The organism is Cupriavidus sp. SS-3 (genome assembly GCF_035818815.1).
In the GTDB taxonomy this organism is placed as follows: domain Bacteria; phylum Pseudomonadota; class Gammaproteobacteria; order Burkholderiales; family Burkholderiaceae; genus Cupriavidus; species Cupriavidus taiwanensis_C.
On the sequence record NZ_JAYLVT010000001.1, the window covers coordinates 113489 to 169383 of the forward strand.

Sequence of the window (55895 nt, forward strand, 5' to 3'; positions counted from 1 at the left end):
CCGCCGTTGGCGTTACCGAAGTTCTTGGCCACATTGCCGATGTTGGCGACCGTATTGCCGGTGACCTGCCCACTGAGCTTGCTGACCGCGATCGCCTTGCTGGTGTTGAAGGAATTGGCGATGCTCGACGAGGCGTTGCCCGCGTTGGCGGCGGCATTGCCCAGCCCGCCCTGGTCCAGCGTCAGGCGGGTGCGGTTGTCGGAGTTGGTCTTGCTCTTGTTGTTGGAGTTGGTGCGGTTGTTGGAGTCATTGGTCGACTTGTCCACCGCTACGTCGACCGTGGTGGTGCGGGTGCTGGTGCGGGTGCTGGTGCTGTGATCGGAGTTGTCCTGGTTGGACGTCGAGTTCTCATTGGCCAGGGACCCGGCGCCGCTTTGGGTTGAATTGGCGGTGGCGGTCTGATGGTTCCAGCCATCCGTGTTGGTATTGGTCGGGTTACCCCACGCCGAACCAGCAAAGGCGAGGGCAATCGCCGACGCCAGCATTGTCTTGTTCATACGATGCTCCCAGGAGGATTTCACATTCACAGCGGCTCTGCTCCTGGCCGGCAACTCATCGATGAGCGCACGGCCGGAGGTTCCGGTCAGGCTAGCTGCCAAACCAGCCTGCCCTGCGCATAATCGGTGCCAGCTTCGTCACCTGGAGCGGCAAGTCCTTGTATTACAAGGGCCACCTGGCGTCGCGGCACGGTTCTGGCCGATGTTTTGCCGGATCAACATGGGCCCGCGCCGATGTGCGGCCGGGGACATGTCACATTGCTGTGACAGAGGGGTCCCATCGGCTTCTTGAGGCCCCTTGCGGCTCGCCAGGAAAGCCTTGGTTTTCAAAGACTTGCAGCGCCCGCTCGGGATTTGCCCTGATGCTCCGGCCGCGTATCGGCGGTGAAACATGCGGCCGGGGGTGCCGCCGCCGCCGCCCATGTGGGCCGCGCCACATTGCCGGCTTGACGCGACGCTGGCGGCATGGGCAAGTCCGCGCCGCGGCCATCGCGGCGGCATCACCGGCCGGCCGGCACGCTGTCCGCGCAACGGAGCGAATCCGGCACAATGCCCGGCTGCGCCTTGGCGCAGCGTCGCACCCGCACCCGGCCCTTGTCGCGGAAACGCCTCAGCGTTTATCCTCGCTAGGCCCTATGTCTGATTTAAAGTACATTAGAGGCATTACAGACTTGTCATCTCTCCACAAGGGAAACCATGAGTGAAGCCGTCGTTCCCCTGTATCACCAGATTTACGTGGTGCTGCGCCAGCAGATCGTCGAAGGCCGCTTCGGCCAGGGTCCCTTGCCCGGGGAGATTGACCTCGCCAAGCAGTTCCACGCGTCGCGCGTGACCATGCGGCGCGTGTTCGACCGGCTGGTGCAGGAAGGGCTGGTGCGCCGCCATCGCGGCCTCGGCACCTTCGTCAACCCGCATCCGGTGCGCCCGGCCGCGGCGGCCGGCGAGGAGCGCGGCACCAGCCTGCTCGACAACATCATCGACATGGGCCAGAAGACCTCGGTCAAGGTGATCTCGATCGATGAAGTCCATGCCACGCCCGATGTTGCCGACTCGCTGCAGATCGAGCCCGGCGACCCGGTGGTGAAGATCGTGCGCGTGCGCCACTACCGCAACCGTCCGCTGTCCCACATCACGGTCTACCTGCCGGCGGCGCTGGGGCGGCCGATCACGCGCCAGGCGCTGGAAGAGACCCCGGTGCTGCGCTTGCTGGAAGCGGGCGGCATCAAGCTCGGCCGTGCCAGCCAGGTACTGTCGGCGCGGCTGGCCGACGTGGTGGTCGCGCCGCTGCTGGACGTGCCGGTCGGCGGCGCGCTGCTGGCGGTGCGGCGCGTGGTCAAGGACCAGTCCGGGCGTCCGGTGCAATTGCTGCTGGGCCAGTATCGCCCGGACCGCTACGAGTACCGGATGGAACTGTCGCCGGCCGGCGTCGACAGCGCCAACGTCTGGGTCGAGAGCGAAACCCGCCCGGGCTTGCGCGATTGACTCGCGATTGACTCGCGATTGACCCGCGATTGACGCCACGGGAGTTGCCCCGGGCTTGCGTTGGCGGGGGTGCGCCGGACCCCGTTCCGCGCCATACTGCGCATCCCTGATCACATCGAGCGAGGACCGCCGCCATGCCTGAATTCCGTCCGTCCAGCCTGACCCGCCTGCCTTCGATTCCGCGCCGCGCCACGATGCGGCGCCTTGCCACGCTCGGCTCGCTGGCCGCGTGCGCGCTGGCCTTGCCGCTGTCGGCGGCCGCGCAGGCCCAAGGCCAGTCCCAGGCGCAGCTTGCCGGCGGCAAGCCGATCCGGATCCTGGTGGGCGCGCCGGCCGGCGGCACCACCGACACGCTGGCGCGCACCATCGCCCAGGAGATGTCGCAGGAGCTGGGCCAGCCGGTGGTGGTCGAGAACCGCCCCGGCGCCGGCGGCAATATCGCCGCCGACCTGGTCGCCAAGAGCGCGCCGGACGGCAGCACGCTGCTGATGAGCTTCACCAGCCATACCATCAACGCCACGCTGTACAAGAAGCTGCCGTTCGACCCGGTGCAGGACTTCACGCCGATCACGCTGGTCGCCACCGTGCCCAGCGTACTGGTGGCCACGCCTCGCCTGGCGGCCAACAACGTGCCCGAATTGATCCGCCTGGCGCGCTCGGAGCCTGGCAAGCTGAACTTCGCCATCGGCTCGGTCGGCTCGTCGCTGCACATGGCCGGCGACATGTTCAAGATGATGACCGGCACCTACATCGTCAACATTCCGTACAAGGGCACCTCGCCGGCGCTGACCGACGTGCTGGCGGGCCAGTGCGACCTGATGTTCGCCAGCACCATCAACGTGCTGCCGCACGTGCGCGCGGGCAAGCTCAAGGTGCTGGGCGTGACCAGTCCCGCGCCGCTGCCGCAGTTCCCGGGCGCGGCGCCGATCGGCAATACCGTCAAGGGCTTCGAGTCGAGCGCGTGGTTCGGGCTGTTCGGCCCGGCCGGCATGCCGCACGAGACCACGCAGGCGCTGTACCAGGCCGCGCGCAAGGGGCTGGAGTCCCCCGCGGTGCGCAAGCGCCTGGAGAACGACGGCGCGCAGCCGATGGGCACGCCGCCCGAGGCCTTCGCCGCGTTCGTCAAGCAGGACGTCAAGCGCTGGGCGGGCGTGGTCAAGTATTCGGGAGCGTCGCCGGAATGAGCGCCCTCCCCGCCACGCTCGCGCAGAAGCTGGTGGCCCGTGCCGCCGGGCTGGCGCATGCCGAGCCCGGCTCCGTGGTGATCTGCCAGGTCGACCTGGCGATGTCGCACGACTCCAGCGGCCCGCGCCGCGTGGCGCCGCTGCTGCAGGAGCTTGGCACCGGGGTGTGGGACCCGTCGCGCTATGTGGTGGTGACCGACCATTTCGTGCCGGGCGGCGACGCCGAATCCGAATCGATCCTGCGCTTCACGCGCGACTGGACGCGCCAGGCCGGCGCGCACTTCATCGACGCCGAGGGCATCTGCCATGTGGTGCTGCCCGAGCGCGGCCATGTGCTGCCGGGCCGCCTGATCGTCGGCGGCGACAGCCACAGCCCCACCGGCGGCGCCTTCGGCGCCTACATGTTCGGCGTGGGCGCGACCGAGATGGCCGGCGTGCTCGCCACCGGCGAGATCTGGCTGCGGGTGCCGGACACCATCCGGCTGCAATGGGACGGGCAGCTCGCGCCCGGGGTGTGCGCCAAGGACATGATGCTGTTCCTGTGCGCCACGCTGGGCATGGGCGGCGGGCGCTACCAGGCGCTCGAATACACCGGCAGCGCCGTCACCGCGCTGCCGATGCAGGAGCGCATGACGCTCACCAACATGAGCACCGAGCTCGGCGCGCAGACCGGACTGGTCGCGCCCGATGCGGTCACGCTGGAATGGCTGGCGCAGGCCGGCGTGCCGGCGCAGACGCTGGCCGCGATCGACCTGGACCACTGGCGCAGCGATGCCGGTGCGCCGGTGCTGGCCACGCACCGCTTCGACGCCGCCGCATTGGTACCGCAGGTGGCCGCGCCGCACTCGCCCGCCAACAGCGCGCCGGTCGACCGGGCCGCCGGCGAGCCGGTGCAAATCGCCTACCTGGGCGCCTGCACCGGCGCCAAGCTGGAAGACCTGCGCATGGCCGCGCGCGTGCTGCGCGGACGCCGCGTTGCCGCCGGCGTGACGCTGCAGGTGGCGCCGGCCTCGCGCCGCGACCAGCTGCAGGCCGAGCAGGAAGGCACGCTCGCCATCCTCGCCGATGCCGGCGCGATGCTGCTGCCCAATGCCTGCGGCGCCTGCGCCGGCTATGGCGCGGCGCGCTTCCCGGCCGGCAGCCGCGCGATTGCCTCGACCGCGCGCAATTTCTCGGGCCGCATGGGCGACGCCGGCAGCGCGGTGTGGCTGGGCTCGCCGATGACGGTGGCCGCCAGCGCCGTCACCGGCTGCATCACCGATCCGCGCACGCTGCTGGAGTAACGCCGCGGCCCCTGACCTCGTGCCCGCCGCCGGCGGGACAGACTTCCCGCATGACCTCTGCCTTCGCCCCCGCCCCTGCCGGCCGCCTCTGGCGCTTCGGCGACAACATCGACACCGATGCCATGGCCCCCGCCGTGCTGATGAAAGCGCCGCTGCCAGTGCTGGCCCGGCATTGCCTGGCCGCGGTGCGCCCCGAATTTCCCGGCAGCGTGCGCCCCGGCGACGTGCTGGTGGCGGGCGCCAACTTCGGCATCGGCTCCTCGCGCGAGCAGGCGCCGCAGGCGCTGCGCGAACTGGGCGTGGGGGCGGTGGTGGCGCAATCGTTCGGCGGGCTGTTCTATCGCAACGCCATCAACCTGGGCCTGCCGGTGCTGGTCTGCGCCGACACCAGCCGGCTGGCCGACGGCGCGCACGCGGTGCTGGACCTGGATAGCGCGCAGTTGCGGCTGGACGACGGCAGCGTGGCGGCGTGCGAGCCGATCCCGGCGTTCCTGCGCGCCATCCTGGCCGCGGGCGGGCTGGTGCCGCACCTGAAGGCGCGCCTGGCGCGCGAACGCGGCGCCCGAGGCTGAATCCGCGGTGCAGCGGCTCAGGCCGCAGGCGTGGAGGCGGCGCGCAGCAGCGCCAGCGCCTCTTCGTCGCTGGTCTGGCTGAAATCGAGGTAGAACGCGCCGACCGCGCCGAAGCTGGGCGGCGTGTTCAGGCAGATCACCTCGTCGGCGGCCGCGGCCAGGCTGGCCAGCCCGTCCTGCGAGCCCACCGGGGTGGCCGCGATCACGCGCGCCGCGCCGGCCATGCGCACGCCTTCGAGCGCGGCGCGCATGGTGGCGCCGGTGGCCACGCCGTCATCGACCACGATCACCACGCGTCCGGCGCGGGCCGGCACCGGCTTGCCGCCGCGGTAGCGCTGCTGGCGCCGGGCGATCTCGTCGAGCTGGCGGCCGCGCTCGGCATCGAAGCTGCCGCTGTCGACCGCGCGGCGGGCCCAGGGATCGTCATTGACCACCGTGTGCGGTCCGCCACCGCCGGCATCGCCCTCCACCACCGCGCCCAGCGCCAGTTCCGGGTAGCCCAGCGCGCCGATCTTGCGCACCAGCAGCACGTCCAGCTGCCCGTCCAGCGCGCGCGCCACCTCGAACGCCACCGGCACGCCGCCGCGCGGCAACGCCAGCACCAGCGGCGGCTGGCCCAGCTGCGCGGCGCCAAGGCCCAGTCCGGCCAGGTGGCGGCCGAGGTATTGGCCCGCCTCGCGGCGGTCGGCAAAGCAGGGCGGCAGGGACATGGCGGTTTCCATCGGAGCAGGACGGCCAGCGCAGGCGTCCCTCCGCCAAATATAGACCCTGGCGCTGGCGGCGGCGGCGGCCCGCGGGCCACTTCCAAGGCGAGCCAGCGCGCTCCGGCGCCATTAGGCGCGCTCGTGCAACAGTGTGTTGAGGCTGGGGTGGCTGACTTCGCCGCAGTGCAGCATTACGATGGCTGCTGGCGCTGACAACGCCAGACCGACATTGCCGGACAGGCCGCCGTGCCCGCCCCGGCCCATCGCATGAGCCCTGACATGACCACGCCCTCCCCCGCCCGCGCCGCTACGGCGCATTCCCAAGCCGACGCCACGGCAGACGTCTCCCCCCTCTCCGCTCCCGACATTCCGTTCGGTTCGCTCGAAGCCGCGGCAATGGCCGAGCTGCCCTACACCTTCCGCCCGGCCGGCACCTGCACCCGCTACTACAACGAATTCTTCGGCTGAAGCCCGGGCGGCGCGCCGGCCGCCATCACGGTCTCGCACAACGCGGCCAGCCGCGCCGCCATGTCGCGCGCCGCGGCCGGCAGGTCCGGCTGCGCGTGCAGGCTCAGTTCCACATCCGGCACCGCGGCGGGCCAGCCGTGCTCCAGCACGGTGTGGTGCGCCGTGGCCAGCCGCCGCGGCAGCAGCGTCACACCCAGGCCATCGGCCACCGCCGCCAGGATGCTGGCCAGGCTGGCGCTGACAAAGGCCACGCGCCAGCGCCGGCCGCCGGCGTCGAGCGCGTGCGTCATCTCGCCGCGATACAGGCCGCCCACCGGGAACGCCACCAGCGGCACCGGGTCGCGCGCCACCGCCGGCCGGCTGCGGCTGTCGATCCAGCACAGCGGCTCGGGCCAGCTGGCCAGCCCCTGTACCTGGCCGGTGCGCTGCTTGACCAGCACCAGGTCCAGCTCGCGGTCCTGGAAGCGCTGCCACAGCTCGTGGCTCATGCCGCTGGTCACCTCCAGCCGCATGCCCGGCCAGTCGTCGGCAAACCCGGCCAGCACCGGCGTCAGCGGCCGCGCGGCAAAGTCCTCGGGCACGCCCAGCCGGATCTCGCCCTGGCCGGCGCTCTGGCGCAGCTGCCCCACGGCCTCGGCCATCAGCTGCTGCAGCCGGCGCGCATACCCCAGCAGGCGCTCGCCTTCCGGCGTGGTCGTGACATAGCGCCCGCCGCGATCCAGCAGCACGCAGCCCAGCTGCTCCTCCAGCCGGCGCACCTGCTGGCTGACGGTCGACTGGGTCAGGTGCACGCGCTGCGCGGCACGGGTGAAGCTGCCGCTTTCGGCGACGGCGACAAAGCTCTGCAGCAGCACGGGGTCGAGGCGGGGGTCCTGCATGGCGGCGTATCCATTGGCTTTTCCACTGCCGACGATTTCATCATTTAATTTCCCAATTACCAAGCGCCGGCGTAGAGTTTCGGCACGATGCCCCGGCCTGCGTCCGGGCGCCATCGCGCCGACTCCATGCACCATGCCGCGTTGCACGCGAGCATGTACCCACTTTTCTGCCAACCATGACCACTCACCAGGAATTCATGCGCGAGGCGGTGCGCCTCGCGGCGGCCAACCGTGACCGCGGCGCGCGCCCGTTCGGCGCCGTGCTGGTGCTCGACGGCGAAGCCGTCGCCACCGGCGTCAACGACATCGTCCACAGCCACGACCCGACCACCCATGCCGAGATGGAGGCGGTGCGCGCCGCCGCGCGCAAGCTGGGCCGCCCCGACCTGCGCGGCAGCGTGGTCTATGCCAGCGGCCATCCGTGCCCGATGTGCCTGGCGGCGATGACCATGGCCGGGGTGCAGGCGGTCTACTACGCCTTCGACAACCAGGATGCCGCGCCCTACGGCATGTCGAGCGAGGCCGCCTACCAGGCGCTGCGCCTGCCGCTCGACCCGCCACCGCTGCCGCTCACGCGGGTGCCGGTCGACCTCTCCGCCGCGCAGCTCTACGGCATGCGCCCGCGCCGTGGCTGAAGGCGCGCGCCCGGTGCGGCCCCAGCCGCCGCGCTGGCTGGTGCTGGCGGCCGTGGCCGGCATCGGACTGAACCTGCGGCCGTTCCTGACCGCGGTCGGGCCGCTGGCGCCCGCCATCCGCGGCGGCACCGGCCTGAGCTACCAGGGCATGGCGTGGCTGACGCTGCTGCCGATGCTGCTGATGGGGGTGGGGGCGTTCTTCGGCCCTGCCATCCGCGCCCGGCTGGGCGCGCGCACCGCGGTGCTGGGCGCGCTGGCGCTGCTGGGTGCCGGCTGCGCCGTGCGGCTGGGCGTGGCCGGCGGGACCTGGCTGATCGCCTCGGCGGCGCTGTGCGGGCTGGGCGTGGCGGTGGTGCAGGCGGCGTGCCCGGGGCTGGTCAAGCAGGAGTTCCCGGCGCGCGTGGCGCCGGTGATGGGACTGTATTCGGCCGCGCTGATGGGCGGCGGCGCGCTCGGCGCGCAGCTTTCGCCCTATGTGACCGAGCTGGCCGGCAGCTGGCGCGAGGCGCTGGCGCTGTGGGCCGTGCCCGCGCTGGCGGCGCTGGCTCTGGCGTGGGTGGCACTGCCGCACGGCCCGGCGCGCCAGCAGGCATCGCTGCCGGCCGCGCCGTCTGGCCGCTCGCCCGTGGCCGCCGGCAGGACCCGCGCGCTGCTGCGGCGCCCGCGCACCTGGCTGCTGATGATCAGCTTCGGCGTGATGAACGGCGGCTATGCCTCGCTGGTGGCATGGCTGGCGCCGTTCTACCAGAGCCACGGCTGGAGCGCGCCGGCCAGCGGCTCTCTGGTGGCGCTGATGGCGGTGGCGCAGGCCGCCGCGGCGCTGCTGCTGCCGGCACTGGCGGCGCGCCGCCTGGACCGGCGCGCGTGGATGGCGCTGGCGCTGGCGCTGCAGGTTGCCGGCTTCGCCGGGCTGGCGCTGTGGCCGGACCTCGCACCGCACGCCTGGGCCGTGATCGGCGGCGCCGGCCTGGGCGGCTGCTTTGCGCTGTACCTGGTGGTGGCGCTGGACCACCTGCCCGACGCCGACAGTGCAGGAGCGCTGAGCGCGGTGATGCAGGGCGGCGGCTTCCTGCTGGCGTCGCTGGCGCCGTGGATCACCGCCATGCTGCAGGCCCGCACCGGCAGCTTCGCCGCGGGCTGGTGGTACCACCTGGCGTGCGCGGCTGTGGTGGGCGTGCTGACCATGCGGCTGGACCCGGCACGCTACGGCGCCTCCTTTGCGTTGCCGGCCTCCGCCGGCTGCGCGCGGCAGGCTGGATGAGACCAGCCCGGCCGCGCTGACGGCGCGCGGCTGATACCAGTCTGGCCGTCAGCCGGCGCGAGCTCCCGCGTCAGCGGGCCGGCGCGGCCTCCACCACGGCCGTGGCATCCGCCGGCATTGGCTCCTGCGGCAGGGCGAACAATGCCGCGGCGGGCGGCGACAGGCCCTGCAGCCATTGCAGGGCGAGCACGATAAGCATGACCGGCATGGCGCCTCCTTCCCGCATACGTGGCCACTTCTCACTGGTATAGCCCATCGCGTCCGGGCGGCGCCTCATGCCGACGCGCCGCGTTGCCACGCGTACCCGTTTCTGCGTGGCCGTCCGGCCCGGCCGGACACCATGGCAAGCGCACGCAGCCAGCCCCGCCTTGCGAGATTTATTTCCCATGTAACGTCCCATTACCTTCGCCAGGGTGTCCGCGGGCCGACCGACGGGTCCGCCGTATTGCCCGCCAAGCCTTGCCTGTCAACGGATTCCGGAGGGGCAGGCGGACGCGGCGGGCGCTGGCTCGTGCCGTGGCCCCATGTGAGACAGGCTTACAAGTGCAAGCGCGCAGCACGGCAGCCGGCCGCTACATTGACACCGTGTCCAACGCGATCCCGCCAGGAGCCAAGATGAAACGAGCCCTCACGCTGGTGGTGCTGCTGTCCACCACCGCCGCACTGCTTTCCGCCTGCATCGTGGTGCCCCCGCGCGGCGGCCCGCCGCCGCGCCACCACCATCATCACTACTGATTCCGCCACCGCCCAAAGGAGCCCTCCCATGAAACGCCAACTCCTGCTTGCTGCAGCCGTCCTTGCCACGGGCGGCGCCTTCGGCCTGACCGCCCCCGCCGAAGCCCACCAGGCGCCGGTCGCCCGCGGCTACGGCCATCCGCCGCCGCCGCCGCGCTACGAGCCGCACCCGGCCGCGCGCCGCGGCCAGGTCTGGGTGCCGGGCCACTGGGAAGCCCGCGGCGGGCGTTATGCCTGGCGCGGCGGCTACTGGCAGCCGCAGCGCGTGGGCTACCGCTATGTGCCCGAGCGCTGGGTCCGCGGCCCGCACGGCTGGGTCATGCGCCCGGGCCGCTGGGTACGCTGAGCCGGACGGCCGGCGCCATCATTCCGCCTTGAGGCCTTGCTCCCCACCGATGGGTGGTGGCAAGCCCGTCGCGGCCGGTGGCGCCGGCGCCGCCGCGCTCATCCATGGTGGTAGCCACGCCTCATCCAGAAGCACTAGACCATGTGCGCGAAGTGCCGGCAAATCTGCCGAATTGATTTCACAACCAACATTTCCGGGGCGCGTTTCATAATTGGAGCAGCACCACTGATGGTGTATTCCGGACACCCCTCATTAGGGTTATAAAACCGTCATATCCGGCAAGAGATAATAGAATCTGTTTCAGATTTGCAACCAATTTAATTCTGAATGTCACACCGATGAAACCACCGGGAACGGCGCCAGCGCGGCGTTTCCGGAACCTGGGAGGGGTAAATGCGCAATATTTGAAAGGATTATGAAGGTCCTTTCATTCCCTCCCTCATTCCAACTCGGACCCCCTCGCTTGCATTCCCCTCCCCCAGCCCATAAGATGAATTCCAACTGATTTAGGAGTAACAAGCACCCGGGGTCGGATTCGGGGTCATCCTTCCAGCCATGGGCAAGTTCCAGCCACAACAACGGAACCGCCCGGCATGGAAGCATGGGGGTCAGCCACAGAGCCAGCCACCAGTCACCAGCCATTGGGTGACGGCGGTCCTGTCACGTCTTCCATACGCAAAGTGCCCCGCAGTCCCTCCCGGGTAAAAACGGGGAGTGAAGTCCATGAATGCGTTGCTGATCGAGGAGCACCCGCTGCTCCGGCTCGGGCTGTTGCAGATGCTCGAGAACATCCAGGAATCCGCGCAGGTGGCGGCCATTGCACCGGCGGATATGGCCAGGCTGGACGCCCGGCACCAAAACGCGGACCTGCTCGTGTTCGGCATGCCCGCCGACCCCGCGCCCGGCTGGGTGCTGCTGGACCAGGCCCGGCAGACGCTCGCGCCGCAACGCATCCTGATCCTGGCCGACACCCTGCCCTTGCATGTGCCGACCGCCGACAGCGCGCGCGGCATCTGCGGCTGCCTGCCCAAGTCGGCTTCGCTGGCGGTGATCGAGGCCGCCATCCGCATGGCCGTGTCGGGCGTACAGGGGCTGCTCTTCACTGCCGAGACCGGCACCCTGCCCTCGGCATCGCGCTCGGCGATGCCGGCCACGCAGTCACTCGCCTCGGCTGCGCCGCTGCCGCTCAGCGCCGCGCATCCGGCCCAACCGCCGGGGGAGCAGTTGCCGCTGGCGTCCTGCGCCAGCACCCCGCGCGCCGCCCTGCGTACCGCCGTGGCGCTGCGCGACCTGACCGAGCTGAGGCCCGGCCAGCCGCTGTCCGCACCGGCCCCGGCGGTGGTCTCGCCCACACCCGCTGCCATGCCGCTGACCGAGGAAGAACCCGGCTACGACGAAGCTGAGATGCTGAAGATCACGCCGCGCCAGTACGAGGTGCTGGTGCTGCTGGCGCGCGGCTATCCGATCAAGACCGTCAGCCGCATGCTCAACATCTCGGTAGCGACGGTGAAGAGCCACGCCTGCACGCTGTACCAGCGGCTCAAGGTGCGCAACAAGGGCGAAGCGGTCTACGCCGCCCTGCAGCGCGGGGCCACGCTGGAATGGGTCAGCGGCGACGAACGCATCACGCGCGAAACCAATGGCGCCGGGGTGGCGCCAAGGCGCAACGAACCGCCGTGCCAGGCGGTCCGGCCGGCGGTCTGATGCCGGCCTGAAGGTTTGCCGCGCGCCGCGCCCGCACAGACGGGCCGGCGCCAACCCGGCGCTTGCCGGACGGGAGGGGTCATCATGCAAGCCAGCACGTTCTTGCCCAGCTTTTCCGTGTGCGTCAGCACGCGCGACCATCCGGACGGCCTGCGCCGTACCTTGCAGTCGATCGCGGCCTCGACCATGCCGCCGCACCAGCTGATCGTCTGCGACGACAGCAGCCACGACGCCACGCGCGCGCTGATGCGCGATGCCCACCCCGACATACCCTGCCTGGACGGTCCCCGGCGCGGCGCCGCCGCCAGCCGCAACCGCCTGCTGCGCGCGGCCACCGGCACGCACGTGCTGTTTCTCGACGACCACGTCACGCTGGGGCCGACCTTCCTGCAGCAGATGGGCGAGCGCCTCGCCGACGACTTCATCTACCGGGTCGCCGCGGGCGGCAACGCCGACGCGCTGGTGCTGACCGGCACGGCGATGTGCGCGGGCCAATGCCTGCGGCCGCAGCGCGAGGATTTCCTCGGGCAACCGTTGCGCCAGCCGCCGCGCCGCGCCGCGCGGGCGCGGCCGCTGTGCGCGGTGGTGCTGTCCAGCACGGTGTTCCCGCGCGCGCTGCTGGAGCGGCTGCCGTTCGACGAGTGCCTCGATGCCGACTACGACGTCGCCGACCTGACCGGACGCGCGGTCTACGGCTGCGGCTGCCGCATCGAGCTGATTCCGAGCGCGATCAACCAGCTGGAGGGCCAGCGGCCGCCGCGATGCGCCGGCAGCCCGAGCGCCGATGCCGCGCGCATGGTCACCATGCTGCATCGCTACGGGCGCAGCCAGCACCGCCACGACAAGGCCGCGCTGTTCCTGATGCTGGCGCTGCCGCACAACCTGGGCCAGCACCTGCACCGCAGCGGCTGGCGCGGCGTGGCACCGTTCTGGGCCACCACGCGCCTGCTGTGGCAGCACTTGCGGCTTGCGCCTGGCCATGACGACGCCGCGGAACGCGCCCGCAGCGAGGTCACGACACCGATGCCGCGCACCTGATCCGTGGCGGCGCGCCCACACGGCCGGCCGCCGTTGTGTGGGGTAGCAGACGGTGCGGCGCCGCAGCGCGGCGCTACAGTCGCCCCACTTGCTAACGGATCAGAGCCATGGGCGCAAACGAGCTGGACACACTCGGTCATATCACCGCCACCGGGCCGGAGCGGGCCGCACCGCGCGGGCGCAACGGCATCCGGCGCGCGCTGATCACCGGCATCACCGGGCAGGACGGGTCGTACCTGTGCGAACTGCTGCTGGCCAAGGGCTATGAAGTGCACGGCATCAAGCGGCGCAGCTCGCTGTTCAACACCGAGCGCATCGACCACCTGTACCAGGACCCGCAGGCGCAGGAACGCCGGCTGATCCTGCACCACGGCGACATGACCGACACCGCCAGCCTGGTGCGCGTGGTGCAGCAGGCGCAGCCGGACGAGATCTACAACCTCGCCGCGCAGAGCCACGTGCAGGTCTCGTTCGAAGAGCCCGAATACACCGCCAACACCGACGCCATCGGCACGCTGCGCCTGCTCGAGGCGATCCGCATACTGGGCATGGAAAAGCTCACGCGCTTCTACCAGGCCTCCACCTCCGAACTCTACGGGCTGGTGCAGGAGATCCCGCAGAAGGAAACCACGCCGTTCTATCCGCGCAGCCCGTATGCCGCGGCCAAGCTCTATGCCTACTGGATCACGGTGAACTACCGCGAGGCCTATGGCATGTACGCCTGCAACGGCATCCTGTTCAACCATGAAAGCCCGGTGCGCGGCGAGACCTTCGTCACCCGCAAGATCACGCGCGCGATCGCGCGCATCGCACTCGGCCTGCAGGAAACGCTGTACCTGGGCAACCTGTCGGCGCTGCGCGACTGGGGCCATGCGCGCGACTACGTCGAGATGCAGTGGCTGATGCTGCAGCAGCCCGCGGCCGAGGACTTCGTCATCGCCAGCGGCGAACAGCACAGCGTGCGCGAGTTCGTGCAGCGCGCGGCGCGCGAGCTGGGCATCACCATCACCTTCCATGGCAGCGGCGTCGACGAGGTCGGCATCGTCGAGCATGTCGATCCGCCCGCGCCCGGCGGCGCGATCGCGCCGGCGTGCAAGCCAGGCGAGGTCGTGGTGCGGGTCGATCCGCGCTACTTCCGCCCAACCGAGGTGGAAACGCTGCTGGGCGATGCCAGCCGGGCGCGCGAGCGCCTGGGCTGGACCCCGCGCATCGGCTTTGCCGAACTGGTCCGGGAAATGATCGAGGCAGATTACGCCGCGGCTCGCCGCGACGCGCTGGTCAGGCTGGCCGGTTTCCAGGCCTTCAACCATCTTGAGTAGCCGCGTGCACGGCCACCGCGAGGATCCCATGAACCAGGCCCTGGCAGCGCGCCCGCGCATCTTTGTCGCCGGCCACCGCGGCATGGTCGGCTCGGCCATCGAGCGGGCGCTGCGCGCGCAGGGCGGCGCCGACATCGTGACGCGCACGCACGCCGAGCTGGACTTGTGCGACCAGGCGCAGGTGCGGGCTTTCTTCGCCAGCCAGCGCATCGACGCGGTCTACCTGGCCGCCGCGCGGGTCGGCGGCATCCATGCCAACAATACGTATCCCGCCGAGTTCATCCACCAGAACCTCGCCATCGCCACCAACGTGATCCATGCCGCCTGGCAGGCCGGTGTGCGGCGGCTGCTGTTTCTGGGATCGAGCTGCATCTACCCGCGCCTGGCGCCGCAGCCGATCAGCGAAGCCGCGCTGCTCACCGGCGCGCTGGAGCCGACCAACGCGCCCTACGCCATCGCCAAGATCGCCGGCATCATGCTGTGCGACAGCTACAACCGCCAGTACGGCACCGACTACCGCTGCGTGATGCCGACCAACCTCTATGGACCCGGCGACAACTACCACCCCGACAACAGCCATGTGATACCCGGACTGGTGCGCCGCTTCCACGACGCCCGCGTGGCCGGCAGCGCGCGCGTGTCGGTGTGGGGCACCGGCAAGCCCTTGCGCGAATTCCTGCACGCGGACGATCTGGCGCGTGCCTGCCTGCACGTGATGGCGCTGTCCGCGCCGGCCTACCGCGAGGCCGCGCCCGCGGGCTTCCTCAACGTCGGCAGCGACGACGAGGTCTCGATCGGCGCGCTGGCGGCACTGGTGGCGCAGGTTACCGGCTATCGCGGCACCCTTGCTTTCGAAACCGACAAGCCCGACGGCACGCCGCGCAAGCGGCTCGACAGCAGCGCCATCATGCGCACCGGCTGGCGCCCGCGCATTGCGCTGCGCGACGGCCTGCGCGGCGTCTACGAAGAGGCCTGCCGCACCGGCACCTTGCCCGGCGGCATTGCCGCCGCGCTGGCCTGACCCAAGCGCGCGCGGAGCGGCCATGAAGATCCTGATCTACTGCCAGAACTACGCGCCCGAACTGACCGGCATCGGCAAGTACACCGGCGAGCAGGCGCAATGGCTGGCCGCGCGCGGGCACGAGGTGCGCGTGGTGTGCGCCCCGCCGTACTACCCCGCATGGCGCGTCAGCGACGGCTACAGCGCCTGGCGCTATGCCCGCGAGACGCACGGCGGCGTGACGGTCTACCGCGCACCGGTGTGGGTGCCGCGCAAGCCGTCCGGACTGCTGCGCATCCTGCACCTGATGAGCTTTGCGCTGAGCAGCGTGCCGTGCATGGCGGCGCAGCTGCGCTGGCGCCCCGACGTGATCTTCGCGGTCGAGCCCACGCTGATGTGCAGCCCGGCGACGCTGCTGCTGGGCAGCTGCACGCGCGCGCGCACCTGGCTGCACGTGCAGGACCTGGAAGTCGATGCCGCGTTCGCGCTGGGCGTGCTGCGCCATCCGCTGCTGCGCCGGCTGGCCACGCGCCTGGAGCGCGCGCTGACCACGCGCTACCAGCGCGTCTCGACCATCTCGCAGGCGATGGCGGACGCGCTGCGCGCCAAGGGCGTCAGCCCCGCTCGCCTGCAACTGCTGCCCAACTGGGCCGACCTGCACGAGGCCCCGGCCGACGCGGCGCTGGCGTTCCGGCACGGCCTGGGCATTCCCGCCGAGGCGGTGGTCGCGCTGTACGCCGGCAACATGGGCAACAAGCAGGGCCTGGAAGTGCTGGCCGATGCCGCGCAGGCGCTGCAGGGCCACCCGCGCATCCACATGGTGCTGTGCGGCGACGGCAGCGGCCGCGCCGCGCTGCAGGCACGCTGCGCCGGGCTGGCGCGCGTGCATTTCCTGCCGCTGCAGCCACAGGCGCAGTTCCACGCCATGATGGCGGCCGCGGACATGCACCTGCTGCCGCAGCGCGCCGATGCCGCCGACCTGGTGATGCCGTCCAAGCTCACCGGCATGCTGGCGAGCCGGCGCGCGGTCATTGCCACCGCGCAGCCCGATACCGAGCTGGGCCGCCTGGTGGCGCGCGTGGGTGTGCTGGTGCCGCCCGGCGATGGCAGCGCGCTGGCGCACGCCATTGCCACGCTCGCCTGCCAGCCGCAGCGGCGCGCCATGCACGCCGCCGCAGGCCGCGCCTGGGCCGAAGCCCATCTGGCCCGCGACGCGGTGCTGGCGCAACTGGAATCCGCACTGCAGGCACTGGTATCGCCGCCTGCCGCGCAAGACGCCTCCGCGGTGGCCTGAGCGCCGCCGCGGCCAACGCAACGCCCAAGGGGGAACCCGCCATGAGTCCTGAGACCGCGACCACGCACCCCGCGCTGGTGCAACGCCTGATGCGAACCATCAAACCCCTGGTGCCCGCCTGGCTGCGCAACTACTACCACGTGCGCCGCGAGCAGCAGCATGACGCGCGCTACGGCGCCAGGCCGCCGGGCGAAGTGTTCTCGGACGTCTACCACAGCAGCCTGTGGGGCGAGGCCGACGAGCCCGGCTTCTTCAGCGGCACCGGCTCGCACGATCCGCGCATCGTCGAGCCCTATGCCGAGGCGGTCACCGCGCTGCTGCGCGAGCTGCCGCGCAAGCCCGACGTGGTCGACCTGGGCTGCGGCGACTTCCATATCGGCAGCCGCATCCGCCCGGCCTGCGGGCGCTATGTGGCCTGCGACGTGGTGGCGCCGCTGATCGCGGCCAACCGCGCACGCTATGCCCATCTCGACGTGGATTTCCGCTGCCTCGACATTGCCGGCGACGAACTGCCCGCCGGCGACGTGGTGTTCCTGCGCCAGGTGCTGCAGCACCTGGACAACGACAGGATCGCGCGCGTGCTGGCCAAGCTGCACCGCTACCAGGTGCTGGTGCTGACCGAACACCTGCCGCTGGCGCCGGATTTTCCGCCCAACGCCAAGAAGCGGCTGGGGGCTTCGACGCGGCTGGCACGCATGGTGCCGAGCGGCGTGGTGCTGACCGCGCCGCCGTTCAACCTGAAGCCGGTGCACGGCCGCGTGCTGTGCGAGGTGCGCGAAGGCGCGGGCGTGATCCAGACCGTCGCCTACACCCTGCATTGAGACGGCGCCCGCGCGACGCTGCGTGGTGCGGGCCCGCCCCCTGCCGCTCCGGTCTCTGCTGATCCCGACTGATCCCTACTGATCCCGACTGGTCTCAGCTGGCCTCGGCCTCCGTCGTCGCAGTGGCCGAGGCCGGGGCCAGCGCAGCCAGGTAGATGGCCTCGTACTGGTCCAGCGCGCGTTCCGCCGAGAAATGCCGCACCCACGCCAGCGAGTCGGCCGAGAGCTGGTCGAGCCGCGCCTGCGGCCACGACAGCAGCTCCAGCAGCACGCCCACGTTGCGCCGGGCCCAGGCCCGCGCCTGGCCCGGCTCCATCGGCTCCATCAGCAGCGCCAGCCCGCCGCCGATCTCCTGCATCGGCGCGCGCGCCGTGGTCAGCACCGGGATGCCGCACGCCATGGCCTCGATCACGGGCCAGCCGAAGCCCTCTTCCAGGCTCGGGAACAGCAGCACCGCCGCAAGCGCATAGGCGGCGTGCACGGCCGCGGTGGACATGCCTTCCAGGAAGCGCACCTTGCCGCCCAGCCGCTCCGCGCCGTCGGCCAGCTCGCGCATGGCGGGGGTCGGCTCGGGGCCGATCATCCACAGCGGGCGCGGCGCCGCGGCGGCACCGGTGCCGCCGCCCGCATGGCTGGCCTCGCAATAGGCCAGGTATAGCGCCAGCACGCCTTCGCGGTTCTTGTACCACTGGTTGCCGCCGATATGGACCAGCATGCCGGGCTCGATCTCGTCGATGCTGGCGGCGCGCAGCCGGCGCATGGCAACATCCGGCGCAAGCGGGCGGAACGGGTAGTTGAGGCCGTTGTGCACCACCCGCACGCGCGGCGTCGGCCCCGGATGCAGGCGCAGCAGGTCGTGCGCGGTCTTCTCCGACACCGCGACAAAGTTCCGCCCCAGCCCGATGCCGCGCAGGATCAGCGCCTGGTAGAGCCGCCCGCTGGCCGACAGCTGGCGCCCGGGAAATTCGCCGGCAGCGGTGCGCTGCGCGATGAAGTCGTGGCAGTGGATTACATGCGGGCGCCGGTGCAGCAGCCACATCCACATGCCGAGCGAATGGTCGGTCAGCACCACCAGCGCGCCCGCGCCCTCGCGCCGCAGCCGCCACCACGCCCACGCGGGGAACAGCATGTACTGGTCGACATAGCCGAGCCACTTGCGCAGGCCGGGGCGCGTCGACAGCCGCACCAGCACGGCGGGCGGGGTCCATAGCTGGGCCTCGTGGCCGCGCTCGCGCATGCCCTCGACGATCATGGCCGCGAAGCGGTCCATGCTGTGGCTGCCGAAAAAGACGGGATGACCGAACAGGATGAGCCTCATATTGCTTTTCTTCGCGGATCGATGTGGATGCCCGATGCAGATGTCCGGTACGTTGGGTGGCTCGCAGCCTGCCGCTAGCGCGCGTGCCGTCGGCGCGGCCGGGCGCGCTTGTTCGCGCCCGTCAGCCGCCCCTGCCGCTCCAGCCGCGTGACCGCCATGGTGAAGCCGACAAAGAGAAAGCCCAGCACGTTGGCGGTCAGCTGGCCGATCAGCGACCACGTCAGCAGGCACAGCGTGCTCACCAGCCACAGCAGGATGGCAAAGCAGTTGCCGGTGCGGCGCGCCGCACCGATCGCAAGCCACATGCCGGCCACGCACACGGCGAACTTCAGCGCCACGTACAGGTAGCCCAGCAGGCCGGCCTCCTCGATGGTGCGCCCGGTCTCGGTCTCGGACAGCATGAAGGTAATTTCGCCGCGCTCGAGATAGCTGGCCAGGTTGCTGCCGCGCCCGAGCCCCGCGCCCAGCAGGGTCGGCTTGGCATAGGCCTCGCTCTCGCCCAGGAACATGGTGCCGACGCGGTCGCCGAAGTCTTCGTCTTCGGCGGCGTCGTGGAAGCGTTGCACCGTGCTTTCGACCGACGCGCTGAACACGACCATGCCCACCGCCCCGATCAGCACCGCCACGCCGACCCAGACCAGCACGCGGCGCCTGGTCACGGCACGCCCGAACATCAGGGTGCACAGCGCCGCCACCGCGAACAGGCCCGGCAGCAGCAGCACGGTGGCGCGCGAACCGCTGACCAGCACGCTGACCAGCAGGCTGCCCAGCACCACCAGCGCATACAGCCAGTGCCGCTTGCCGTCGCCGCCGAGCACGTATTGCAGCGCGATCGGCATGGTGATCGCCAGGAAGGTGGTGTAGCCCAGCGTGAACGAGAAGGTGCCGGTGGTGCGCACGATGTCGCCGACCATCATGAAGACCCGGTCTTCGTCACCATCGACCTGCCGGTTCAGGAAGCTGCCGGGCGGCAGGAAGTGCTGCAGCACCACCAGCGGCGCCATCAGCACCATCAGCACCAGCGTGGTCTTGCAGATCGCGGCAACGTCCTCGGGCTCGAGCAGCAGCGCCGCGGCCACGCCGAACCACACATAGAGCAGCCAGAAGCGCAGCCCGACCAGCATGATGGCGAGCGTGCCGTCGCCGGCGATGGTCTGCACCAGCCCCCACGCCAGCACCAGCGCGCTCCACAGCAGCAGCAGCCGCATCGCCCGCCGCGCCGGCGTGAAGCCGCCATAGCGCATCGCGTAGTAGACGCCATAGACCGCCAGCAGGTCGCGCAGCAGCACCAGCGGCAAGCTCAGCGAACCCGCCACCCACTTGCGCGCCGCGCCTTCCAGCACGGCCACCAGGAACACCAGCAAGAACACGGTGCCGAAGGTGGTGCGGGCCTGCCGGCGGATGCGCGAGCGCGCCGGCGGCGCCAGGGGTGCGGCGGAGTGGCTCAGCATAGCGTCGCGATGGTTGCGACCGCGGCGCGGCGATACCTGGCCCAGGTGTACTTCTCCCCGGCCAGGCTCGCGTACGGGCGCGCCTCGTCCAGGCTGGCGCGCACCGTGGCAAGCTCCAGCATGCGGTCATACAAGGATTGCGCGCTGACCTGGACGACCCAGCCCGCGCGCGGGAATTCCTGCAGGATCTCCTTGGCCCCGACCCGCTCCGACACCAGCGCCGGCGTGCCGCAGGCAAGCGCCTCGGCCACCACCATGCCGAACGAATCGAAGCGCGACGGCAGCACCAGGCAATCGGCATCGGCCAGCTCCTGGTAGAGCGCCGGCTGCGGCAACGCGCCGAGCAGCGTGACGCCCGGAGTCGACGCCAGGGCCGCGGCCAGCCCGGGCTCGGCGCCGCCGCCGGCCACCGCGAGCTCGGCCTCGGGCACGCGCGCGCGCACCATGGCGAAGGCCTGCTGCAGCAGGTCGACCGCCTTGAGCGTGGTCAGGCCGCCGGCATACAGGAAGCGCGTGCCGGCGCGCGTGCGCCGGCGCTGCACGTTGCCCGGCGGGGTGGCGCCGAGCAGGATCGACCTGAGCTTGGCGCCCGGCACGCCGGCCTGCGCGTAGGTCTGCGCGGCAAACTCGGAACAGGTGATGACCAGGTCCGCCAGCTCCACCTCGCGGTCCTTGCGTGCGTCGATGCAGGCAAGGTACGGGTCAGGCTGCAGGCCCAGCAGCGCCGCCGCCGTGGCGCGATGCACCGCCGGCGCGTCGAGCACGCAGCGCGCGCCAATACGGCGGGCCGCCTCGAAGGTCTGCATCGCCGAGTTCTCGTAGGCCACCACCACGTCGGGGCGCAGCGCCTCGACACGCCGCGCCGCCCACGCATCGAACAGGTGGAACACGCGGTGCGCATAGGCCGACTGCGACATGCCCAGATAGCGGTTGATCCCGATCCGGCGGTGCAGCCCCAGCTTGAGCATGGCCGGGAAGCACAGCGGATGGCGCCGCAAGGCCGCGGGGATGCCGACCTCGCGCACCTTGGCGCCGAGCGCCGGCGGCAGCCACCACGGTACCGGCTCGCCCGGTCCGCGCACCGGCACGCCCGACCAGTACTGGCACAGCAGGTCCTGCTCGTGGAGCGCCTGCGCCATCTGGTGCGAATGCTGCAGGCCGGGGTGGGTGACCAGGACTTTCATGGGCGGCCCCCGTCGACGCTGAGTACCGGCGGCGGCAACAGCCGCCCGGCGCGGATCGCGCCCGCCAGCTCGCACAGCACCGCGGCACCGAGCCCGGAAGCCAGGCCGGCCTCGAACCAGAGCACGCCCCGCAGCGTGGTCAGGTCCAGCAGGTGGGGCGCGACCAGGCACCAGGCGATCACCACCGGCACCTGCATGTAGTTGAAGTGGTTCAGGCCGCGGTTGGCCAGCAGTTCCCAGGCCACGCCGGCAATGCTGTAGGCGCCGGCGCCCAGGCAGGCGATCAGCAGCTCCGAGGTCAGGCCGGCGTAGTTGGCCCCCACCAGGCGCAGCAGCAGCCCGGGCCACAACCAGGCCAGCAGCACCAGCGTGCCGGCCGGCAGCGAACCCAGCAGCAGCCAGCCCAGGTACTGGCGCAGCACGTGCTCGCGCGCCTGCGCGAAGCGCGGCACGACATAGGCGCCCACCACGATGCTGACCGGCACCAGCAGCTGGCCGATGCGCGACAGCGCGCCGATCGCCGCGGTCTGGCTGACCGCGCCGTAGAACGCGACGATGGCGAAGGCGAACTGCGACTGCAGGCAGAAGAACGCGTCCATGGGAATCTGGCGGCGCGTGATGGCGCGGATCGAACGCTGGTCCTCGGCCACCGGCTCGGCCGCCCGCGCCGGCAGTTCGCGGCGCAGCCAGCGGCGCACGAACGGCACGCGCAGGCCGGCGAAGAGCGTGTTGACCAGGCTGGCGGCCAGCGCGCTCTGCAGCCCCAGCACGTAGACGCCCCATGACAGCAGCAGCCGCGCGCCCGACAGGCCGGCATCGAGCGCCTGCAGCGCAGGCGCGCGGTTGGCGAACAGCAGCACCTGGTCCACCACGCGCGACTGCATGTCGAAATACCACATCGTCAGCAGCGTCAGCAGCAAGGCGGCGATCAACGCCAGCGAGGCATGGTTGCGGTACATCAGCACGCCGGCGATGATCAGCAGCGGCGGCAGCAGGAAGGCCGAGATGCGCTTGCGCTGCGCCAGCGCGGCGCGCGTAGCCTGCGCGGCGCGCTCGCGGTCTGGCCAGGTGCGCCCGAGGATGGCATTCAGCCCGAAATGGATGCCGCCCTTGGTGACGATCGACATGGCGCCGACGATGGCGCCGGTGACGGTATAGATCGCGTAGTCGCCGACGCTGAGCCAGTGCGCCAGCAGCAGGCCGGTGATGGCGCCGAGTCCCTGCGACAGCACCGCGAAGACGAAGATGCGCAGCGCTTTCATGGCGTGCCGCGCGGCGTGGCGCTGGTGGCGGCGGCATCGGCGGCCGGCGCCGGCACCGGCCGCTCGCCCAGGATGTCGAGCAGCCGCTGCGCGCTCTGGCGCACCTCGAAGCGTCGCTGGAAGCAGGCTAGCGCCTGCACCCGCATGCGCGCCTGCGCGCCGGGATCGGCCTGCAGCCACTGGCGCAGGCACGCGCCGGTGCCCTCGGCGGTATCGGCGCCGGCCAGCCCGGCGCCGTCGGCGACTATTTCGCGCCAGATATTGACCTTGTCCGAAATCAGCACCGGCACGCCGCAGCCCAGCGCCTCGGCCACGGCCACGCCAAAGTTCTCCTGGTGCGACGGCAGGGTAAAGACTTCGGCCGCGTGATAGGCGCCCCACTTCAGGTCGCCCGACAGCATGCCGGTCCAGCTGAGCCGCTGCGCCAGCCCCAGGCGTTCGGCCTGGCGCGCCAGCCGCTCGCGCAGCGCCGCCTCCACCGGCCCTGCCAGCACCAGCTGCAGCCGCGGGTCGGCACCGGCCACGCCGGCAAAGGCTTCGACCAGCAGGTCGCAGCCCTTCTTTTCATGGATCCGGCCGAGGAACAGCACGATGCGCTTGCCGCGCAGTGCCGGAAACGCAGTGAAGAACGCCTCGCGCAACGGCACGGCCGCGGTGGGTGGCTGCGCGGTGCCGTACCCGGCCACCAGCTCGCGGCAGCGATAGGGCCAGAACGCGTTGCGCGAACGCCGCTGCTCTTCCTCGCAGGTGAACAGCACCGCGCGCGCGCCGCGCAGCACCCAGTACTCACCCAGCAGCCAGTACAGGCTCTTCTTGACGTGCTTGAGCGGATAGCGTTCGCGGAACCACGGATCGAGCATGCCGTGGGTATAGACAAAGTACGGCACCTCGCTGCCGCGCAGCGCGAGGCAAGTGGCGAGCGCATGGAACTGCCACAGCCCTTCGACCAGCACCGCATCGTAGTCGGCCGCATGGGCGCGCAGCCACGCCAGCATGCCGGGATTGAAGCCGTATTTGGAGGAGGTCGGGCCCAGTGCGACCACGTTCATCTCGCTGGCGCGCACGAACGGGGCGTCGGGGGCATCGCCGCAGCAGACGTCGATCTCGGCGCCGCGTTCGCGCAGCGGCTGGCGCAATTGGCGGATGCCTTCGATGGGCCCGCCCCCGGTGGGGTCGATGGAGGGTATGACGTGCAGCAATCTCATGGTGCAGGGCGATCTCCGGAATCCGCGCGTCGTGCCCGCTGTGTGCCTGGCACTGGTTCCCCGGCTGGCGCCATTGGCAAGCGGGGCCCTACGTCCTCGTGCCCGCAGCATGAGCCAGCGCGCCCGCGGCCTCTGTTCGCTGCCACACACCCGCGCCGGCCAGTGCCGGCGCCGCCGGGCCAATGTGGACCAGCGCACCGAGCCGGCCTCCGCAGCGCACCAGAATGGTCTGCACCGGCGCCATTTGCATGGCGCGCACCTGATCCCTGCCATGCCGATTCCGATCCTGATGTACCACCAGATCGACGCGCCGCCGCCACGCCGCTCGCCCGGGCGCGGGCTGTGGGTGCCGCCCGCGCGCTTTCGCCGCCAGATGCGCCTGATGCACCGGCTTGGCTATCGCGGCCTGAGCATGCGCGACCTGATGCCGTACCTGCACGGCGAGCGCAGCGGCAAGGTGTTCGGCATCACCTTCGACGACGGCTTCCGCAACGTGTTCGAGCACGCCATGCCCGCGCTGGACGCGCTCGGCTTCACCGCCACCAATTACTTTGTCTCGCGCCAGCTGTCGGGCAGCAACGTCTGGGACCGCGACCTGGGCATCCGCCCCGCGGCGCTGATGAGCGTGGCGCAGATGCGCGCATGGCACCAGGGCGGGCACGAGGTCGGCTCGCATACGCTGGACCATGTCGACCTGCGCCGCATGGCGCCGCATGAGGCGCGCCGGCAGATCGCCGCGTCCAAGGACGAGCTGGAACAGTGGCTCGGCGTACCGGTGACCGCCTTCTGCTATCCCTACGGCAGCCAGGATGCCGCGCACCGGGAAATGGTGCGCGCGGCCGGCTACGCCAACGCCACCATCACGGCGCGCGGGCTGGCCCGCGCCAGCGACGACCCGTTCGGCCTGCCCCGCGTCAGCGTCTATTGCGCCACCGGCATGTTCAGCTTCCTGCGCAAATGCCTGACCGCGCACGAAGACCGCTGGCGCGAAGCCTAGCGGCCAGCCTCGGAACCCTGCTGCTCGGGGTTGAACGGTACGGGCTCGCGCGGCTCGCTGGGATGCTGCGTGAAGCGCGCGATGGCCTCGGCATAGCGCTGCGCCACCGCCTTGCGTTCGTGCTCGCGCAGGAACTCGCGCGTGCCGGCTTCGTCCCGGCGCGACGCGCCGCCCAGCACCGCGGCCATGGCCTCGTGTAGCGGCTCGGGCGCCGGCTCCACGACCCAGCCGAAGTCGCCGACCGCTTCGGGCAGGCCGCCGCGCTGGCTGACGATCACTTCGCAGCCCGCCGCCAGGCCTTCCAGCGCGACGATGCCAAACGACTCGTAGCCCAGCGACGGCGCCACCAGGCATCGATGCCGGCCCAGCAGCGCCGCCACGCCGGCGGCGCACTGGCAGCCGGTAAAGTGCACCGCGGCCGCGCAACCAAGTCCGTCGGCCAGCCGTGCCAGGGCTTCGCGCTCGGGCCCGTCGCCAACAATCGTGAGGCGCGCATGCGGCTCGCGCGCGTGCAGGCGCGCGAAGCTGCGCACCAGCAGGTCCACGCCTTTTTCGGACACCAGCCGCCCGACGAAGATGAAGCTTCCCGGCGGCCGCGCGTCGGCGGGCGGCGCCGCCGCGAACAGTTCGTCGCGATAGCCGTTGTGGATCACCAGTGGCTGGCCTGGCAGCCAGCCGGCCAGGTAGTGGCTGACGCAGATGCCGTCGTAGAAGCGCGACAGCCAGCGCTTGATCGGACCGGTCCAGGTGCCGCGCTTGTGGCCATGGACCACGTAGGGGCCGTGGTGCGTCAGCACGATGCGACGGCGCAGCGCGCTGGCCAGCATCACGTCGTAAAAAGTCAGGCCGACGAACAGCACGCGCCGGTGGCGCAGCATGGCGCGCGCCAGCTGCAGCTTGCCGCGGACCCGGGTCACGGTGAACGGGAAGGTCGTGGCGTCGCCCGGCGCGGCCGGCGTGCGCGTGGCCACTTCGACCGGATAGCCCAGCTCCGTCAGCCCGCTCGCCAACTCCTCGGCAAAGCGCTCCATGCCGCCGATCAACGGATGGAAGGGGGCGCTGTAGATCAGGATGCTGGGCAGCGGCGCAGGGGTCTCGCGCAGCTGCGGGGGATGCATCATCGCGTCATGGCTCCGGTCGCACCGCGTGCAAGCAGATCTGTGCACACGGCGTCCTGCCTGCAGCATGCGCCAGCACCGGGTGCCGCTCCGTGCGCTGGCGCACCTGTGTGGAGCGTGATGGCGGCCGCGGCAAGTAGCGGAGCTTCTCGCCCGGCTTCTGTGGCGCGGCGCACCGATACACGGCACGGCTTCGCGCGAGCATCGCCGCAATGTCCGCCGCCCCGGAAACGCTCCGTATGATCATTCAGCACACCCACCGCACCTCCGGCCCTTCGTTTTCGCTGTCCAACCGAGTGCGTCGGCAGCTATGGAACTGGGTATGGCTGTGGCTGTTCCGCCCCAGCCTGCGCCCGATGCATGCCTGGCGCGCCGCACTGCTGCGGCTGTTCGGCGCCCGCCTCGGCCGCGATGCGCGGGTCTACCCCGCGGCACGGATCTGGGCGCCGTGGAACCTGGTGATGGGCGAGCACACCGCCGTCGCCGACGGCGTGACCCTCTACAACATCAGTCCGATCACGCTCGGCGACTACGCCATCGTGTCACAAGGCTCGCACCTTTGCACGGGCTCGCACGATTACAACAGCGAAACCTTCCAGCTGATTGCGTCGCCGATCACGCTGGAACGCCATGTGTGGGTGTGCGCCGAAGCGTTCATCTCGCCAGGCGTGACCTTGCCCGAAGGCGCGGTGATTGCGCCGCGCACGGTGGTCACCAAACCGCTGCACGAGGCGTGGACGGTGTATGGCGGAACGCCCGCGCGGCCCATCGGCCAGCGCCGTCCGCAGCCATGAGCCAGGCGTCGGACAACATGCCCGCGTCGCATTCGACCAGTGCGCGCCAGGCCACCCAAGGCGCCCATGGCAGTGTGCGAGAACGCACCGATTCACGCTACCCGCCGCCCTAGGCTGGGAGCATCAGGGGCCTGCCGTCCCGGCGCGGGCCCAGCCAAATACGCAGGAGCAATGTCGTGGAAACCAGTCAATGCCGCACCGCTTGCCCTACCGATCGCACCCGCCGCTCGCGCCGGCGCTCGCTGCCAGCCCTGTGCGCGCTCGGCGCCGTCCTGCTGCTGGGCGGCTGCGCCGCGTCGCCGGGGATGCACTTCAGCCCGACCGCGAACGTCGACGCCGTCGGGCCGGACGCCAAGCCGGACATCACCCCCATCACCATGGACCTGGTGCGCGACCTGCGCGCCAAGAGCAAGCCCACCAATGACCGCGTCGAAGAACTGTTCGCCACGCCCAAGCCCTATGTGATCGGCCCCGGCGACATCATCTCGGTGGTGGTGTGGGACCACCCGGAACTGGTATTCCCGACGCAGACCTACAGCATCGGCGCGGGCTTCGAGGTCCCCGCGTCCACCGGCGGCTCCAACATGCCCGGTTATGTGGTCAGCCCCAATGGCGACATCCAGTTCCCGTATGCCGGCGTGATGAAGGTCTCCGGCAAGACCGCCAACCAGGTGCGCGACGAAATGGCGCGCGTGCTCTCGCGCGTGGTGCGCAATCCGCAGATGACGGTGCGCGTGCTGGGCTTCCGCAGCCAGCGCGTCTATGTCGACGGCGAAGTGCGCACGCCCGGCATGCTCGCCATCGACGACGCCCCGATGACGCTGGTCGAGGCGCTCAACCGCGCCGGCGGCGTGCTCAACAACACCGGCGACAACAGCCGCGTGCGCGTGACCCGCGGCGAGCGCAGCTGGTACGTGAACATCCCCGCGCTGCTGGCCAGAGGCGTCGACCCGTCACGCATCCTGCTGCGCTCGGGCGACATCGTGCGCGTCGAGCAGCGCGAAGACAGCAAGGTCTTCGTCACCGGGGAAGTGGTCAGGCCGACCTCGCTGCTGATGCGCAACGGGCGCATGACGCTGAACGAGGCGCTCGGCGACGCCGGCGGCGTGAACCCCAACTCCGCCAACGCCGAGCAGATCTACGTGATCCGCAAGACCGCCAGCGATGCGCCGAAGGTGTTCCACCTCGACGGCACCTCGCCAGTGGCGCTGGCGATTGCCGAAGGCTTCGAGCTGGAGCCCAAGGACGTGGTCTACGTGGATGCCCGCGAAGTGGTGCGGTGGAGCCGCGTCATGACCCTGGTGGTGAGCCCGCTGGTGGGCGTCAACAGTCTCGCTACCCGACCTTGAGCCATGCTGCCGGCGCCGACCCTGATTTCCGATGAAGCCGCGATGATTCGCTCGATCCTGGTGGTGTGCCTGGGCAACCGCTGCCGCAGTCCGATGGCCGCCGACCTGCTGCGCCAGGCCTTGCCCGACTGCCGCATCGGTTCCGCGGGGCTGGCGCCGCCGGTCGGCGCCGGCGCCGATCCGCGCGTGATCCGGCTGCTGGCCAAGGACGGGCTGGACCTGGCCGCGCACCGCGCGCGCGAACTCGATGACGACATGGTCGACGACGCGGACCTGGTGCTGGTGATGGACAGCGAGCAGCGCGAATGGCTGGAGCAGCGCTACCCGCGCGCGCGCGGCAAGACCTTCCGCCTGTGCGAGGCCGCGCAGGCGGATATTCCCGATCCCTACGGCGGCTCGCAGGCGATGTTCCTGATCGTGCTGGGGTTGATCCGCGAGGGCGTGCAGGCATGGGCGGCACAGATTCAATCCGAAGCACAGGCAACCCGCTACGGGGAGGCAACATGAGCAACATCAAGAATTTGCGTGACTACGAGGCCCAGGCTCCCGAAGGCGACGAGCAGTCGTCGGACCTGACTTCGTATGTCGACGTGCTGATCCGTTACCGCTGGACCTTCCTCGCGGTCGCCGCGGCGGTGATGGCCGTGGGCCTGCTGTTCGCGTTGCTGTCCAAGCCGGTCTACCGCGCCGACATCCTGGTGCAGGTAGAGGACCAGAACGCCGGCAACGTCAACAATACCAACAAGCCCACCGCCACGGTGTCGCCGGTATACGACGCTAGGCCCGCCCCTTCCACCGAGATCGAGCTGCTGCGCTCGCGCATGGTGGTGGGCAAGGCGGTCGACGCGCTGCAACTGGACATATCCGCGTCGCCGTACTATTTCCCGGTGATCGGCGGGGCCGTGGCCGGCTTTAACCGCGAGCTGTCGCAGCCGGGGCTGTTCGGCCGGGGCGGCTATGCGTGGGGCAGCGAAGCGATCACGGTATCGCGCCTGGAGGTGCCGCCCGCGATGGAGCGCCGGCTGATCACGGTGACCGCGCAGGGCAATGACAAGTACCGGCTGGCCTTCGCCAGCGACGATGCCGTGGCCGAAGGCCGCGTCGGCGTGCCGTTGACGGTGGCGACCCGCAGCGGCAAGGTCACGATCGAGCTGAGCCAGCTCGAAGGCCGCCCGGGCGCGGTGTTCCATGTCTCGCGCGTGCCGCGCGCGGTGGCCATTGCCGACCTGCAGAGCCAGCTGATGATCACCGAGCGCGGCAAGCAGAGCGGCGTGATCGGCGTGGCGCTGGAGGGCACTTCGGCAGAAAAGACCGCCGCCATCCTGAACGAGATCGGCAACGAGTATGTCGAGCAGAACCTGCGCCGCAAGGCCGCCGAGGCCGAGAAGTCGCTGGCCTTCCTGGAAGCGCAGCTGCCGCAGCTCAAGCAGCAGCTGGAAAGCGCCGAGTCGCGCTACAACGCCATGCGCAACCAGCGCGGCACCATCGACCTGAACGAAGAATCCCGGCTGGTGCTGGCGCAGTCCGTGGCTGCCCAGACCAAGCTGGCGGACCTGCGCCAGCGGCGCCAGGAACTGATTGCGCGCTTCACGCCCAACCATCCGGCAATCGAGATCATGGACAAGCAGATCGCCGACGTGAACGCCGAGATCGGCACCGTCGGCGGCAAGATCCAGCGCCTGCCGGATATCGAGCAGAACGTGCTGCGGCTGATGCGCGACGTCCGGGTCAGCACCGAGATGTACCAGTCGCTGCTGAACGACGTGCAGCAGCTCAGGCTGGTCAAGGCCAGCAAGATCGGCACGGCGCGCCTGGTGGACCCGGCCGAGGTGCCGATCCGCCCGGTCAAGCCCAACCGCAAGCTGATCGCCGCGGCCTCGGTGTTGCTGGGCCTGCTGGCCGGCACGGCGGTGGTGGTGCTGCGCCGGCTGTTCGATGGCGGCGTCGCCGACGCGGACGAGATCGAGCGCGAGACCGGCATGACGGTGTACGCGACGGTGCCCTACAGCGCGGAGCAGTCGCGCCTGCGCGGCGGGCGCGATATCGACAAGCTGCTCGCCCGGCGCATGCCGGACGACCCGGCGGTGGAAAGCCTGCGCAGCTTCCGCACCTCGCTGCAGTTCGCGCTGCTCAACAGCGACAGCAACAACGTGGTGGTGATCACCGGGCCGGCGCCCGAAGTCGGCAAGTCCTTCATCTCGGCCAACTTCGCCACGGTGCTGGCCACCGCCGGCCGTCGCGTGGTGCTGGTCGACGCCGACCTGCGCCGCGGCGGGCTCAACCACCATTTCGGCAAGCCGCGCGTGCCGGGACTGACCGAGCTGCTGACCGGCACGCCGCTGGAGCAGGTGCTGCAGCGCGACGTGGTGCCGGGACTCGACTTCATCGCCACCGGCTCGGAACCGCCGCTGGCTGCCGACCTGCTGCAGACGCGCGGCATGGATACGCTGCTGGCCACGCTCAGGAACCGCTACGACGTGGTGCTGCTCGACACGCCGCCGGTGCTGGCAACGTCCGACGCCGGCGTGCTGGCGACCAAGGCGGGGGCGGTGTTCCTGGTGGCGCGGGCCGATGCCAGTACCGCATCAGAACTCAAGGCCACGCGGCGCGCGATCGTGCAGGCGGGGAGTGATATCAAGGGGGTGATATTCAATGGCCTGAAGGTGGAGGGGCGGTGGTATCGGGCGCATTATCACTTTGGGAAGTATCGGTATATGAATCAGTATGGGGGGGCTAGTTCTAAGAGGGCATGAGGTGGTTGTTGTTGTTGTTGGGGCCTGTTGGGCTGGTCGCTGTTGGTGACATGCTGTCGGCTGTTGAACCGCGTGGTTCCGCCCTGCTGGGCGGGTCACTTTTTGGCCGAGCGCCAAAAAGTAACCAAAAAGCGCGTTTACTGCCCTGCGGGCGGCATGTCTTATCGTAGTGTGCCTGGGGGTTTTCGTACGGGGCTGTGTTTCCTCGCATAGCGGGACTGCCTGCCGCGGGGGGCACCACCGTGGGTGGGGCGTTGGAATGATGGTTGAACGAGCCCAGAGCGCGGAGTGGTCCCTGCTGCTGGCCTTGTCGTAGGAACGCCTTCGGCTGCGCTGCGCGCCGGCCCTATCGCAGAGCTTGGGCACCGGCACTGGACGCGTCGCTGCGCTCGCTCGGCGCTGCAGGGACCACGCCCGTCGGATTCTGAATTCCGTCAGCCACGTGCAACCGGCGTAATCCTTCTGCAGGCGTCCCGGGTTGATGTTGGCGGCTGGCCTGCACACAGCACGGGAATCGGAATCACGTGCGCGCACCGCATGGGCCAAGCGAGCGCAGCGATGCGTCCAGTGCCAGGGCTCACGCCGCGCGATAGGGCCAGCGCGAAGCGCAGCCGTAGGCGTTCCTACGGTAAGGCCCGCAGCAGGGACCACCCACCGCTCTGGGCTCGTTCAACCAACACTTCAACGCCCCTGTCACCGTGGTGCACCCCTGCGGCAGGCAGTCCAGCTATGCGAGGAAGCCCAGCCCCGTACGAAAACCCCCGGGCACACTACGATAAGACATGCCGCCCGCAGGGCAGTAAACGCGCTTTTTGGTTACTTTTTGGCGCTCGGCCAAAAAGTGACCCGCCCAGCAGGGCGGAACCACGCGTTTCAACAGCCGACAGCATGTCACCAACAGCGCCCAACCAAAAAACCCCTCAACACACCTTAACCCCCCGCAACAACCCCTCCCCCACCGCCTCCATCGCCCCCAATCTCGCCACCACATGCTTGACCACCTGGTCACAAAAAACCTGCCTCCCCCCCGCCAGAAACAACGCATGGTCCATACACGCATGCCGATGCACGGTGATATGCGTGAACGCCGCCAGCGCTTCCAGATCCCTGCCAAAGCGCAGCTGAGCCTCATCGAGCCCCATGTCCTCGGACCCGTACAGCATGTCCGTCCGCACCCCGCGCTCATTCAGGCTCCGCATCGCGGCCCGTGCGTAAGCCGTGGCTGAGGCCAGGTCTTCGCCACCGCGCAGCCGCGTCAAGCGGAACGCCACGCGTTCGGTGGCGTGCCGGTATGCATGGCGCGCCATGGCCGCGGCGAGCGGGGCGATCCGCACCTGCCCCTGCAATACCCGCTGCCAGTTGCCGCCGCGGCGCGCGGCCGAGAGCCAGCCTTGCCACGAGCGTGCGCCCTTGCCCGCGCTCCGGTCGTCGGCGCGGTCCCAGCGGAATTTCACCAGGTTGGCGAGCACCAGGCCGTTCACGCCGGGGTTGGCCAGCGCGGCGTGCAGGCTCAGGAACGCGCCCGAGCAAACCCCCGCCAGCACGATGCAACGGAAGCCGCGCGCGCGCATCCAGTCGACCGCGGCGCTTACGTCCGCGCGCGGCCCCGGCGAGTAGATCTTGGAAATGCTCATGCTGCGTGGCGCGCGTGGGCTGTCGCCGAGCGCGGACACGTCCAGCCGCAGCGACACCACGCCCAGTCTTGCCAGCCGTCGCGACAGCGTGACGAACATGCGGCCATCGCCGACATGGTGGTTGCCGCCGGTATTCGGGAAGATCACCGCGACCGGCGCGGGCGCCTCGTCGCGCGGCATGCACAGGATGCCGAACTGGCGCCGCGCGCCGAGCCAGACCGACTCTTCGATCACGCCATCGACCGCCACGCGCAGCGACGCAGCACCGGGCAGGTGCCGGCGCGCCGCCGGCAATGCAGCCGACAGCCCGGCCACTGCGGGTATCGGCGCCAGCCACTGCACCAGCTGCCGCCACGTCTGCGCCGGCACCCCGGCAAACTCGGCCGATTGCATCATGTCGGCGTAGTCGGGAAACGGGGCCGCATCGACCTTCGCGCCGCCATCGGTGTAGTACTGCGCCAGCGCGCCGGCCGCGGAGGCGGAGCCCGGCCAGGGGTCGAGCACCAGCACGCGCGGCGCGGGGCAGTTGGCGCCGCGGTCGAGCCGCAGCGCCTCGAGGTCGCGCACGGTGTCGGCGCTGAAGCGGAAGGCCAGCACGTCGAGCGCGCCGGCCGGCGGCGGTGGCGGCGTCTCGGTCGGCCCAACGCTGTTGAGCCAGTTCAGATGCAGCGCGCGCAGCTCGCGCAGGTAGGCGCGGCCATTGACCACGGGCGCGAGCAGCACCAGCGCGGCAACGCCGCCCTGCCATGCCGGATGCGAGCGCATCGCCTCGGCGGCCTGCACCGCGAGGCTGGCACCGGCGCGCAGCCCGCACAGCACGATGTGCTCCACGCCGGCCAGCGCGCGCAGCTGCGCGGCCGCGGCGACGATGCTCGAGGCGGCGCGGCCGAGGAAATGCGCGGCCTCGCAGGCGCCGGCGGAATCGCCGGTGCAGGGATAATCAAAGCGCAGCACCGGCATGCCGGCCGCGGCGAGATCGTCGGCAAGATGCCGCCATGCCCGGTGCGACCACATCGTCTCGTGGCCCAGCGGGGCGCACAGTACCACCCCGGTCTTTCCTTGTGCCTCGTGCAGCCAGCCGGCACAGCCTTCAAACATAAGCCGCCTCATGTCGCCTCCTGGCGAGCGGATGGTCAGCCGCCGAGCCGCTGGAGCCAGACCCGCCTTTGCACGCAGAAACGGGTACGCCCAGGCGGCGCTACCCGCTTCCGCGCCCCCCTTATTCTCTTTTCTCTTCGCGGTGCAGCGCCTGCCCGATCCGGCGCGAGATCGGTGCCGTCGCCGGCATGCCAAGGTAAGGATTCACGCTGTTGAACTCGGCCCGGTTGCTGCGCTTGGCAATCACACAGTTGAGGATGCCGCCCAGCAGGCGCGCATCGGCCCGTTGCAGACGCTTGAGCGTTTCATCGACCTGGCCGGGCAGCGTCGTATCGGCACGCAGCACCACCAGGGTCGAACCGGCCAGGTTCGCGACCAGGCTGGCGTCGGCCACCGCAAGCACCGGTGGCGTGTCGATCAGCACCAGGTCGAAGCGGGCCGCGCACTGGCGCAGCGCTTCGGCCATGCCCGGGCGCATCAGCAGTTCGGAAGGATTCGGCGGCGGCAAACCCGCCGGCAGGATCGACAGGCCGTTGACCACCGTCGGCCGCACCGCGGCGGACAGCGGCACATGCCCGGTCAGCAGTTCGGCCAGCCCGGATTCGGCGGGCTGATCGAACCAGCTCGCCACGCGGCCGCGGCGCAGGTCGGCATCGATCAGCAGCACGCGCTGGCCGGCTTCTGCGAACAGCACGGCCAGGTTGACCGATGCAAAGGTCTTGCCCGCGCCAGGGGCCGGGCTGGTAACGGCGATGACATGGTCGGGCGCGCTGCGCAGCGCGAAATGCACCGCGGCGCGGATATTGCGCAGCCCTTCCACCGCCAGCGAGTGCGGCGCGTTGCGCGCCAGCAGGAACTGGTCGTGCAGGCCCAGCCGCAGCATCCGCTCGGCGCTGTCATCCTCCAGGTCTGACACGTCGATCACCGCGCTCGACGGCCGCGGCCGCTCCAGGCGCGCCGACGGCGGCGCGGCGTAGCCCGCGGCCACGCCCAGCAAAGCCTTGGCCGACACCATGCGCTCGAGCGCGGCCTGTTCGCGGCTGAAGGCAATGTCGCCCAGCATGGTGATGCCGAGCTTGTCCTCGGCGTCATTGGCGCTGGCCACGGTGGGCCGCACGCGCTGGCGCAGCGTCAGCGCCCCGACCGCCAGCAGCATGCCCAGCACGCCGCCGCCCGCGGCCGGCGTCCATGGCCCCAGCCCGACCGGCACGGTGGGGGTGAGCGCATTGTCGACGATGCGCACCTGCCCGGTGCGGTCGAGCTGCGCCAGCGACAGCTGCTCGACCTTGTTGCGCAGCGTCATGTACATGTCCTCGGCCACCTTGACGTCGCGCGTCAGCGCCACGGATTCACGCTCGGACGCCGACAGGTTCTGCATGCGCGCGTCCATCTCCTGGCGCTCGCGCGTGAGCTGCTGGATCTGGCTGTCGACGGTGCGGACCTCGTTGGCTTCGGTGGTGAAGCGCTGCAGCAGCTTGGTGCGCTCCAGCCGCAGCAGCGCGATCTGGCGCTGGTACTCCATGCTGCCGTTCAGGTAGGACTGCACGTCCTGGCTCGGCGCCAGCGAGCCCGAGCGCGAGCGGTAGCGTGTCAGCGCGCTCTCGGCGCGCTCGAGCTCGGCCTTCACGCGCGGCAGTTCGCCCGACAGGAAGGCCAGCGTCGCCGCGGTGTCGTCCTGGCGCTGCTCGGCCTGGCCCTTGATATAGGAATCGGCAATGCCGTTGACCAGCGCGGCCGCGGTGGCCGGGTCGCGGTTCTGCCAGCTGATGCGCAGCGTGGTGGCTTCGCTCGATTCGCTGTCGACGCGCAGTTCGCGCGTGACGGCATCGACTGTCAGCGTCAGGTCGCGCCGCGTGACCAGGAAGCGCGTGCCCGGGCGCGCCTCGATCCGCCCCACCAGCATCGAGATGCCACCGGCCTCGGCCACCTGGCCGGCGCGGCCCTCGACCTGCACCTCCGGCCCGCTCAGCCGGAAGCCGTTGTCGGGCAGGATCTCCAGGGTCAGGGGCACGTTGAGCAGGCGTGCCGGCACGTTCAGGCGCTCCACCGCCACCCGCTCGCCGCCCCACGCATAGCCCAGCTCCGCCGGCCACGGCCCGCGCAGCTTGCCGGGCTCGGCGAAATGGTTGACCAGGCTGCCCAGCAGCGGCGCGCGCAGCGGCTGGATCTCGATGTCCAGGTGCAGGCGCTCGACCACCGGGCCGACCACGGCGCGGCTCTTCAGCATGCCCAGGTCGAGCTGCGGCGTGGCCGTGCGGCCGGCGGCGTCGCGGGTCTGCAGCTGCACCAGCGACTTGGCGCGATACAGGTCAGGGGTGGAGAGCCACGCCAGCCAGGCAAGGGCCGCGCCGGTCAGCCCGGCGGCAAGGATCCAGCCTGCGTGGTCCAGCAGCACGCGTGCGTTGGCGCCGCTGCGCGGCGACACCTGGTCGGGTACCGGTACGGCTCCGGCAAATGACATTCTGCTCACGACATCTCTCCCGCCACACGCTGCCTCACGCCAATCACGCAGCAACCGGTGCGTGCCCGCGCGCCTGCCGGCGCCCGGGCGCATGCACTGGCCGCCGACCCCTTACTTGCGCCCGTAGTTGTCTTCGAACCTCACGATGTCGTCCTCGCCCAGGTAGGCGCCCGACTGCACCTCGATGATCTCCAGCGGCGTCTTGCCCGGGTTCTCGAGCCGGTGCAGCGTGCCGATGGGGATATAGGTCGACTGGTTTTCCGAAAGAATGCTGATGTTGTCGCCGCAGGTCACGCGCGCGGTGCCGCGCACCACCACCCAGTGCTCGGCGCGGTGGTAGTGCATCTGCAGCGACAGGCTGGCGCCGGGCTCGACCACGATGCGCTTGACCTGGAAGCGGTCGCCGCGGTCGATCGAGTCATAGCAGCCCCACGGCCGGCGCACCTTGCGATGGTTCACCACTTCATTGCCATGCTCGGAACGGATACGCTGGACGATGTTCTTCACGTCCTGCACGTGGGCCTTGTCCACCACCAGCACCGCGTCGGCGGTTTCGACCACCACCACGTCCTGCACCCCGACGCACGCGATCAGGCGGCCTTCGGAATGCGCCAGGCAAGAGCTCGCGCCATCGAACAGCACGCGTCCGCGCCCGGCATTGCCGCTGGCGTCCTTGGGTGCGATATCCCAGATCGCCGCCCATGAGCCGACGTCGGACCAGCCGGCGTCCAGCGGCACCAGCATGCCGGCGATATCCGGCAGGGTCTCGAGCTTCTCCATCACGGCGTAGTCGATCGAGTCGGACGGGCACGCGTGGAACGCTTCCTTGCCCAGGCACAGCACCTCGCCGGCGCAGGCGGCGTGTTCGCTTGCCGCGTAGGCGGCGCGGCATTGACGCGCCATCTCGGGCTGCAGCTCGGCCACCGCGCGCAGCCACACCGAGGCGCGCACCACGAAGATGCCGCTGTTCCACCAGAACTCGCCGGACTCGACATAGTGCTTGGCCAGCTCCAGATGCGGCTTCTCGACGAAGCGGTCCAGCATGAAGGCGCCCTGGTCGGCGCCGCCGGCCGCGCGGATGTAGCCGAAGCCGGTCTCGGGCGCCACCGGCTTCACGCCGAGCGTGACGATGGCACCGTGGTCGGCATGCTGGATCGCCGTGGCGATGGCCTCGCGGAACGACGCGACGTCGGCCACGCTGTGGTCGGCCGGCGTCACTACCAGCACCGCATCGCCACCCTCGCCCGCAGCCGCCAGCGCATGCAGCGCGGCCACCGTCAGCGCCGGCGCGGTATTGCGCCCGCACGGCTCGGACAGCACGCGCGCCGGCTTGCCGGCGCGCTTCATCATGTCGGTGATCATGAAGCGGTGCTCTTCGCCGCAGACGACGATCTGCGCCGCTTCCATGCCGTCGGGACGGCCCGCGAGCGCGGCCACGCCGGCGAGGCGGTTGGCCGTGGCTTCCAGCAGCGTGTCTTCGGCGATCAGGTTCAGCAGCTGCTTGGGGAACTGCTCGCGCGACAGCGGCCACAGGCGCGTACCGGCGCCGCCGGCGAGGATCACGGGCTGCACCACCGGCAACGCGGCACAATGCGCCGCCCTGTCGCCCAGCCCTTGCAGCGCTGCATGGATTTCGCCGTTGACCGGCGGCGGCGTCTGGTTCTCTTCCCGGGTCCGAATTCGCATCATGCCTCCTGGCGTGTCGGCTGTTCCAAGTTTCCCGCGCGTTGCGCCCGGCCCTGCGCAACCACCGCGGCGGTCTCGCAGAAACGGGTACGCCCGGCAGCGGTCCTTGACCGCCATGACGGGGATGCCAGCCAGTCTAGGCAGGCGCCCTGGCGCAATCTGTTCGATTCCGCACACGCTACTTGCGCCGCCGCGGCAGGCCGCGCGCAGGCGTGCCGCACTAGCTTGCGATCGCGCGCACTCTGTTGGAGAACGCACCGATAGCCACGGCCGCCGGCGTTGCAATACAGTGGGCCGTGCAGGCGCAGCGCCTGCGATCGCGGCCCGGCGGCATGCGTGCACTGCGGAGGAACGACATGGAGCGGGCGGTGGCAACGACGGCGACGATCGCGCCAATGGCAACGAACACGGCAACCACGGCCACCGACCGCGGCGGCTACCACTACACGCGCCAGTCGCCGTGCCGCGTGGCCAGGCCGGTGCAGCGACGGCTGCACGATGAAGCCTCGGTCTGGCAGGAGAGCAATTGCTACATGGACCTGTGGATCGAGCTGCTGTACGGCTGGGGGCTCGACCCGCGCGCGGCGCTGGCGTTCACCGTGGCGCAGGACTACGAGGGCGACCATTTCACCTTCTTCAAGTACCCGCCGGCGGACATCGAGCTGCTGTACGGCACGGTGGTGCAGGAGATGGCGGTCTACGACACGCTCCAGGCCCACCTGGTCGAACAGGTCGGGCGCGGCCATGCGGTGCTGGTCGAGATGGACAGCTACTACCTGCCCGACACGCGCGCCACCGCCTACCGCCAGGCGCACGTGAAGACCACCGTTGCCATCGACCGGATCGACCCCGCGGCGCAGCGGCTGTGCTACTACCACAGCCTCGGCTACCACACCGCCGCCGGCGACGACTATCGCGGCCTGCTGCGGCTGACGCCCGAACTGCGCGACGGCAACATCCTGTTCCCGTACGCCGAATACGCCAAGCGCGTGCGCGCGCCGCTGCGGGGTGCGGCCGCGGCCGATGCCGCCGCGGCACTGATGCGCCAGCACCTGGGCCGCCGTCCCGCGCTGAACCCGGTCACGCGCTGGCGCGCCGACTTCGACCAGCATGTCGCGGTGATCCTGGCGCGCGGCGATGCCTACTTCCAGCACTACGGCTTCAACCTGCCGCGCCAGCTGGGGGCGAACTTCGAGATGCTGCATCACTGCCTCGCTTGGTTCGGCGAGCATGGTTACGATGTGCCTGCGCGCGTCGCACGGGCGGCCAACGGCATCGCCGCGGAAAGCAAGGTGCTGCAGTTCCGCCTGGCCCGGGCCACCGCGCGCGGCCGTCCGGACCGCTGCAGCGAGTGCCTGGACACCATGGAGTCCGCTTATGAAACGGTCATCGCCGGCCTGCTGTCGTCGTTCGGCGCCGCCGATCCCGCACAGCCGGCCCGTGCCTGACGCCAACGGCAAGCACCGCTGGCGCACGGCCGCTGCCGGGCCGCGCGCCCGTGGCGCTTCAGGCGTGTGCCAGCGCAGGCAGCAGGCGGTCGTACTCGCGCTTGACCAGCTTGTAGCATTCGCAGGAATGCTTCTCGAGCCCGCAATGATCGAGGATGGTGATATGGCCGCGGCTGTGGTGGATCAGCCCCAGGTTTTCCAGCTTGCCGGCCGCTTCGGTAACGCCTTCGCGGCGCACGCCCAGCATGTTGGCGATGACCTGCTGGGTGATGACCAGCTCGTTGGAGTTCATGCGGTCGCGCGCCAGCAGCAGCCAGCGGCACAGTTGCTTGTTCAGCGAATGGTGGCGGTTGCATGCCGCGGTCTGCGCGATCTGCGTCAGCACCGCCTGCACATACAGCAGCGTGACGCGCTGCAGGGTCGGCAGATAGGACAGCTCGGCGCGCAGCGCGCGTGCGGGAATGCGGTAGGCGAAGCCCGGGCTGCGCACTTCGACGCGGCTGGGCATGGTATCGCCGCCCGTCACCACCGGAATGCCGACCAGGCCTTCATTGCCCACCGCGGCGAACTCGACCGTGGCGCCGTCCTCGAGCAGCGACAGCAGCGACACCACCGAGGTGGTCGGGAAATACACATGCACGATGCGCTGGCTGGTGTCAGTCAGCAGTTCGCCGGCACGCAGCCGGACCAGTTCAAAGTGGCGCGACAGCGTTTCCCATTCCTGCCGCGGCAGGGCATTGAGCAGATGATTGACATGCAGGTCCGACCGTTGCGTGATCATGCTGATTCTCCCCGTTGACCCGGGACCGGCACTGGGCCGCCGCTCGCGCACTGGCTGCGTGGTGCAAAGCCCGGCTGTACCGCTCCACCCGTGACTGATGCTTACCGACTTGTTGACACCGCATATGACTGACTGATGACGGCCCTGATCTGCTTTCCGTCCCGACGCGCAAGCCCTGCGGTGCGCTGTGTGCCTGCCTCGTCGTTTGACTGTATTAAGTGCTATGGCGCACTGAAGCGACAGTAGGCAGACGGTTGGTACTCGTTCATCCTTTGGTTGGTTGGTAGCAGGCCGGCGTGGCGCCCGCGGCTGGCGGCGAATGCAAGTAGCCGGGCGCCGGCATGCCGGCGTCGGCCAGGCGACCACACGCTGCCAGGCTAGTCATGACAACGGAGGAACCGGTCGGCGTTGGGGGCTGGTGGGGCCTGTACGCCCTATGCGGACGGTGCGTCGTAGCTGGCGGGCCGGTCGGCGTTGATGGCGTAGATCTCGCCCGAAGGGATGGCGCCGGCCGCCGTGGCCGCGCCGCTCTCATGCATCAGGCGGATGAGCCTCGTTTCACCGGGGCCAAGGTGGAACCAGTCCTGGTCCGGCAGGTAGACCGCCTGGCTCAGCGGCGTGCCGGTGCTGTCGTCATCGGCATGCAGCGTGGCCAGCACCACGTCGTGGGCGGGCGGCCCGAATCGGTAGGCGTAGGTGAAATCGAAGAACCGTCGAGCATCGCCGCCGCCGCGATCCGGCACGATTCGCTCGGATGCAGCGTCAGCACCTGCTGGGCCTGCGCCGCCACCACCTCGCCGTCGCGCAGGCAGCGCAGCGTCAGACGCACCGTGCGCGGCTGCGCGGTTTCATTGATGACATGCACATGCAGGCCGTTCAGGCCCTCGTCGGTCAGCAGCACCTGCAGCGGCTGCCACACCGCGCGCAAGGCATGCCAGGGCGACTTGGGGCGCCGGGTCGCGCGCGCTCATGCCACGCTCGCGCCGAAATGCGAGGCCAGCGCCGGCACCGTGCCCTGGTAGGCCTGCTCGAGCTGGTCCAGGCAGTCCTGGCAGGGGTCGGACTTGCGGCTGATCACCGCGCGCATCAGCCGGAACTGCATCACCATGGCTTCGGAGGCCATGGTGTAGCAGGCCTCGCCGATGCAATCGGGCAGCGAGTGCCCGTGCAGCACCAGCCAGCGCAGGTAGCGGCCGAGCAGCTCGAAATTGACGCCCAGCTGACGCAGCACACTCGCCGCATAGACCTGGAAGTTGGGCTCGCCGCGCGCCATCAGGTGTTCGAGATGCCCCGGGAACGCCATGCGGAACACGCTGATCGGGTTGTGCTGCGGACGACGCGACAGGTGGTGACGCAGCAGTTCCAGCGAGGTCCGCATCAGCGCGGCATCGGTCAGCGCGGCAAAGCGCCGCCGCGCCACCGACGCATGCGGAAACGCCGCCACCTCGCCATAGCCCACGGTCGCCGGGCGGAAGATGGCGGCATAGTCCTCGCCGCTGGCGGTGTGGTAGCCGTCGCCATGGAAGTAGCCGACGGCGGCCGCCTCGGGCACCAGCACGTCGATGCCGATGCACGAGCGCATATGCTGGCGGCGGTAGGTGCCGGCCGGCTGCGGCAACTGGTAGCTGTCGACTTCGAGCAGCACCACGTTGCCGCGCGCGGTCTGGGTGGCCACATGCGCCTCGAGCCGGTCATACATCGACAGCTCGTGCGTGACGATGCCGTACAGGCGCTCGAGGTCGTTGGCGGGGAAGGCCGATAGTGTGAACTGGTCGCCCTCGAAATCCTGCGCCACGGTGAACGGCAGCGCGGCAATGGGTTCCAGGTCCCAGCCCTGCAGCAGCTCGACCCACAGGTCGATCTGCTGGTTCGCATGGGACCAGACCGGATTGCCGCCATGCCAGGTGGAGCGGCCTGCGCGAACCCTGGCCCTGCCGTCGCCGTACATTTACCCCCCCCACAGCGTGTCGCGGACGGTTTGGGGCCAGCGTGCCGGATCCAGCCCGTGGTGGCGCAGCAGCGCCAGCGCCATGCGCTCGACGCCGATGCCGACACAGCCCGTGTGCGCAGTGGCGCCGTCCGCGCTGCGCAGGTCCCACATATGGCCGAAGTGGTCCATGTGGTAGTTGAAGCTCATGCACGCCGAGGGCGGCGCGCCGTCGTTGATGGGGATCAGCAGCTCGAACTTGAGCCTGAGCTCGCGCTGGCTTTCGGCGACGAGCTTGCCGCCGCGCCCGAAGAACGGATCGCTGGCGACGTCGATCTCCACCGGCAGCTGCAGCGCCGTGGCCAGCTCGGGCACGCGCTCGAGCCATTGCTCGCGGAACGCGGCGATGCGCTGCGGGGTTCCCAGGCAGACATATTCGCGCTGACGGAACAGCTGCATGCGCGTCGGCTCGAGCGAGGACTCATGGCGGAAGCAGTACGACATTACGTCGACCACCTTGCCGTCCTCGGGCAGCAGGCCGCGCCGCGCGATCACCGGGTAGACCGGATAGCACGCCGCCGGGGTCAGCACCACGCCGGTCGGCTGCTGCTGGTCGGTCCAGTCGTCCTTGTCCTCCAGACGCGCCAGCAGGCGGCGGTGGCCCTTGTCGTCGCCGCAGAAGCTGTGGACAGTGCCCGCCAGCTGCGGAAAGCTCTTCATGTAGCCGCTGGTTTCGAAATCCGCCTGGCCCATGGCCGGCGGGAAGTGCAGCGTTTCCGCGCCAAGGCCTTGGCCCAGGTGCGTCATGACGTTGTTCATGCCTTCGCAGATCGATTCGAAGGTGGTGTTGCGGCCATACAGACCGGGCACGCCGGTCGGGATCATGAGGCCCTCGGCCACCAGCTGCTCGAGGAACGTGGGGCCCGATGCGTGCGGCACCGGCTTGCCGTGCCGCGTGGCGGGGCCGGGCTCGGCCGCGGCGCCACCCTGGGCGGTGCCGTCGGTCAGGGTATGGAGGTCCATGCGATCTCCCTCAGGAACGATCGGCCAGCAACAGATTGGCCGTGTTGGTCAGGATGCGATCGTTGTTGATCATCAGCGGCGCCGACCACAGATCGCGCAAGTGGCGGCCCAGGCGTGCCACCCTGGCCACGGCGATCATGCCGCCTCCTGCTGCTGCCGGATCTGCTCGACCGCGGCGGCCAGGGAATCGATGCTGCGGAACAGCTGGCGCGTCAGCATCTGGTCCGGGATCTCGATGTCGAAAGCGTTCTCGAGCGCGAGCATCACGTGCACGGTGGCCAGCGACGACAGGCCGGCGGCATACAGGTCATCGCTGTCTGCCAGGTCGGCGAGCGGCACATCGAGCCGGGCAACTTCGCCCAGGATGCTGCGGATGGTTGCTTTCATGGAACACCTCCGGTTTTTATGAGTGGGGCCTATTGCACGCTTAACCGGCTGCGGCTTCGGTACGTTTGCGCACCAATCCGTGCGCCCCCCGGGTACCGCCGCAGCTGCCCCCTCAATACGCACTGGCGCCGGTCCAGCCGTGCAGCGCGGTGCGCAGAATGATCTGCAGGTCGAGCTGGAACGACCAGTGCTGGATGTAGTAGATGTCGAACTCGATACGCCGGCGCATCTTCTCGACGGTATCGGTCTGGCCGCGCAGGCCGTTGATCTGGGCCCAGCCGGTGATGCCCGGCTTGACCCGGTGCCGCAGCATGTAGCGGTCGATCAGCTCCTTGTAGAGCTCGTTGTGCTCCATCGCATGGGGGCGCGGGCCCACCACCGACATCTCGCCGCGCAGCACATTGAAGAACTGCGGCAGCTCGTCCAGGCTGGTGCGGCGCAGGAAGGCACCGATCCGCGTCACGCGCGCATCGCCGCGTACCGCCTGCGTCACGCCCACGTCGGCGTGCTGGCGCATGGTGCGGAACTTGAAGACGTCGAACGGGCGCCCGTCCATGCCCAGCCGCCGCTGTCGGAACAGCACCGGCCCGGGCGACGACAGCTTCACCAGCGCCGCCACCACCAGCAGCAGCGGCGCCAGTCCGATCAGCGCGGCCAGCGCGAAGGCGCGGTCGAAGCTGGCCTTGAGCAGGCCGGTGATGCCCGACACCGGCGGGCTGTTGAGGTCGATCACGGGCAGGCCCAGGAACTCGCTGAAGCGATGGCCGAGCAGCTCCACCGACATCACGTCGGGGATCCAGCGGATGTCGATCAACTCGTTGCGGAACTGCCGCACCACGTCGTACAGGTCGCGGCACGCCACCATCGGCAGCGTCAGCCAGATCTCCCTGACCGCCTGGCTGCGCACGAACAGGTTGACCTCTTCCATGGTGCGCAGCGAGACCACGCCGTCGGGCACCGCGATCGGCTCTTCATGGTAGATGCCGACCACGCGATAGCCCGCGGCGCGGATCTGGTCCACGCGCAGGTACATCTCGCGCCCCAGCGGCCCGTAGCCGAAGATCACCACGCGCTTGGCGTTGATGCCCTGCTCGCGCACATTGCCCAGCATGCGGAACATGACGGCGCGCACCCCTGCCAGCGCCAGCAGGCTGGAACCGAACCAGCCCAGCGACCAGACCCGCGACACCGCGGCGATCTGGTGCATCAGGAACGCCGTCATCAGCCCGACGATAAACACCGTGGCCCACGCGGCCAGCAGGCGCAGCACCAGCGCCGCACGGCTGCGGCCGCGCCACGATTCGTAGATGCCGAAGGCGGGAAACACCGCCAGCACCCCGATCGAACACAGCGCGGCAAGAAAGCCGTGCACCGGCGCGGCGCCGCGGATGCCCTCGGGAAAGTACAGCGCACCGATCATCACCGCGCACACGCCGACCAGCACCGCGTCGGCCAGCCGGTACAACAAGTGCAGCGCCGTGTGGCGCTCTGCCGCAAAGGTCGAACTGGATGCCATGGCTGCCCACCGCGAATGCAATGCTCGATGCAGCGATGGTTGCCGAGCCGCCCGCCAGTGTCTGTTGGCGGGCGCACACAGCCTGTGGCGGGGAAATCAGCGCGCGGCCGCGCTCAGGGAGGGGCCGGCGTGCACCTTGGCGTACCCGGTCGCGCGTCCGTGCATGGCCCATTCGCCGCGCTGGAAGGGGCGGTCGCGGCCGGACAGCAGCATGGCAAGCTGCTGGATCAGCCCGTGCGAGGCGCCCACGGTGCCGGTCATCGGCATCACCAGCGCGGTAGCCAGCACCACGCTCGCCAGCACCATCGCCAGCGGACCGTGCGGGGTGGTGCGCCGCAGGATGAACGGCAGGCTCACGCACAGGCCCACGCCCAGGCCGCCCGCCACCTCAGACACCGAGTGCGCATGCAGCGCCAGACGCGACACCCCCACCAGCAACGCCAGGCCCACGCCCGCGGCCGCCGCCAGCCAGCCCAGGCGCCGCCGGGCGGCCGGCACCGCCAGGTAGAGCAGCACCGGCAGCACCGACGCCGCCATCATCGCGTGGCCGGAGAAGCCGGTGAAGTTGAGCGCCGCACTGCCGATGCCCCAGCCCATGAACGCAAGCTTGGACGCCAGCACCAGCAGCGCGGCCGCGGCGAACGCCAGCCCCCAGTGGCGCGCGCTGCCGGGCGCGCCGCGCCAGTACAGCCACAGCGCCAGGAACACGGCGCAAGGCAGCAGGTACGCGGATTCACCGAACAGGGATACGAGATGCCAGTGGCTCATGGGCAGGCGCAAGCGGTAAGCGTCAGGGTCTGGTGGGGCAGGGTACCACCGCCTCGCGCGTGGCGGCATCGACCGCTTGGTCCAGCGCCACCCGCGCGCGCGGCACGGCCCCGGCCGGCGCCGGTCGGGGTGCAGACAGGTTGAGAGTGCATGACTGCATTGGCCGTCTGGTGGATAGAGAGTCTTTGCGCAATTCGATATGTTCAATCGGGATCGCTGCCCTTGCATCATCGGGGCAGCGTTTTCAAAGCCCGCATGGTCCCCCGGTCGGCGGGCTTCTTTTTTTGCCTGCCGGGAAGGCATGATCGAGATGGCGGCAGCAGCGGCGAGATCATGCGGACGACACCCATGCGGCCCATCCGTGCGGCCCACCGATGCGGCCAACCGATGCCACCAACCCAATCCGACCCGCACAAACGCACAGCGGCACCGGGCGCTCGCGCCGGGTGCCGCTGCACAACAGCTGCGCGTGCCTGGAGGTTCAGCTCACCAGTGACGGCGGCACGCGGTGCCGATGCTGCGCGATGATCAGCGCCTTGAGGCTTTCCACACGCAGCAAGGCTTCGCGCTCGCCGGCCGCGCGCGCGGCATCGGCGGCGGCCAGCTCGCAATCGAACTGGCGCCCGTGCAGTTCTCCCCGGTACAGCAGCGGCTCATCGCTGCCGGCGGCGCCATCCGCGCCGCAACCTTGCTCATGATGGGCGGCGAGCCTGATCTCGAAGCAGCACGCCCACTTTCCCCGGCCCTCGCGCACCGCAAAGCCGCGCACCACGAGGAACTCAAGTCCGGCCTCCATACGACCCCCTTCTTCCCGGGACGGCCAGCCTGCAAATGAGGGCCAGCTTCTGCCTCCGGGCGAATCAAGCATAGGCCATCAGCAATATTGCGCCCTCATCCGGTGGTTGTAGGAGGGGTCGCACAAAGGAGGGAGGGCGCAGGCGCACGCGCCCCGCCCAGCGACAGCGCCATGCGCGGAAAACACTGGCCGCCGGCCCACACCAGCGCGGTGGCCGCGCACACCAGGTCCATCGCCGCGGGCAAGGCGAGACAGCCGCTGGCGCCGAGCAGCGCGGCATGCAGGATCAGCGCGGGATCGAGGCGGTCCGACAACACCAGCCAGCGCCGCGGCGCCAGGCGCGCGTGCAGCTGGTCCAGCCATGCGCGCGGATCCCCTTCGAGGCCGCTGCAATCGATCACGGCAATATCCGCAGGATCCGGCGGCAGCTGCGCGCCAGCCTGCGTGGACGTATGGCCGGGATCGGCCTGGAGGTCGTGCGTTGCGGTCTGCGCCGGCGCAGCCGATGACGGGGCGTGCGCCGGGGCCCGCAGCCATTGCGGCGTGCGGCAGTTGATCGGCCTGGGCAGGTCGAGCGCGTGCAGGCGTCGTGCCAGCACCCGGCACATCATTTCATTGCTGGCGATCAGGTAGGTCGGCATTGACTCGATCCGGCGGCAACCCGGGCGGCCATGGCAGCGGCCGCGCGGTCGGAGCCGGGCTGCGGTCGGCCCGGCGGGGAGGGCATCGCACCAGCGCCAACCGCCGGCGTCGGTCTGTGCGGATGTCTTCCCTCAGAAGGTAGCAAGCCGCTGCCACCCCTGCCTCATGCTTTTGGCGGAGCATCACGCTGCAGAAGGATGAGGCGCGCGGGGGCGCGCGCGGCCAGCATCGCCGGCGCGCGCCACCGGCTCAGGCCGCCTGGCCTACCGGCGGCATGCGCGCCGGCGCGGCAGCCGGGTCCGGTCCCGCCCAGTTGAGCGTGGCCCCCCTTTGCAGCGCCACGTAGACCGCTTCGCCCTTGTTGCGCACATGGAGGCGCTGATACAGGGTGCAGGCATGCGTCTTGGCGGTGGCGATCGAGATATTCAGCATGCGGCTGACGGTCTTGATCGGATAGCCGCGCGCCAGCAATGCCAGCACTTCGTACTGGCGCTCGGTGATGTTGAGCAGGTGCGCGCCGGCCGAGGGGGTTTCGTAAGCGGTGGCGTGCGCGGCGAACTGGCGTTGCGCCACCGGCGCCGCGCTGTCGTGACCGGCATCGTCCACACCGGGGCGCAGCGTCACCACCCGGGCATCGCCGGGAGCCGCCGGCGCGAGGCGTGCCACGGCAGCGTCCGTGCCGGCGTGCCGGCCCGGCAACGGCTGGCTCGACGCCGGGAAGCATTCGCCGCCGGCCAGCACCAGCCGCACCGCCGCATCCAGCGCGTCGGCGCTGCAATGCTTGGGCACGCAGCCGCGCACCGGCTCCGGCAGGCCGGCCTCGGGCAGCGCCGGCATCGCCTGCTCGCTGAGGACCAGCACCCGCTGCGGCCGCAGCCGCTGGCACAGTTCTTCCAGCATGGACCAGCCGCTGGCCTGGTCGGACGGCAGTCCGTAGACCATCAGGTCGGCATCGTTGAGCCACAGGTCGGAATCGATGGGCGCCAGCGGATCGATGTCCAGCAGGTCGCCGTCGAGGTGTGCTTGGGCCAGCAGGTGGCGCAGACCCAGGCGCAGGAGGGGGTGAGGCTCGATCAAGAGGATGGTGGCCATGGCCGCTCTCTTATTATTGCGGCAAGCGCGAACCCCGCGAAAATCCGTGCTTGCGTGTCGGACGTGCCCCGCTATCCTGCGGTTGCACCTCCCTACGATCCGCCAGTGCTCCGGGGACGCCCCACAGCCTTCCCGTCTGGCTGCAGGTCATCCTTTCCCTGGAGATACCGGATCGCCCCGGTGTGCGTGTGAAACGCTTCTGTTTCAAGAGCCTTAGATTCGGCTGAAGTCTGATCTAAGTATTTATAACTCCTGAGTTGCAGCATATGAAACGTGCCCCGCGAATGCAAGGTAATGGTGCGCTGCAGCGGGTAATCCCCAACCGGCGCTTTGCGCCACGCCCGCCGGTCTGATGCCGGCTGATTGCAGCATATGGATGAAATCGTGCTGCCGGGCCTGTGCAGCCTGCGTCATCGCGCATAGAATTATCGGCATTGCATTTTGCTATGCATTTCGGGTCGGATGATTTCTGCCTCCGCCCAGGTGCCTTATAAAATCAATAAGTTAGCGATACTGCGCAAGCTGTCGATGATTCCTGCCGCCCCCCCTGTCAGCCTGACCCGAAGCGAATTCGCCGCCGTGCGTGCCTATGTCCAGGGCATGCCGGCCGCGATGGTGGTGCCCCGCTATCTCGCCGACGACACGGATGACGATGACGCCGGCGCCGAGTCGGCACTGCGCATCCTGCTGGCCTTGCGCGATCGCATGGTCCAGCTGGCCCATTTGCACGGGCGCGCGGATCTGGCCGAATTGCTGCTGGCCGGCCCCGGGCGCTCGAACCGCGGCATGGATCGTCGGGTGGAGGCGCTCGGCGAACTGGAAAGACTGGGCACGGCGGCTCCGCAGGCCCAGCACAGTGTGGAACTGTGGTTTGCTCCGGCACTGGCGCGGCGTCTGCGCAACGCCAATATTGTGACGCTTAAATCTCTTTTGGATCTGGCCAATCAGCGCGGTACCGCCTGGTGGCGAGGCGTGCCGCGCATTGGCGCGCTCGCCGGCACCACCATCAACCGCTGGCTGGGCGAGCAGCGCACGGTTTTCAAGGGTGCGGATGGCGCGCCGCTGCTGCGCGCACACGTCGGCAACCGGGCGCCGCTGCAAGCGGCGGCGCTGAGTCCGGCGCTGCGCCAGCCGTTGCCGCTCGAGTGGCTGAGCGAGGCGCCGGCGGCTGCCGGCCCCGATGATGCCTGTCCGTACAGCCACGGCGTAACGGTGGTCAAGGCCTGGCTGCGCGATACCACCGACGGCCAGGGCAGCACCTTTGCCGCGTATCGCAAGGAGGCGGAGCGGCTGTTGCTGTGGGCGGCGCTGGAGCGCGGCAAGGGGCTGTCGCAACTGGACCTGGATGACCGCCAGGCCTACCTGGGGTTCCTGGCCAGCCCCGAACCCGCAAGCCGCTGGTGCGGGCCGCGCGCGCCTCGAAACCAGGCCGCTTGGCGGCCGCTGACGGGCCCGCTGCGCGCGGCCAGCCAGCGCCACAGTCTGCGCGTGCTGGCCGCGTTGTTCCGGTGGATGCACGATAACGGCTACCCTTGCGCGGCGCGCTGGCCGGCACAGATCGGGGCCGAAATGGCGACGGCCCCGGACGCAGAGGCGGCTACGCCGTCCGTCCGCGCTCCGCTGCCGGAAGACAGCGTCGCCGCCTTCCTGTCATGGCTGACATCGCAAGCCGAGGCCAGCGATGGCCAGCGCTACCGCGCCGCGCGCGCCGCCATCCTGCTGTTGCGCGAGCAAGGGCTCAGCCTGGATCAGTTGTCATCGGCGACGCTGCAGTCGCTGTCCTTAGCGGGACCCGCAGACGGCATGGCCATCGAATCATCAACCCTCGGCAATCACGCGCACGCGCCCTACCGGGGCAGCGGCCTTGCGCCCGCGACACGGACGGCGCTGGCGCGCCACTGGCAGGACCGCAATCTGCAATGGGAGGGACCAGGCATGGCAGACGCATGCCTGATCGGCCCGGCGACGGCACCGCCCACCGGGCGAGCCCGCCGCAAGCGCACGGCACAACCGCTGGGCGGGTATTCGGTGCGCGGCCTGCATGCCTTGCTGTCGGCCATGCTGGAGCGCTATCGCAAGCGCTGTGATCCGGCATTCGCGGCACGTTCGCCGCGGGATCTGATGGCCTGAAAACAATCGGGGGCAGTGTCGCCACTGCCCCCGCATATTGTCCGCCTGGCATGTCGGCGCCCGCGTCTCCGCGGCGGCGAACTGGCGGCCACCCGTTTCAGAGTGTCAGAGCCAGGTCTTGTCGAGTCCGAAGCGAGACTTCAGGGCTTCAACCAGCGCCTCGCGCGCACTGCGGTCGGTCAGTTGCACGTCCAGCATCACGCGTCCGGAATCCCATTCCTTGATCGTGCCGAGCAGCTGGCCACTGTCAGTGCGGATCTTGTACTGGCGGCTGATCTCCTTGACCTTGCGCGCCTTGCCTTCCTGCGCCTGCTTGCGGATCGCCTCGACCTCGCGACTGGACAGCCCGTCGTGGATGATGCGCCCCGCCAGTTCGCGGGTCCGCTCTTCGCCCGCCAGCTTGAAGTACAGCGTCAGCTCGTAGCCCGCGGCAATGCCGATCGCGCTCGGGCATTCACGCATCACGCCCAGCACCGACTCCGGCAGTCGCAGCAACGCGAGGGTCTTGTTCACGGTGCCGGCGGAAATGCCGGTCAGCTCGCAGATCTCCTCTTCCTTCTGGACTTTGCCTTCATCGAGCAGCTGGCGCCAGGCAATGGCATTGTCGAGTGCGGACTGGTCCGAGCGCTGCTCGTTCAGCATGAACGACAGGCGGTAGAAATCCAGGTCACTCAGGTCGTTCTCGACAAAACATTCCATTTCGAGCTTGCCGGCGGATGCCAGGGCTCGCTTGCGGTAATGACCGTCGATCAGGATGTAGTGGCCCGGGCGCGCCGGATCCGGCGCCGCCAGGCCCGGCGTCTTCTGGCCATGCGTGGCGATGGACGCGGCCCGCTCCTGCACAACGGCGGGATCGTAGATGCGGCGCGCATTCAGCGGGTTGTCATGCAGTTGCGCCAGCGGAATCCGGATCAGCTGCCGACCCGCGGCGACGTCGTCGAGACTTTCAGCGCTGAAACCGGGCGACGTTTCGGCAGCCCCCCTGCCCTGCAGCAGGCCGTTGGGATGCTGGGAAATGGCCGCTTCCGCCCGCGCGAAGCGATCCATCGTATCGTTCCGGCTCTTCTCGGCCGCCATGCCGGCAAGCATGCCGGCCTTCAGGCTTTTTAGTTTGGTAGCCATGCCTATTGCTCAATCAAAGACAACACTTCATCGACCATCATGTCGACCTCCTGCACCGCCTCGCGCGCACCAGCCACGCCATGGACGGTGCAGCCGATCGCCTGGCATTCGCGAAACGCCGAACGCGAGCCGATCATCGAATTCAACAGCGGGACGTCGCCATCATCGCCAAGAATTTCGATCGCCTGGCGTGCAATCGACACCCGGCGCTGGACCATATTGGCCATGACGCGGATCAGCAGCGATTCGTTCTGTACCTGCGCGTGCTGGGCCAGCGTCTTGGCGGCCACCGCCGCCCATAGGTCGGGCGGGGACGGTACGACCGGAATGATGGCGAGGTCGGAAATCAGCAACGCGCTGGATGGTGCCGCCGAATGGACTGCCGGGGGGCAATCCACAACGATGTAGTCATAATCCTGGACGAATTTGCGAACCTCGCGGTGCATGGCGCCGCCGGAAGGCGCCAGCCCGATGACCGAGGCCGGGAACGGCCGCTCGTCGCTGGCCTGGGCCGCCCATCGGGTTGCGGTGCCTTGCTCGTCCATGTCGACCAGCATCGAACGCGCACCGCGCAGACCCAGCGTGCCGGCAAGATGCATGCTGACCGTCGTCTTGCCGCAACCGCCTTTCTGGTTGAAGACCGTAATGATTTTGGCTGGCACTGCGACCTCTCTTTCAGCGCTGAAAGCGCGGTTATTTCTTAAGGCGCAACTTTAGCCAAAACCAGGTGACGCATCAACCGTTTTCCAATTTAACAAAAAATGTGTTTCATGACTGTGGGCGCGGAATTGTCCTTAAGACGGGGGAAATCACGCAAGTCGGTAAAATTGCTTGAAAATCGGACCGGAATGTGCCTAAAGTATCTGTAGTGCGCATTACGCCGCACATGACACCGTAATCCAAAGTGGTTATGATGCGCGCTACAGTCGAGTCAAGTCGTGTCACCTCGTCGGCTTCCGTTCGGTATCTACGAGAACTCAACGTGCTTGAACGGTTGTTTGCGTTGTGTACAAGAACTTGCTTCGAAAAGGAAATTCCTATGGCAACCGGTACGGTCAAGTGGTTCAACGAGACCAAGGGCTTTGGCTTCATTACCCCGGACGACGGTGGTGCAGATCTGTTCGCGCACTTCTCGGAAATCCAGGGCTCGGGCTTCAAGACCCTGAAGGACGGGCAGCGCGTGACGTTTGAAGTCAAGCAAGGCCCGAAGGGCCTGCAGGCTTCGGCCATCAAGCCGGCCTGATCCAGCCTCGGCTGACCCCTCGCCCGCTCGCGACGCGTTCGCGACGGGTAACAAAAAAGGGCAAGCGTTTCACGCTTGCCTTTTTTGCGTCCGGGCCGGTCCGCCCGTGTGCGAATCAGCCTAGCTTGCGCACGCTCGTGCGCGACGGCTGCAGGATCAGCGCCTTGGACGAATCGGCGTCCACCTTGGCGCCGGGGTAGACCACCAGCACGTCTTTGAGCGCCTTGCGGAACAGCGCCCGGAACTTGCGTTCGCTTTCGGTTTCCGTGCCGAACTGCATCTGCAGGGCTTCCCACGGGATCTCGGTGCGGCGCTGAATCGTAAAGAACCGATAAGTCAGCCACGAATAAACGTCGAGCGCGAAGGGCGACTGCTTGAGGGCCTTCAGCGCGCGCATGTCCACCGGCACCGGCCGGTTGACCAGCTCGTTGAAGAACGGCTCGGACAGCACCACGAAGCTCTCAAACATCGACCCTTGTCCGGGCTGCATCGGATCCCACCAGGTCGACAGCTGGTCGGCCAGCAGGTAGCCCACGCGATCGATCGAGAGCGGCTCGTGGTTGGGATTCTGGTTCTGGCTCGGCGTGGACTTGTTCTGCACGATGGCAATGGTCGCCGAGAACAGGCGGATCATCTGCTGGCGTACCAGCGTCATGGTGCCGCGCTTGCCTCCGGTGGCCATCGGGATGCCGAGGTTGTACATGAACTCCGACAGCGAATTGCCAAGCGAGATGCGCCGGTCTTCCACCGTGCCGGTGAATTCGCCGCGCTTTTTCTTCGCCATGATCTCCTTGCCGATCCAGGCCAGCATCAGGCGTGGATAGGAGCCATACGGGTATCCCAGCGACACCGTCTCCGACACCAGCTTCTGGCGGCCGTTGGCGGCGCGCTCTGAGCGTTGCTGCGTGAAATAGCCCGGCTGGATCATCAGCGAGATATTGCCGCTGGTGCGGGTCCAGACCGGTGGCGCGCCCTTGGGCGCGCGATATGGCAGCGTGACCTGGACGCTGGCCCGGCTGAGGAAGCCGACCTCGCCACTTTGCCAGGCGTCTTCGCGCTCCATGGCCTGCGCTTCGTCGAACAGGCGCTGGAATTTCTCGGACGGAACCAGGTTGTTCTCGTTGCCGGGAACAATGATGCGGGAGGGTTCGGCGTCCAGGTCGAGGACGCTTCGATCCCCCGTGGCGGCCGGGGAGCGTTTGATGGGCATAGTGGCTTGCTTCGGATTACCCGCCTTTGTACTCGAAGCCGCAAAGCTTGTCACGCAGAAACAGGTACACAAGCGACCGCATTGCCAGCGGGGTTCTTGCCAGCTGGGAGGATCTAATGGCTGGTCGCATGGTGGCGGACGGTGGGCAACCCGGCAGGGTTGTCCACGGTTCGCCAGCCATCAGCTACCAGTAAACGATACCGATACGGGTTAACTACTTGTAAACCGTATACGTGAAGCCAAGGCCATTGATTCGTAAGGGGAAATCACCGCCCCGCGAACCCGATTCTGCGGCGATCCGTACCCGATTCAGCGAAGGGCCGAACCCGTATCTGCGGCCACCCGAACCCGAATCTGCGGCTGGCGCGAACCGGATTCTGCGGGGATAACCGCCGTCGCCCACAGGCTTCTCCACAGGCAAGACGCTCCAAAGCGTACCCGATTCTGCGATATCCCCGGTCCGCAGGCACGCTGCAGCGCCGGTTCCCGCCCGAAAACGGTGGATAACTGCGCCGCCAGGCGGTTGTCCCCGCAGAAACAGGTTCGCGCCCCGGTGCACAACCGGCACCTCGAACCGCGCCCGCGTACCCATTTCTGCGAAAACCCCTGCCAAAACGTACCCGTTTCTGCGCCGACCTCAGATCGCCAGCATCTGGATTCGCTCGCGTACCTGTTTCTGCGGCGTACCCATTTCTGCGACCGGAGCTTCGCGCCCGGTACTCATCGCCAGCGTACCTGTTTCTGCGTGCCCGGATGTTGAAGCGACCCGGCAGGGCGTACCCGATTCTGCGTCAACTCTGCCCCGGATTCGGGCGGATCTTCCACCAAGTTTCCATTATACATGAGCGCTACAACAAAAGCTAGTACTCACACCCAACGTATACGTGATGCGAGGGGCTTGGCAGCGGCGTACCCAATTCTGCGGCTCTGGTGAAGGGCGTCCTGCCCTCCGCGACTTGCCCCACGAAAACGCTGCGTCGATGCGTACCTGATTCTGCGAAGGCGTCTGCCAGCCCATCGGCTCAAATCCGTACCCGTTTCTGCGAGCTGCCGTCAGCGGGAGGCACCAAAGGCCCGGTTCTGCGCTGCAACACGGCGCGTACCCGTTTCTGCGGCGGCTCGCCGGAGCCTGGGATGTGGATAGGTCAGGGGTTGGACGGCGTTGGGAAGCGCAGACGGGGGCACAAAAAATTTTCACCGCGTACCCGTTTCTGCGTACTCCAGGGACGCCCAGGGTGGGCCAGCCGGCGAATGCGTACCCGTTTCTGCGTGATTATTCGGCGGAAGAGGTGAGGCTCAGGGGGATAGCCCGTACCCGTTTCTGCGTGCGCTGGCCAAGGGCCTGTCGCCCTGCGCTGCAATATTGCGTACCCGTTTCTGCGAAAGGGGATACGCGGCGAAGCGCTGCGTACCCATCAGTGCGAGACGCGTGAAAGGACGAGAAAGCGGTGGGTGAAGGGGATGGGGAAGGGGAAGGGGAACCGAGGTCGGCCCGTGATGCGACAGAAAACAAAAAACCCCGCCAGGGGCGGGGTTCTTACGCTGTGTGGCGCACACCAGGTGCGCCGTGGCGTCAAGGCTTACAGCGGGGTGATGTTCGCGGCCTGCAGGCCCTTCGGGCCATTCTTGACTTCGAACTGCACGCGCTGGTTTTCCTGCAGCGACTTGAAGCCGTCGGCACGGATTTCCGAGAAGTGAGCGAAGAGGTCGTCACCACCTGCGTCCGGCTTGATGAAGCCGAAGCCCTTGGCGTCGTTGAACCACTTGACGATACCGGTTTGCATGATTTGCTTTCCAGAAAAAGGACAAAAAAGATCGCATGACGAACACGTCATCCGACACGGGGAACTCAAGGAAAGGACACCATGGACAACCGAAGTACCAGACGGTGGCTAACGAATGAACTGTTGCCTCGTCGCTTGAATCTAGGCGCGTTTATACGGGGGATTGCGGTCAGCGTCAAGATGGGGGCGGCCCCATGCCCCTGCCGGCGCGCGCGTGCCGAACTGGCCCGCCGCGTGCGCGTCGTGGGATCATCACGCCTTTTGCATGTTGCTTATTCGTGCCCGCCGTGACGGCGCCGGGCCGGGCGGTACAGAGTACGCTTGCCGCTCGGGGCAGCGCTGCCCCAGCCCAGCCCCGACCGGCGCCGGGACTGACCCGCGGGGTCCAGTTGCCGCGGACACGATAAGACACCAGGAGACCATTCATGTCGATGCCGGATCCCGCTTCCAAGCCGGGCACGTCCACCCCCGCAGCGCCCCACGCCGCACCGTCGC

At 69.2% G+C, this 55895-nt stretch carries 51 protein-coding genes (2 of these 51 running past the window's edge); 23 read left to right on the forward strand and 28 right to left on the reverse strand.

Annotated elements, in window-relative coordinates; genetic code table 11:
- On the reverse strand, positions 1-497 hold the 5' portion of the coding sequence (locus U9J39_RS00485) for a hypothetical protein (RefSeq protein WP_326346276.1). It extends 1075 nt beyond the left edge of the window; the window shows 497 of its 1572 coding nt (coding positions 1-497); it begins with the start codon at positions 495-497; the stop codon falls past the left edge of the window.
- 696 nt (positions 498-1193) lie between these two features.
- On the opposite strand from U9J39_RS00485, the gene U9J39_RS00490 reads away from it, so the two are divergent.
- From U9J39_RS00490 to U9J39_RS00505, 4 genes are all read left to right on the forward strand, one after another.
- The gene (locus tag U9J39_RS00490) at positions 1194-1979 is read left to right on the forward strand and encodes a GntR family transcriptional regulator (protein ID WP_018006055.1); all 786 of its coding nucleotides are present in this window, start codon (positions 1194-1196) and stop codon (positions 1977-1979) included.
- 134 nt (positions 1980-2113) lie between these two features.
- A complete protein-coding gene (locus U9J39_RS00495; protein ID WP_116313710.1) occupies positions 2114-3163 on the forward strand; it encodes a tripartite tricarboxylate transporter substrate binding protein in 1050 nt (349 codons plus the stop codon).
- Positions 3160-4446 (forward strand): 3-isopropylmalate dehydratase large subunit, encoded by a 1287-nt coding sequence (locus tag U9J39_RS00500; RefSeq protein WP_116313711.1) that lies wholly within the window; start codon positions 3160-3162, stop codon positions 4444-4446. The genes U9J39_RS00495 and U9J39_RS00500 overlap by 4 nt, the downstream gene beginning before the upstream one ends.
- A 50-nt stretch (positions 4447-4496) precedes the next feature.
- Positions 4497-5018 carry a LeuD/DmdB family oxidoreductase small subunit gene (locus U9J39_RS00505; protein WP_115711819.1) on the forward strand — a complete coding sequence of 174 codons (522 nt, stop codon included), beginning with the start codon at positions 4497-4499 and terminating at the stop codon, positions 5016-5018.
- Positions 5019-5035: 17 nt separating this feature from the next.
- Here U9J39_RS00505 and U9J39_RS00510 read toward each other — a convergent pair whose 3' ends face one another.
- On the reverse strand, positions 5036-5728 hold the full coding sequence (locus tag U9J39_RS00510; RefSeq protein ID WP_115711817.1) for a phosphoribosyltransferase: 693 nt from the start codon (positions 5726-5728) through the stop codon (positions 5036-5038).
- A 273-nt stretch (positions 5729-6001) separates the two neighbouring features.
- On the opposite strand from U9J39_RS00510, the gene U9J39_RS00515 reads away from it, so the two are divergent.
- Entirely contained in the window at positions 6002-6190 is a 189-nt protein-coding gene (locus tag U9J39_RS00515) for a hypothetical protein (protein WP_115711815.1), read from the forward strand.
- Here U9J39_RS00515 and U9J39_RS00520 read toward each other — a convergent pair.
- Positions 6169-7068, reverse strand: a complete 900-nt coding sequence (locus U9J39_RS00520; protein WP_326346277.1) for a LysR family transcriptional regulator — start codon at positions 7066-7068, stop codon at positions 6169-6171. The genes U9J39_RS00515 and U9J39_RS00520 overlap by 22 nt on opposite strands.
- Before the next feature lie 176 nt (positions 7069-7244).
- Between U9J39_RS00520 and U9J39_RS00525 the strand changes: the two genes are divergently transcribed.
- Entirely contained in the window at positions 7245-7703 is a 459-nt protein-coding gene (locus U9J39_RS00525) for a nucleoside deaminase (protein WP_116313714.1), read from the forward strand.
- On the forward strand, positions 7696-8964 hold the full coding sequence (locus U9J39_RS00530; protein WP_116313715.1) for a cyanate transporter: 1269 nt from the start codon (positions 7696-7698) through the stop codon (positions 8962-8964). The genes U9J39_RS00525 and U9J39_RS00530 overlap by 8 nt, the downstream gene beginning before the upstream one ends.
- 70 nt (positions 8965-9034) lie before the next feature.
- Here the strand turns inward: U9J39_RS00530 and U9J39_RS00535 are convergent, their stop codons facing one another.
- On the reverse strand, positions 9035-9172 hold the full coding sequence (locus U9J39_RS00535) for a hypothetical protein (RefSeq protein WP_172581802.1): 138 nt from the start codon (positions 9170-9172) through the stop codon (positions 9035-9037).
- A 555-nt stretch (positions 9173-9727) separates the two neighbouring features.
- Here U9J39_RS00535 and U9J39_RS00540 point away from each other — a divergent pair.
- From U9J39_RS00540 to U9J39_RS00570, 7 genes are all read left to right on the forward strand, one after another.
- A complete protein-coding gene (locus U9J39_RS00540) occupies positions 9728-10045 on the forward strand; it encodes a YXWGXW repeat-containing protein (protein ID WP_092314860.1) in 318 nt (105 codons plus the stop codon).
- Between the two features lie 723 nt (positions 10046-10768).
- Positions 10769-11749, forward strand: coding sequence for a helix-turn-helix transcriptional regulator (locus U9J39_RS00545; protein ID WP_116313717.1), 981 nt, complete (start codon positions 10769-10771; stop codon positions 11747-11749).
- An 84-nt stretch (positions 11750-11833) separates the two neighbouring features.
- Positions 11834-12787 carry a glycosyltransferase family 2 protein gene (locus U9J39_RS00550; protein ID WP_326346278.1) on the forward strand — a complete coding sequence of 318 codons (954 nt, stop codon included), beginning with the start codon at positions 11834-11836 and terminating at the stop codon, positions 12785-12787.
- Positions 12788-12894: 107 nt separating this feature from the next.
- Positions 12895-14106, forward strand: coding sequence for a GDP-mannose 4,6-dehydratase (gene gmd, locus U9J39_RS00555; RefSeq protein ID WP_326346279.1), 1212 nt, complete (start codon positions 12895-12897; stop codon positions 14104-14106).
- 28 nt (positions 14107-14134) lie between these two features.
- Complete coding sequence (locus U9J39_RS00560) at positions 14135-15127, forward strand: GDP-L-fucose synthase family protein (protein WP_326346280.1); 993 nt, start codon at positions 14135-14137, stop codon at positions 15125-15127.
- 22 nt (positions 15128-15149) lie between these two features.
- Positions 15150-16400 carry a glycosyltransferase WbuB gene (locus tag U9J39_RS00565; protein WP_326346281.1) on the forward strand — a complete coding sequence of 417 codons (1251 nt, stop codon included), beginning with the start codon at positions 15150-15152 and terminating at the stop codon, positions 16398-16400.
- A 41-nt stretch (positions 16401-16441) separates the two neighbouring features.
- Complete coding sequence (locus tag U9J39_RS00570; protein WP_326346282.1) at positions 16442-17221, forward strand: class I SAM-dependent methyltransferase; 780 nt, start codon at positions 16442-16444, stop codon at positions 17219-17221.
- Positions 17222-17315: 94 nt separating this feature from the next.
- On the opposite strand, the gene U9J39_RS00575 is transcribed toward U9J39_RS00570, so the two are convergent.
- The 5 genes from U9J39_RS00575 to U9J39_RS00595 form a co-directional block, all read right to left on the reverse strand.
- Positions 17316-18539 (reverse strand): glycosyltransferase, encoded by a 1224-nt coding sequence (locus U9J39_RS00575; RefSeq protein ID WP_326346283.1) that lies wholly within the window; start codon positions 18537-18539, stop codon positions 17316-17318.
- Positions 18540-18613: 74 nt separating this feature from the next.
- Positions 18614-19990 (reverse strand): hypothetical protein, encoded by a 1377-nt coding sequence (locus U9J39_RS00580; RefSeq protein WP_115711804.1) that lies wholly within the window; start codon positions 19988-19990, stop codon positions 18614-18616.
- Entirely contained in the window at positions 19984-21174 is a 1191-nt protein-coding gene (locus U9J39_RS00585; protein ID WP_116313722.1) for a glycosyltransferase, read from the reverse strand. The genes U9J39_RS00580 and U9J39_RS00585 overlap by 7 nt, the downstream gene beginning before the upstream one ends.
- Positions 21171-22436 (reverse strand): hypothetical protein, encoded by a 1266-nt coding sequence (locus tag U9J39_RS00590; RefSeq protein ID WP_115711801.1) that lies wholly within the window; start codon positions 22434-22436, stop codon positions 21171-21173. Before U9J39_RS00590 ends, U9J39_RS00585 begins: the two co-directional genes overlap by 4 nt.
- Complete coding sequence (locus tag U9J39_RS00595) at positions 22433-23641, reverse strand: glycosyltransferase (protein WP_115711800.1); 1209 nt, start codon at positions 23639-23641, stop codon at positions 22433-22435. The genes U9J39_RS00590 and U9J39_RS00595 overlap by 4 nt, the downstream gene beginning before the upstream one ends.
- A 271-nt stretch (positions 23642-23912) precedes the next feature.
- Here U9J39_RS00595 and U9J39_RS00600 point away from each other — a divergent pair, with 271 nt between their 5' ends.
- Entirely contained in the window at positions 23913-24638 is a 726-nt protein-coding gene (locus U9J39_RS00600) for a polysaccharide deacetylase family protein (protein ID WP_115714174.1), read from the forward strand.
- On the opposite strand, the gene U9J39_RS00605 is transcribed toward U9J39_RS00600, so the two are convergent.
- Positions 24635-25759 carry a glycosyltransferase family 4 protein gene (locus U9J39_RS00605; RefSeq protein ID WP_326346284.1) on the reverse strand — a complete coding sequence of 375 codons (1125 nt, stop codon included), beginning with the start codon at positions 25757-25759 and terminating at the stop codon, positions 24635-24637. The genes U9J39_RS00600 and U9J39_RS00605 overlap by 4 nt on opposite strands.
- A gap of 236 nt (positions 25760-25995) precedes the next feature.
- On the opposite strand from U9J39_RS00605, the gene U9J39_RS00610 reads away from it, so the two are divergent.
- The 4 genes from U9J39_RS00610 to U9J39_RS00625 all read left to right on the forward strand — a co-directional run bounded on the left by U9J39_RS00610 (position 25996) and on the right by U9J39_RS00625 (position 30652).
- Positions 25996-26550, forward strand: a complete 555-nt coding sequence (locus tag U9J39_RS00610) for a putative colanic acid biosynthesis acetyltransferase (protein ID WP_115711798.1) — start codon at positions 25996-25998, stop codon at positions 26548-26550.
- A 176-nt stretch (positions 26551-26726) separates the two neighbouring features.
- The gene (locus U9J39_RS00615; protein ID WP_172581800.1) at positions 26727-27899 is read left to right on the forward strand and encodes a polysaccharide biosynthesis/export family protein; all 1173 of its coding nucleotides are present in this window, start codon (positions 26727-26729) and stop codon (positions 27897-27899) included.
- Between the two features lie 42 nt (positions 27900-27941).
- Positions 27942-28406, forward strand: coding sequence for an arsenate reductase/protein-tyrosine-phosphatase family protein (locus U9J39_RS00620; RefSeq protein ID WP_231942215.1), 465 nt, complete (start codon positions 27942-27944; stop codon positions 28404-28406).
- Complete coding sequence (locus U9J39_RS00625; protein WP_326346285.1) at positions 28403-30652, forward strand: polysaccharide biosynthesis tyrosine autokinase; 2250 nt, start codon at positions 28403-28405, stop codon at positions 30650-30652. The genes U9J39_RS00620 and U9J39_RS00625 overlap by 4 nt, the downstream gene beginning before the upstream one ends.
- Before the next feature lie 920 nt (positions 30653-31572).
- Here U9J39_RS00625 and U9J39_RS00630 read toward each other — a convergent pair.
- The 3 genes from U9J39_RS00630 to U9J39_RS00640 all read right to left on the reverse strand — a co-directional run bounded on the left by U9J39_RS00630 (position 31573) and on the right by U9J39_RS00640 (position 37531).
- Entirely contained in the window at positions 31573-33384 is a 1812-nt protein-coding gene (locus U9J39_RS00630) for an alpha/beta hydrolase (protein ID WP_326346286.1), read from the reverse strand.
- Between the two features lie 121 nt (positions 33385-33505).
- Positions 33506-35845, reverse strand: a complete 2340-nt coding sequence (locus tag U9J39_RS00635) for a polysaccharide biosynthesis tyrosine autokinase (protein ID WP_326346524.1) — start codon at positions 35843-35845, stop codon at positions 33506-33508.
- Positions 35846-35956: 111 nt separating this feature from the next.
- Positions 35957-37531 (reverse strand): mannose-1-phosphate guanylyltransferase/mannose-6-phosphate isomerase, encoded by a 1575-nt coding sequence (locus tag U9J39_RS00640; RefSeq protein WP_414249245.1) that lies wholly within the window; start codon positions 37529-37531, stop codon positions 35957-35959.
- Between the two features lie 395 nt (positions 37532-37926).
- Here U9J39_RS00640 and U9J39_RS00645 point away from each other — a divergent pair, with 395 nt between their 5' ends.
- Positions 37927-38979 carry a DUF1839 family protein gene (locus U9J39_RS00645; RefSeq protein ID WP_240991298.1) on the forward strand — a complete coding sequence of 351 codons (1053 nt, stop codon included), beginning with the start codon at positions 37927-37929 and terminating at the stop codon, positions 38977-38979.
- Between the two features lie 58 nt (positions 38980-39037).
- Here the strand turns inward: U9J39_RS00645 and U9J39_RS00650 are convergent, their stop codons facing one another.
- From U9J39_RS00650 to U9J39_RS00700, 11 genes are all read right to left on the reverse strand, one after another.
- The gene (locus tag U9J39_RS00650) at positions 39038-39760 is read right to left on the reverse strand and encodes a Crp/Fnr family transcriptional regulator (RefSeq protein WP_012354880.1); all 723 of its coding nucleotides are present in this window, start codon (positions 39758-39760) and stop codon (positions 39038-39040) included.
- A 434-nt stretch (positions 39761-40194) separates the two neighbouring features.
- Positions 40195-40503, reverse strand: a complete 309-nt coding sequence (locus U9J39_RS00655) for a hypothetical protein (protein WP_240991297.1) — start codon at positions 40501-40503, stop codon at positions 40195-40197.
- Between the two features lie 224 nt (positions 40504-40727).
- Complete coding sequence (locus U9J39_RS00660) at positions 40728-41708, reverse strand: DUF1839 family protein (protein WP_111520823.1); 981 nt, start codon at positions 41706-41708, stop codon at positions 40728-40730.
- Positions 41709-42710 (reverse strand): amino acid--[acyl-carrier-protein] ligase, encoded by a 1002-nt coding sequence (locus tag U9J39_RS00665; protein WP_326346287.1) that lies wholly within the window; start codon positions 42708-42710, stop codon positions 41709-41711.
- Positions 42711-42720: 10 nt separating this feature from the next.
- Positions 42721-42849, reverse strand: a complete 129-nt coding sequence (locus U9J39_RS00670; RefSeq protein WP_277343557.1) for a hypothetical protein — start codon at positions 42847-42849, stop codon at positions 42721-42723.
- Positions 42846-43097: an acyl carrier protein gene (locus tag U9J39_RS00675; protein WP_012354876.1), complete on the reverse strand. Its 252-nt coding sequence runs from the start codon at positions 43095-43097 to the stop codon at positions 42846-42848. Before U9J39_RS00675 ends, U9J39_RS00670 begins: the two co-directional genes overlap by 4 nt.
- 112 nt (positions 43098-43209) lie before the next feature.
- Complete coding sequence (locus U9J39_RS00680; RefSeq protein ID WP_115711782.1) at positions 43210-44613, reverse strand: undecaprenyl-phosphate glucose phosphotransferase; 1404 nt, start codon at positions 44611-44613, stop codon at positions 43210-43212.
- Between the two features lie 96 nt (positions 44614-44709).
- A complete protein-coding gene (locus U9J39_RS00685; RefSeq protein WP_115711781.1) occupies positions 44710-45381 on the reverse strand; it encodes a phosphatase PAP2 family protein in 672 nt (223 codons plus the stop codon).
- A 481-nt stretch (positions 45382-45862) separates the two neighbouring features.
- Positions 45863-46177 (reverse strand): hypothetical protein, encoded by a 315-nt coding sequence (locus U9J39_RS00690; RefSeq protein WP_111520817.1) that lies wholly within the window; start codon positions 46175-46177, stop codon positions 45863-45865.
- 95 nt (positions 46178-46272) lie between these two features.
- The gene (locus tag U9J39_RS00695; protein WP_115711780.1) at positions 46273-46818 is read right to left on the reverse strand and encodes a response regulator transcription factor; all 546 of its coding nucleotides are present in this window, start codon (positions 46816-46818) and stop codon (positions 46273-46275) included.
- A 250-nt stretch (positions 46819-47068) separates the two neighbouring features.
- Positions 47069-47911: a helix-turn-helix transcriptional regulator gene (locus tag U9J39_RS00700; RefSeq protein WP_115711779.1), complete on the reverse strand. Its 843-nt coding sequence runs from the start codon at positions 47909-47911 to the stop codon at positions 47069-47071.
- 462 nt (positions 47912-48373) lie between these two features.
- Between U9J39_RS00700 and U9J39_RS00705 the strand changes: the two genes are divergently transcribed.
- On the forward strand, positions 48374-50041 hold the full coding sequence (locus tag U9J39_RS00705) for a phage integrase family protein (RefSeq protein ID WP_326346288.1): 1668 nt from the start codon (positions 48374-48376) through the stop codon (positions 50039-50041).
- A gap of 105 nt (positions 50042-50146) precedes the next feature.
- Here the strand turns inward: U9J39_RS00705 and U9J39_RS00710 are convergent, their stop codons facing one another.
- Together U9J39_RS00710 and U9J39_RS00715 are read right to left on the reverse strand one after the other, a co-directional pair.
- Complete coding sequence (locus tag U9J39_RS00710; RefSeq protein ID WP_326346289.1) at positions 50147-51163, reverse strand: ParB/RepB/Spo0J family partition protein; 1017 nt, start codon at positions 51161-51163, stop codon at positions 50147-50149.
- A gap of 2 nt (positions 51164-51165) precedes the next feature.
- Positions 51166-51825, reverse strand: a complete 660-nt coding sequence (locus U9J39_RS00715) for an AAA family ATPase (RefSeq protein WP_012354867.1) — start codon at positions 51823-51825, stop codon at positions 51166-51168.
- 377 nt (positions 51826-52202) lie between these two features.
- On the opposite strand from U9J39_RS00715, the gene U9J39_RS00720 reads away from it, so the two are divergent.
- Entirely contained in the window at positions 52203-52406 is a 204-nt protein-coding gene (locus U9J39_RS00720; protein WP_006159056.1) for a cold-shock protein, read from the forward strand.
- Between the two features lie 115 nt (positions 52407-52521).
- Here U9J39_RS00720 and U9J39_RS00725 read toward each other — a convergent pair whose 3' ends face one another.
- On the reverse strand, positions 52522-53616 hold the full coding sequence (locus U9J39_RS00725) for a replication protein RepA (RefSeq protein WP_012354866.1): 1095 nt from the start codon (positions 53614-53616) through the stop codon (positions 52522-52524).
- Positions 53617-55196: 1580 nt separating this feature from the next.
- A complete protein-coding gene (locus U9J39_RS00730) occupies positions 55197-55400 on the reverse strand; it encodes a cold-shock protein (protein ID WP_010811149.1) in 204 nt (67 codons plus the stop codon).
- Positions 55401-55825: 425 nt separating this feature from the next.
- Between U9J39_RS00730 and U9J39_RS00735 the strand changes: the two genes are divergently transcribed.
- Positions 55826-55895: the 5' portion of an NCS2 family permease gene (locus tag U9J39_RS00735; RefSeq protein ID WP_115714173.1), read on the forward strand. 1295 nt of this gene lie beyond the right edge of the window; 70 of the gene's 1365 nt are visible here — the first part of the coding sequence; its start codon is at positions 55826-55828; its stop codon lies off the right edge, out of view.

What these genes read in the sequence shown, in the direction of transcription:
- U9J39_RS00490 (WP_018006055.1), top strand. Translation starts at nt 1,194, where the DNA reads ATGAGTGAAGCCGTCGTTCCCCTGTATCACCAGATTTACGTGGTGCTG.
- U9J39_RS00495 (WP_116313710.1), top strand. Translation starts at nt 2,114, where the DNA reads ATGCCTGAATTCCGTCCGTCCAGCCTGACCCGCCTGCCTTCGATTCCG.
- U9J39_RS00500 (WP_116313711.1), top strand. Translation starts at nt 3,160, where the DNA reads ATGAGCGCCCTCCCCGCCACGCTCGCGCAGAAGCTGGTGGCCCGTGCC.
- U9J39_RS00505 (WP_115711819.1), top strand. Translation starts at nt 4,497, where the DNA reads ATGACCTCTGCCTTCGCCCCCGCCCCTGCCGGCCGCCTCTGGCGCTTC.
- U9J39_RS00510 (WP_115711817.1), bottom strand. Translation starts at nt 5,728, where the DNA reads ATGTCCCTGCCGCCCTGCTTTGCCGACCGCCGCGAGGCGGGCCAATAC.
- U9J39_RS00515 (WP_115711815.1), top strand. Translation starts at nt 6,002, where the DNA reads ATGACCACGCCCTCCCCCGCCCGCGCCGCTACGGCGCATTCCCAAGCC.
- U9J39_RS00520 (WP_326346277.1), bottom strand. Translation starts at nt 7,068, where the DNA reads ATGCAGGACCCCCGCCTCGACCCCGTGCTGCTGCAGAGCTTTGTCGCC.
- U9J39_RS00525 (WP_116313714.1), top strand. Translation starts at nt 7,245, where the DNA reads ATGACCACTCACCAGGAATTCATGCGCGAGGCGGTGCGCCTCGCGGCG.
- U9J39_RS00535 (WP_172581802.1), bottom strand. Translation starts at nt 9,172, where the DNA reads ATGCCGGTCATGCTTATCGTGCTCGCCCTGCAATGGCTGCAGGGCCTG.
- U9J39_RS00540 (WP_092314860.1), top strand. Translation starts at nt 9,728, where the DNA reads ATGAAACGCCAACTCCTGCTTGCTGCAGCCGTCCTTGCCACGGGCGGC.
- U9J39_RS00545 (WP_116313717.1), top strand. Translation starts at nt 10,769, where the DNA reads ATGAATGCGTTGCTGATCGAGGAGCACCCGCTGCTCCGGCTCGGGCTG.
- U9J39_RS00550 (WP_326346278.1), top strand. Translation starts at nt 11,834, where the DNA reads ATGCAAGCCAGCACGTTCTTGCCCAGCTTTTCCGTGTGCGTCAGCACG.
- gmd (WP_326346279.1), top strand. Translation starts at nt 12,895, where the DNA reads ATGGGCGCAAACGAGCTGGACACACTCGGTCATATCACCGCCACCGGG.
- U9J39_RS00560 (WP_326346280.1), top strand. Translation starts at nt 14,135, where the DNA reads ATGAACCAGGCCCTGGCAGCGCGCCCGCGCATCTTTGTCGCCGGCCAC.
- U9J39_RS00565 (WP_326346281.1), top strand. Translation starts at nt 15,150, where the DNA reads ATGAAGATCCTGATCTACTGCCAGAACTACGCGCCCGAACTGACCGGC.
- U9J39_RS00570 (WP_326346282.1), top strand. Translation starts at nt 16,442, where the DNA reads ATGAGTCCTGAGACCGCGACCACGCACCCCGCGCTGGTGCAACGCCTG.
- U9J39_RS00575 (WP_326346283.1), bottom strand. Translation starts at nt 18,539, where the DNA reads ATGAGGCTCATCCTGTTCGGTCATCCCGTCTTTTTCGGCAGCCACAGC.
- U9J39_RS00580 (WP_115711804.1), bottom strand. Translation starts at nt 19,990, where the DNA reads ATGCTGAGCCACTCCGCCGCACCCCTGGCGCCGCCGGCGCGCTCGCGC.
- U9J39_RS00585 (WP_116313722.1), bottom strand. Translation starts at nt 21,174, where the DNA reads ATGAAAGTCCTGGTCACCCACCCCGGCCTGCAGCATTCGCACCAGATG.
- U9J39_RS00590 (WP_115711801.1), bottom strand. Translation starts at nt 22,436, where the DNA reads ATGAAAGCGCTGCGCATCTTCGTCTTCGCGGTGCTGTCGCAGGGACTC.
- U9J39_RS00595 (WP_115711800.1), bottom strand. Translation starts at nt 23,641, where the DNA reads ATGAGATTGCTGCACGTCATACCCTCCATCGACCCCACCGGGGGCGGG.
- U9J39_RS00600 (WP_115714174.1), top strand. Translation starts at nt 23,913, where the DNA reads ATGCCGATTCCGATCCTGATGTACCACCAGATCGACGCGCCGCCGCCA.
- U9J39_RS00605 (WP_326346284.1), bottom strand. Translation starts at nt 25,759, where the DNA reads ATGATGCATCCCCCGCAGCTGCGCGAGACCCCTGCGCCGCTGCCCAGC.
- U9J39_RS00610 (WP_115711798.1), top strand. Translation starts at nt 25,996, where the DNA reads ATGATCATTCAGCACACCCACCGCACCTCCGGCCCTTCGTTTTCGCTG.
- U9J39_RS00620 (WP_231942215.1), top strand. Translation starts at nt 27,942, where the DNA reads ATGATTCGCTCGATCCTGGTGGTGTGCCTGGGCAACCGCTGCCGCAGT.
- U9J39_RS00625 (WP_326346285.1), top strand. Translation starts at nt 28,403, where the DNA reads ATGAGCAACATCAAGAATTTGCGTGACTACGAGGCCCAGGCTCCCGAA.
- U9J39_RS00630 (WP_326346286.1), bottom strand. Translation starts at nt 33,384, where the DNA reads ATGTTTGAAGGCTGTGCCGGCTGGCTGCACGAGGCACAAGGAAAGACC.
- U9J39_RS00635 (WP_326346524.1), bottom strand. Translation starts at nt 35,845, where the DNA reads ATGTCATTTGCCGGAGCCGTACCGGTACCCGACCAGGTGTCGCCGCGC.
- U9J39_RS00640 (WP_414249245.1), bottom strand. Translation starts at nt 37,531, where the DNA reads ATGCGAATTCGGACCCGGGAAGAGAACCAGACGCCGCCGCCGGTCAAC.
- U9J39_RS00645 (WP_240991298.1), top strand. Translation starts at nt 37,927, where the DNA reads ATGGCAACGAACACGGCAACCACGGCCACCGACCGCGGCGGCTACCAC.
- U9J39_RS00650 (WP_012354880.1), bottom strand. Translation starts at nt 39,760, where the DNA reads ATGATCACGCAACGGTCGGACCTGCATGTCAATCATCTGCTCAATGCC.
- U9J39_RS00660 (WP_111520823.1), bottom strand. Translation starts at nt 41,708, where the DNA reads ATGTACGGCGACGGCAGGGCCAGGGTTCGCGCAGGCCGCTCCACCTGG.
- U9J39_RS00665 (WP_326346287.1), bottom strand. Translation starts at nt 42,710, where the DNA reads ATGGACCTCCATACCCTGACCGACGGCACCGCCCAGGGTGGCGCCGCG.
- U9J39_RS00670 (WP_277343557.1), bottom strand. Translation starts at nt 42,849, where the DNA reads ATGATCGCCGTGGCCAGGGTGGCACGCCTGGGCCGCCACTTGCGCGAT.
- U9J39_RS00675 (WP_012354876.1), bottom strand. Translation starts at nt 43,097, where the DNA reads ATGAAAGCAACCATCCGCAGCATCCTGGGCGAAGTTGCCCGGCTCGAT.
- U9J39_RS00680 (WP_115711782.1), bottom strand. Translation starts at nt 44,613, where the DNA reads ATGGCATCCAGTTCGACCTTTGCGGCAGAGCGCCACACGGCGCTGCAC.
- U9J39_RS00685 (WP_115711781.1), bottom strand. Translation starts at nt 45,381, where the DNA reads ATGAGCCACTGGCATCTCGTATCCCTGTTCGGTGAATCCGCGTACCTG.
- U9J39_RS00690 (WP_111520817.1), bottom strand. Translation starts at nt 46,177, where the DNA reads ATGGAGGCCGGACTTGAGTTCCTCGTGGTGCGCGGCTTTGCGGTGCGC.
- U9J39_RS00695 (WP_115711780.1), bottom strand. Translation starts at nt 46,818, where the DNA reads ATGCCGACCTACCTGATCGCCAGCAATGAAATGATGTGCCGGGTGCTG.
- U9J39_RS00700 (WP_115711779.1), bottom strand. Translation starts at nt 47,911, where the DNA reads ATGGCCACCATCCTCTTGATCGAGCCTCACCCCCTCCTGCGCCTGGGT.
- U9J39_RS00705 (WP_326346288.1), top strand. Translation starts at nt 48,374, where the DNA reads ATGATTTCTGCCTCCGCCCAGGTGCCTTATAAAATCAATAAGTTAGCG.
- U9J39_RS00710 (WP_326346289.1), bottom strand. Translation starts at nt 51,163, where the DNA reads ATGGCTACCAAACTAAAAAGCCTGAAGGCCGGCATGCTTGCCGGCATG.
- U9J39_RS00720 (WP_006159056.1), top strand. Translation starts at nt 52,203, where the DNA reads ATGGCAACCGGTACGGTCAAGTGGTTCAACGAGACCAAGGGCTTTGGC.
- U9J39_RS00725 (WP_012354866.1), bottom strand. Translation starts at nt 53,616, where the DNA reads ATGCCCATCAAACGCTCCCCGGCCGCCACGGGGGATCGAAGCGTCCTC.
- U9J39_RS00730 (WP_010811149.1), bottom strand. Translation starts at nt 55,400, where the DNA reads ATGCAAACCGGTATCGTCAAGTGGTTCAACGACGCCAAGGGCTTCGGC.